Here is a 40552-nt window from a genome sequence, read left to right as displayed (position 1 = left end):
AGCCCCTTCCGAACCCGATCTTGAATTGTTCGGTTGCCGAGACACCGCGTCAAGGCGGGAAAGCGTGCCTTGACCCGGTGGCTCGGCAACCGATTTGGCTGGGGATCGGGTTGCGGGAGGGGAGTGGTTCGGGGGTTTCGGGCTTGCGTTGCCGGCCTGCGGTTTCGGGCGTGGGGGCCGGTCGGCGTTCGTTGCCGGGGCGCCGGTTCAGGCGTGGGGCCGGCTCTCAGTCCTTGCCGCTGCCGCCGCTCGGGGTGGCCTGCAGCGAGATCAGCACGACCCGGTCGTCGCTGGAAATCGGCTGGCCGCCGTCCTTGTTGACGGTGCCCACGAGCGCGAACTGGCTGTCGATCTGGTCCAGCCCGCCGTAGCGGCCGTACGCGGTGCCGTTCTTGCCGTCCATCAGCGTCTTCGGCTTGCCGCCCACCGAACCGTCCAGCGTGATGGGCAGTTCCTGCAGGTTGGCGCCCACCGAGGTGGCGATGACGACCGCCGAGCCGCTGTCCGCGCAGCCCGCCAGCGCCGGCTTCTCCGGCCACGTCCACGTCGGCACCGCGAGCGACGCGCCCGGCGTGATCGCGTACAGCGCGTCCGCCGACGAGCCCCGGTCCGTGATCCACATCCGGGAACCGTCCGTCGCCTTGCAGAGGCCGCCGGGGGAGTGCACCCCGCTCGCGTACACCCGCGAGCCGGGCGTCGGGTTGCCCTGCGCCGCGTTGCCCGCCGTGTCGATGCGCAGGACCTTCCCGGCCAGGGAGTTCGGGTCCGCCGCCGCCGACGGGTTGCCCGCGTCGCCCGTCGCGACCAGCAGCGCGCCCCTGCCGTCGGTCATGATCGCGCCCCGGTTGCCCGTCGCGCCCTTCGGGATGCCCGTCAGCAGCGCCTTCGGCTGCTGGCCACGCGTGAAGCGGACCACCCGGTTGTCGGTGGCCGTCGTGACGTAGGCGAACACCAGCTGGTCCTCGGCGAACGTCGGGGACAGCGCCAGCCCGGTCAGGCCGCCGTCACCGGTCGCCTGCACGTCCAGGCGGATGACCTCGGCCGGCGTGTGACCGCTCGACACCTGCAGCACGCGGCCCGTCTTGCGCTCCGCGGCCAGCGCGCTCGGCGCGGCGCCGGTGTCCGGCAACGCGGCGAGCGCGGACACGGTGTCCAGGCACGTCGCGATCACCGACTGGTCGTAGTCGGTGCAGCCCTGCGGCGGCGGGATCGATGTCTGCGGCGAGTTGGGCCGCGACTCGTCGTCACCGCCGTCCACCTCGGGCAGTTCCGGCTGCGGCCCGGCCGGGGCGGTCAGCTCCGGGGCAGGCTCGAACGTCTGGTTCGCGGCCCGGTCGTCGAACTGCGCGCAGCCGGTCAGCAGCAGCCCGCAGGCCGCCACCAGCCACCACGGCGCCTTCCCGTTCCCGACACGCACGCTCCCAGCCTAGGTGCCGGTGGGTGAACGACGGGTAAGTACCGTGGCGATCATGCCCGTCACGGTTCTGGTCCCCGACGAAGACGGCCTGCACGTGCTCGGCGAGCTGCCCGGGGTGCGGCCCGTCCGCTACAGCTGGCGCGAGCCGCTGCCGCCCGAGGCCGCCGACGCCGAGGTCCTCGTCCCCGGCGCGCACCGGCCCGAGGAACGCGACGCGGTGCTCGGCGCGCTGCCGAACCTGAAGCTCATCCAGCTGCTGTCGGCGGGCGCGGAGAACTGGATCGGGACCGTGCCGGACGGTGTGCTGCTGTCCACCTGCCGCGGCGCGCACGGCGGCAGCACGGCCGAATGGGTCGTCGCCGTGCTGCTGTCGATCTACCGCGAGCTGCCCGGGTTCGCCGCCGACCAGGCCGCGCACCGCTGGAACCTGCACGCCACCGACACGCTGCAGGACAAGCGAGTGCTCGTCGTCGGGGCCGGTGACCTGGGGCGGCAGCTCAAGCGCCGCCTGGTGGCGTTCGACGCGCGGGTCACGATGGTTGGCGTCAGCGCGCGTGAGGGCGTGCACCCGGTGGACGAGCTGCCCGCGCTGCTGGGCGTGCACGACGTCGTCGCGCTGATGGTGCCGCTGACCTCGCGCACCCGGGGGATGGTGGACGCGAAGTTCCTCGCCGCGATGCCCGACGGCGCGATCCTCGTCAACGCCGCGCGCGGACCGGTGGTCGACACGGACGCGCTGGTGGCCGAGCTGACCGCGGGCCGCCTGCGGGCCGCGCTGGACGTCACCGACCCCGAGCCGCTGCCCGCGGACCATCCACTGTGGACCGCGCCGAACGTGCTGCTGACGCCGCACGTGGCCGGCTCGGTGACGGGCAGCAAGCGGCGCTCGTACGCGGTGGTCGCCGCGGAGATCGCCCGCTACGCCGGCGGGGAGCTGCCGCAGAACCTCGTGCACGGGGAGTACTAGGGATGATCCTCCGCCACGTGACGATCGACTGCGCCGAGCCCTACGAGCTGGCCCGGTTCTGGAGCGAGGTGACCGGCTGGCCGGTCTCCGGCGAGGATTCGCCCGGCGACCCCGAGGTGCTGGTCGAGGCGCCCGCGCCGCTGCCGGGCCTGCTGTTCATCCGGGTTCCCGAGGACAAGACGGTGAAGAACCGCGTCCACTTCGACTGGATGCCGGACGAACGGTCCCGCGACGCGGAGGTCGAGCGCCTTCTCGGGCTCGGCGCGCGGGTGCACGAGGACCACCGGACACCCGACGGGCTCGGCTGGGTCACGCTGCTCGATCCCGAAGGCAACGAGTTCTGCATCGAGCGCAGCGCGGGCGAGCGCGAAACCACCTGACAAACCCCGGGGTGTGTCAGGCGCCGTGTCAGCGCGGAGGCGGTGCGGTGTCAGGCCGGCGGGCGAACGTAATCGCATCGACCACGTTGCACCGATACCGAAGTAACACACAATGCAGAACGTCGACGCCCCCGCCGTCCAGGTCGCCGAGCCGGACCGGCCCGAGCGGCGGCAGGCTGTCCAGGCCCTCGTCGACGCCGGGTTCGCCGCCGCCGAGATGTGCGTCCGCGACGACCGCGGCCGCTGGACCGGTCGTGCGGATGCTGTTGCAGCACACCAGCGGCCTCTACAACTACACCGGCGAGCTCGACGCCGACGGCACGTTCGTCATGGGGCTCCCGTCGCAGGGCAAGGCTCTGACCGGCGCCCGGCTCGAACCGCGGCGGCCGCGACAGCGCGAACGCCGTCACCGGCAACACCTACGCCGAGGAGGCCCAGCGGCGCATCCTCGGGCCGCTCGGGCTCGCGGACACCGTGGTGTCGGCGACCTCGCCGGACCTGCCTGGACCGCACGCGCACGGCTACTACCGCTGCGAGGACGGCACCCTCGTCGACGTCAGCCGCCAGAACCCCACCCTGCTGGCCGGCGCCGGTGACCTGATCTCGACCGCGGAGGACCTGAACACCTTCATCTCCGCGTTGCTCGGCGGCCGGCTCCTGCCCGCCCCGCTGCTGGCCGAGATGCTCACCCCGCACGGCGAGCTCAACCTCGGACTCGGCCTGTGGGTGCAGGACCTCGGCCCGGCGGGCACGATCGTGCACCACAACGGCGGCGCCCCGGGCGGCTACGGCGCCCTGATGATCAGCACGCCGGACGGCAGCCGCACCCTGACGGCGACGCTGACCACCGGCGAGGCCGACCCGGCAGAGGTGTTCCCCGCGGCGCTGGGCGCGCTCATCATGTCGGTGTTCGGCAGCTGAACACCGGAACCTGTCGCGCATCCGACACGGATGGCCTAACCTGCGCGGGTGACCAGCCCTCAGGACGAGTCGAAGACCCAGAACCTGTTCACGGAATCCGGGTACTACCAGCCCACCGAGAGCAGCAGCACCAGCATGCTCTCCGACGTCGAGGACCGGCCGTCGCCGCCGGTGAACCGCTACCACGGCGGGATCGACTTCGGTCTGCTCGCGCTGCGGCTGGCGCTCGGGGCGATCCTCGGCGCGCACGGGTTGCAGAAGGTGTTCGGGCTGTTCGGCGGCCCCGGCATCGACGGCACGGCGCGGATGCTGGAGTCGATGGGCTACACGGCCCAGCCGACGCTGCTCGCGTGGATCACCGGGTTGAGCGAACTGATCGGCGCGGTGCTCGTGGTGCTGGGCCTGTTCACCCAGATCGGCGCCGCGGCGATCCTCGGCGTCACCGTGAACATGGTCTACGTCCAGTGGCGCGGCGGGTTCTTCGAGCCGAACGGGTTCGAGTTCGAGCTGCTGCTGGCGACCGCGGCGTTCGCGCTGCTGTTCACCGGCTCCGGGCGGATCGCGCTGGACGTCAACACCCCGTGGCGGCGCCGCCCGGTGCCGTTCGGGTTGTTCTTCCTGCTGATCGCCGCCGCGGCGGCCGTCGTGGTCATCGTGCTGGCGCGCTGAACAACGAAAAAGGGCCCCGGCTGTGCGCAGCCGGGGCCCTTTTCTCGTCAGGCCTACTTGTTCGGGTCGCGCACGGCGCCCGTGTCGGCGGAGGTGGCCATCCGCGCGTAGGCGCGCAGGGCCGCGGTCACCGGCCGCTGGCGGTCCACCGGCTGCCACGGCCGCTCCGAGGCCTCCATCTTCGCCCGGCGCTCGGCCAGCACGTCGGCGTCCACCAGCAGCTCGAGCTTCCGCTCGTGCACGTCGATCAGGATCTGGTCGCCGTCCTGGACCAGGCCGATCGTGCCGCCCGACGCGGCCTCCGGCGAGATGTGCCCGACCGAGATCCCGGACGAGCCGCCGGAGAACCGGCCGTCGGTGATCAACGCGCACTTCTTGCCGAGCCCGGCGCCCTTGAGGAACGCCGTCGGGTGCAGCATCTCCTGCATGCCAGGGCCGCCGGCGGGACCCTCGTAGCGGACCACGAGCACCTCACCCGGCTGGATCTTCTTGCTCAGGATGACCGAGACGGCCTCCTCCTGGCTCTCGACCACGCGCGCCGGGCCCTGGAACCGCCACAGCTCCTCGTCGATGCCCGCGGACTTGATCACCGCGCCGTTCTCGGCCAGGTTGCCGCGCAGCACCGCGAGCCCGCCGTCCTTGGTGTAGGCGTGCTCGATGTCGCGGATGCAGCCGTTCGAGGCGTCCGTGTCGAGCTCGGTCCACCGGTTGGACGTGGAGAACGCCTCCGTGGTGCGGACCCCGCCGGGCGCGGCGTGGAACAGCTCGATCGCTTCCTCGGAAGCCGACCCGCCGCGGATGTCCCACTTGGACAGCCACTCCTCGAGCGAAGAGGAGTGCACGGCAGTGACATCCCGGTTGAGCAGCCCGGCCCGGTTCAGCTCACCGAGGATGGCGGGGATGCCGCCGGCCCGGTGCACGTCCTCCATGTGGTAGTCGGAGTTCGGCGCGACCTTCGACAGGCACGGCACGCGGCGGCCGATCTCGTCGATGTCGGAGATCGTGAAGTCGACCTCGCCCTCCTGCGCCGCGGCCAGGATGTGCAGCACCGTGTTGGTCGAGCCGCCCATCGCCATGTCCAGCGCCATTGCGTTCTCGAACGCCTTGCGGTTGGCGATCGACCGCGGCAGCACGCTGTCGTCGTCCTCGCCGTACCAGCGCTTGCACAGCTCCATCACCGTGCGGCCGGCGTCCTCGAACAGCTTGCGGCGCGCGGCGTGCGTGGCCAGCGTCGAGCCGTTGCCCGGCAGCGACAGGCCCAGCGCCTCGGTCAGGCAGTTCATCGAGTTCGCGGTGAACATGCCCGAGCACGACCCGCACGTCGGGCACGCGGACCGCTCCACAATGGACAGCCCGTCCTCGTCGACGGCGGGGTTGGCCGAGGCGGAGATACTGGTGATCAGGTCGGTCGGCGCGTGCGCGACGCCGTCCACGACGACCGCCTTGCCGGCCTCCATCGGGCCGCCGGAGACGAACACCACCGGGATGTTCAGGCGCATCGCGGCGTTGAGCATGCCCGGGGTGATCTTGTCGCAGTTGGAGATGCAGACCAGCGCGTCGGCCTGGTGCGCGTTGACCATGTACTCGACCGAGTCGGCGATGATCTCGCGCGAGGGCAGCGAGTAGAGCATGCCGCTGTGCCCCATGGCGATGCCGTCGTCCACCGCGATCGTGTGGAACTCGCGCGCCACGCCACCGGCCTCGCGGATCGCCCCGGCCACGATGTCGCCGAGGTCCTTGAGGTGCACGTGCCCGGGCACGAACTGGGTGTAGGAGTTGGCGATCGCGACGATCGGCTTGCCGAAGTCGCCGTCGGTCAGCCCGGTGGCCCGCCAGAGGGACCGGGCGCCCGCGGCGTTGCGGCCATGGGTGGTTGTTCGGGAGCGCAGAGCAGGCATGGCAGCCAGGTTACGCCCGGCGTGATCAGGACTGGCCGGTGTCCTTCCCAACGTCCTCGGCGTCCTCGGCGTCCAGGTCGTCGGTCAGGCCGCTCGGGTCCTTCATGCGGCCCTCGCTGACCAGGGAGATCACCGGCAGGTGGCGGGTGCGGACGGACGGCAGCAGGACCTCGCTGCCGTCCGTCAGCACCGCGCGGACCTTGGCCTTGTCGTTGATCGCCAGCCCCTTGAGCGAGGACCACGGCAGTTCGCGGTGGCCGAACACCGTCCGCACGTCCAGGCCGCGCGCGGAGGCGACCGTGCGGGTGCGCACCACGAAGACGAACAACCCGATCGGGATGACGTACATCAGCCACAGCCCCGGCACGTCGGCGAAGGCGGCGGGGATCATGCAGACCGCCAGGAACACGACGGCGAGCAGGGTGATCAGCGGAACGCGGAAGATCGCCTTCCGGCCCTCTTGCTGGGTTTCGGCCACGCCACCATGGTGCCTCCCGCCCACCGGGACGCCACGGCCGGGTGCGCCCAGTATCCGGGATCACCGTCCCGCAGAGTTGACACTGTTCGACGCGACCCGATAACGTCACCGCCGTGAACCCGCAGATTGGCCTCGTACTTCCCCCGCGCGTCGACGCGTAGGGACCATCGAACCCACTGCGTCGACGCGCGACCCTCGTGCGACCTGGAAAGGTCGGCGGGGGTTTTTTGTTGCCCACCGCCAGCCCCGAACCCCACCACCCGACGAGAAGCCCGACGAGACCCACGAGGCAGAACTGATGACAAGCGCCACGTCGCGATCGGAAACGAAACCCGGAGCGAATCCGGCCGCCGCGTCGCCGGCCCAGCTCGGCAGCCGCCCCAAGCCAGCCCCGCCCGCAGGCACGCCGGTCCGGGTGACCGGCGCGCAGTCGCTGGTGCGCTCGCTCGAGGCGATGGGCGTCGAGGTGGTCTTCGGCATTCCGGGTGGCACCATCCTGCCTGCCTACGACCCGCTCCTGGACTCGACGAAGGTGCGGCACGTCCTCGTCCGCCACGAGCAGGGCGCCGGGCACGCGGCCACCGGGTACGCGCAGGCCACCGGCAAGGTCGGCGTGTGCATGGCGACCTCGGGTCCCGGCGCGACCAACCTGGTCACCCCGCTGGCCGACGCGAACATGGACTCCGTCCCGGTCGTCGCGATCACCGGCCAGCAGACCCGGCCGCTGATCGGCACCGACGCGTTCCAGGAAGCCGACATCTGCGGCATCACGATGCCGATCACCAAGCACAACTTCCTGGTCACCGACCCCATCGACATCCCGCGCGTGATCGCCGAGGCGTTCCACCTCGCCTCCACCGGCCGTCCCGGCCCGGTCCTGGTCGACATCCCCAAGGACGTGCTGCAGGAGACCACCTCGTTCTCCTGGCCGCCGGAGCTGCACCTGCCCGGCTACCGGCCGACGCTGCGCCCGCACGGCAAGCAGGTCCGCGAGGCCGCGCGGCTCATCGCGCAGGCCCGCCGCCCGGTCCTCTACGTCGGCGGCGGCGTGATCAAGGCGCAGGCCCACGCGCAGCTGAAGGAGCTGGCCGAGCTGACCGGCATCCCCGTGGTCACCACGCTGATGGCCCGTGGCGCGTTCCCCGACTCGCACCAGCAGCACCTGGGCATGCCCGGCATGCACGGCTCGGTCGCCGCGGTCGCCGCGATGCAGCGCGCCGACCTGCTGGTCGCGCTCGGCGCCCGGTTCGACGACCGGGTGACCGGTCAGCTGTCGTCGTTCGCGCCGGAGGCCAAGGTCGTCCACGCCGACATCGACCCGGCCGAGATCTCCAAGAACCGCAAGGCCGACGTGCCGATCGTCGGGGACTGCGCGGAGATCATCACCGAGCTGATCGACGCGGTGAAGGCCGAGACCGACCGCATCGGCGAGCCGGACCTGGCCCCGTGGTGGACGCAGATCGACGCGTGGCGCCAGACCTTCCCGGCGGGCTACGAGTGGCCGTCCGACGGCACCCTGTCGCCGCAGTACGTCATCGAGCGCATCGGCCAGATCGTCGGGCCGGACGCCGTCTACACCGCGGGTGTCGGCCAGCACCAGATGTGGGCCGCGCAGTTCATCAAGTACGAGAACCCGCGCACCTGGCTCAACTCCGGCGGCCTCGGCACCATGGGCTACGCGGTGCCCGCCGCGATGGGCGCCAAGTTCGGCGTGCCGGACAAGCAGGTGTGGGCCATCGACGGCGACGGCTGCTTCCAGATGACCAACCAGGAGCTGGCCACCTGCGCCATCGAGGGCGCGCCGATCAAGGTCGCCGTCATCAACAACGGCAACTTGGGCATGGTCCGCCAGTGGCAGAACCTGTTCTACGCCGAGCGGTACTCCAACACCGACCTCGGCACCCACAAGCACCGGATCCCGGACTTCACGCTGCTGGCCGAGGCGCTGGGCTGCGCGGGCCTGCGGTGCGAGACCAAGGACGAGGTCGACGACGTCATCCGCCGCGCGATGGAGATCAACGACCGCCCCGTCGTGATCGACTTCGTGGTCGGCAAGGACGCCCAGGTCTGGCCCATGGTGGCGGCCGGGACCGGCAACGACGAGATCATGGCCGCGCGCGGCATCCGCCCGCTGTTCGAGGACGACGAGGTTTCGCAGTGACCAGGCATACGCTGTCCGTGTTGGTGGAGAATGTCCCCGGGGTGCTCGCCAGAGTCGCCGGGTTGTTCTCCCGCCGCGGTTTCAACATCGAGTCCCTCGCCGTCGGGCCCACGGAAAACCCCGAGGTGTCCCGGATGACGATCGTGGTCGCCGTTGAGGAGCTACCGCTCGAACAGGTGACCAAGCAGCTCAACAAGCTGGTCAACGTCATCAAGATCGTGGAGCTCGAGCCCGCCTCGTCGGTGCAGCGCGAACTGCTGCTCGTCAAGGTGCGGGCCGATGCCACCGTGCGCAGCCAGGTCCTCGAGACCGTCCAGCTGTTCCGTGCGAAGGTGGTCGACGTGTCGCCCGAGGCGCTCACCATCGAGGCCACCGGCACCGGTGACAAGCTCGGTGCCCTTCTGCGCATGCTGGAGCCGTACGGCGTGCGTGAGATCGTGCAGTCCGGCATGGTCGCGGTCGGCCGGGGTCCCCGGTCGATCACCGCCTCCGCGCCCCGTTGAAGTTTTAGAACCGAAAGGAATCAGTTCCCCTCATGTCAGTCGAAATCTTCTACGACGACGACGCCGATCTCAGCATCATCCAGGGTCGCAAGGTCGCCGTGATCGGTTACGGCAGCCAGGGCCACGCGCACGCGCTGAGCCTGCGCGACTCCGGGGTCGATGTGCGCATCGGTCTTCCGGAGGGGTCGAAGTCGCGCGCGAAGGCCGAGGAGGAGGGCCTGCGGGTGCTCACCCCGGCGGAGGCGTCCGCCGAGGCCGACCTGATCATGATCCTCGCGCCGGACACCAAGCAGCGCTTCATCTACAGCGAGGACATCGAGCCGAACCTGAAGGACGGCGACGCCCTGTTCTTCGGCCACGGCTTCAACATCCGCTACGAGCTGATCAAGCCGCCGGCCAATGTGGACGTGGCGATGGTGGCGCCGAAGGGCCCCGGTCACCTGGTCCGCCGCCAGTTCGTCGACGGCAAGGGCGTGCCCGCCCTGATCGCGGTCGAGCAGGACGCCTCCGGCAACGCGCAGGCGCTCGCGCTGTCCTACGCCGCCGCCATCGGTGGCGCCCGCGCCGGTGTCATCAAGACCACCTTCAAGGAGGAGACCGAGACCGACCTGTTCGGTGAGCAGGCCGTCCTCTGCGGTGGCGCCTCCGCGCTGGTGCAGACCGGGTTCGAGGTGCTGACCGAGGCCGGTTACGCGCCCGAGATCGCCTACTTCGAGGTGCTGCACGAGCTGAAGCTCATCGTCGACCTCATGTACGAGGGTGGCATCGCCCGGATGCGCTACTCGATCTCCGACACCGCCGAGTACGGCGACCTCACCCGCGGCCCGCGTGTCATCACGCCCGCGGTGAAGGAGGAGATGAAGAAGATCCTGGGCGAGATCCAGGACGGCACCTTCGCCCGCGAGTGGGTCGGCGAGGACGAGGCAGGCCGCGCCAACTTCCGCAAGCTGCAGGAAGCCGGCGAGCAGCACCCGATCGAGGAGACCGGGAAGAAGCTGCGCGGCCTGATGTCGTGGGTCGACCGGCCGATCACCGAGACCGCCTGAGTTTTCCGGTGAGGAAGGGACCGCTCCGGGGTGCGCCCCCGGGGCGGTCCCTTTTCGTTTCCGGAGTTACCGTGATCACGTGGACGACAAGGTGCGGGTTCGCGAGGAACTGGATCTCACCGGGGCGCGGTGGCAGGCCACGGACGGCGAACTGGAGTTCGCGCAGGTCGAGCACGTCGACGGTCTCGTCTACACGGCGCTGCGCAAGGCGACCGACCCGGACGGGCCGGTCCTGGTCTTCACACCGTCCGAATGGGACGCGTTTGTCGCCGGTGCCCGGGACGGCGAGTTCCACGACCTGGCGGGGCTGACCGCGGACTGAGCGGCCGCCGTCAGAGCAGCAGGCCGGCCAGCCGCCGCCAGCCGGCCAGGGGCAGGCCGGGCTCGTCGGTGATCACCTGCAGGCACACGTGGTCCGCGCCGGCGTCGAGGTGCGCCTTGACCCGGCCGGCGATCTCCTCCTCCCCGATCGCGATGACGGCCTCGACCAGCCGGGTGCTGCCCGCGAGGTCGTCGTCGGTGAAGCCGAGGCGCTTGAGGTTGACGCGGTGGTGCTCGGCCCGTTCGAGGTAGAAGCCCACCTCCGCACGGGCGATGTCCAGGCCCCGGTCGCGGTCGAGCACCACGCCCTGCTCGACCGCCAGGTAGGCGTCCGGCCCGAGGGTCTCCCGCGCTAGCGCGGTGTGCTCCGGCGGCACGAAGTACGGGTGGGCGCCGTCGGTGCGTTCGGCGGCCAGCCGCAGCATGCGCGGGCCGAGCGCGGCGAGCACCCGCCGTGCCGGCGGCACCGGTTCGGGGCTGGTGAACTCCGCCGCGTCCATCTCGTCCAGGTAGGCGCGGATGCTCTCGACCGGGCGCGCGCCGCGCGCGTGCCCGCCGAGGCCCAGCACGAACCGGCCGGGGTAGGCCTCGGCCAGTGCGCGCGCCCCGCCCGCGACGCCGGCCGGGCTGCGCCGGTCGAAGCGGGCGACGCCGGTGGCGACGGTGATGCGCGAGGTCGCGCCCAGCAGCAGGGCGGCCTGGGTGAGCGCCTCGCGCCCCGGGTACTCGCCGAACCACAGGCTGTCGAACCCGAGCTCCTCGATCTCGGCCGCCGCCTCGCGGACCTGGCCGATCGGCGCGGCGTCGAAGGCGAAGGTCCAGATGCCGACGCTCACGCGGCCACCCCCGGCAGCGCCGGGGCGAGACGCGCCAGCTGGTCCACCGCGCCGGGCAGATCCGCCGCGGTGGGGGAGATCAGCACCTGGTCCGCGCCCGCGTCCAGCTGCCGGAAGGCGTCGTGGCCGAATGTCCGCCCTGGCCCCGCGTCGGTGCCGACCCGCGGGATCTGCCCCACTGACGATCGCGCCTTGGCGGGATGCGCATCGAGCTCCCGGCGCGGGCTCAGCAGCTCGTCCTGGCCGTGCAACGCGGTGCGCGGACGGTAGTCCCGCATCCCGCGCAGCGGATCCGCGAACGACTGCCCGAGGCTCGCGGCCTGGAACGGGTGCCCGATCCCCAGCCCGAGCACGAACCGCCCGGGGTGGGCCTCGGCGACGGTGCGCGCCGCCGCCTGCGCGGTCACCGCCGGCCGCGACCACACGTTCGCGATCCCGGTGCCCACGGTGATCCGCCCGGTCGCGCCGAGGAAGACCGCGGAGCGCGCGAACGCGTCCCGCCCGCCGACGGTCTCGCCCATCCACACCGACGCGTAACCGAGCTCGTCGATCCGCGCCGGCTGCTCCCGTTCCACGCCGGCGGTCACCGGGTTCCCGCCGGAGAGCCACACACCCACTGAACTCATCGAAATCCTTTCGGAGGGGTCCTCCGGTTCACTGTACGGAGGCGGCCTCCGTTTTGTCACGCCTAAAGTGGATCGTGATGAGCAGCACCCGTCCCCTCCGCGCCGACGCCCGCCGCAACTACGAGCGCCTCCTGGCGGAGGCCCACACGGCCTTCGCCGAGTTCGGTGTGGACGCCTCGCTGGAAGAGATCGCGCGCCGCGCCGGGGTCGGGATCGGGACGCTCTACCGGCACTTCCCGACCAGGGAGGCGCTGCTGGTGGCCTTGCTCGGCGAGCGGTTCGAGGCGCAGGCCCGCGCCGCCGAAGAACTCCTCGAAGACCGGGACCCGCTGGACGCCCTGCGCACCTTCGCGCGGAGCCTGCTCGACGCCGCCACCACGTTCCGCGGCCTGGCCGACGCCACCGCGGAGGCGCTCAACGACGAGACCTCGGACCTCCACGCCGCCTGCGCCGGGATGCGCGCGGCGGTCGCGCGACTCGTCGCCCGCGCGCAGGAATCCGGTCAGCTGCGCGCGGACCTCAAGCCCGACGAGGTGTTGCTGATGGTGCACGCGGCGGGGTGGGCCGGTGAGCACGCGGGCACCCCGGACCGGCTCCTCGATCTCGTCTTCGCCGGGTTGCGCTCCCGTTAACAGGCCCGGTGAGCAGCGCGACTAGACTCGCGGGCGTCGTTTGAGCCCAGCCGCGTCCACGGGAGCCCCATCGTGACCAACCCCAGCAAGCCGGTCGTCCTCATCGCCGAAAAGCTCGCCCCGTCCACGCTGGCCGTGTTCGGCGACGAGGTCGAGGTCCGGCACGTGGACGGCACCGACCGCCCCGCTCTGCTGGAGGCCGTGAAGTCCGCCGACGCGCTGCTGGTCCGCTCCGCCACCAAGGTGGACGCCGAGGTGCTGGCCGCCACCACGCGCCTGAAGGTCGTCGCCCGCGCCGGTGTCGGCCTGGACAACGTCGAGGTGCCCGCCGCCACCGCGCGCGGTGTGCTCGTGGTGAACGCCCCGACCTCGAACATCGTCTCGGCCGCCGAGCACGCCGTCGCGCTGCTGCTGGCTGTGGCCCGCCGCGTGCCCGCCGCCGACCAGAGCCTGCAGGGCGGCGCCTGGAAGCGCAGCCAGTTCACCGGTGTCGAGCTGAACGGCAAGACCGTCGGTGTCGTCGGATTCGGCAAGATCGGGCAGTTGTTCGCGCAGCGCCTCGCCGCGTTCGACACCAAGATCGTCGCCTACGACCCGTACGTCCCGGCCGCCCGCGCCGCCCAGCTCGGCGTCGAGATGCTCAGCCTCGACGAGCTGCTCGCGCGCGCCGACATGATCTCGATCCACCTGCCGAAGACCCCGGAGACCAAGGGCCTGATCGACGCCGAGGCGCTGAAGAAGACCAAGCCGGGCGTGATCATCGTCAATGCGGCCCGCGGTGGCCTTGTCGACGAGGACGCGCTGGCCGAGGCCATCCGCAACGGCCACGTCGGCGGCGCCGGCATCGACGTGTTCGTCACCGAGCCGACCACCGAGAGCCCGCTGTTCGGGCTGCCCAACGTCGTCGTCACCCCGCACCTGGGCGCCTCGACCGCCGAGGCGCAGGACCGCGCGGGCACCGACGTCGCCCGGTCGGTGCTGCTCGCCCTGCGCGGCGACTTCGTGCCGGACGCGGTGAACGTCGCCAGCGGTGGCGTGGTGGGCGAGGAGGTCCGTCCGTACCTGCCGCTGACCCAGAAGCTGGGCACCGTGCTGGCCGCGCTGAGCCAGAAGGCGCCGTCGGCGGTCACCGTCGAGGTGCGCGGCGAGCTGTCGTCGGAGGACGTCAGCGTGCTGTCGCTGGCCGCCCTGCGGGGCGTGTTCGCCGGCGTGGTCGAGGACCAGGTCACGTTCGTCAACGCGCCGCGCCTCGCCGAGGAGTTCGGCGTGCGAACCGAGATCGTCACCGAGCCGGAGAGCCCGAACTGGCGCAGCCTGGTCACCGTGCGCGCGGTGCACGACGACGGCACCACGCTGTCGGTGTCGGGTTCGATCACCGGCAACAACCAGGTGGAGAAGCTGGTGGAGGTCAACGGCCGCCACTTCGACCTGCGCGCCGAGGGCCACATGCTGCTCCTGGAGTACCCGGACCGCCCGGGCATCATGGGCCGCGTCGGCACCCTGCTGGGTGAGGCCTCGGTCAACATCGAGGCGGCGCAGATCAGCCAGACCACCGACCGGTCGGACGCGGTGATGATCCTGCGCGTCGACCGCGAGGTGGACTCCCACCTGCTGGAGCCGATCGCCGCGACCGTGGGCGCGCGCACCATCCGCGCCGTCACGTTCGCATAACGCGCACTACCTCCCAAAGTCGGATTACTCCGATGCGCTCTAGGCGCATCGCGGGAGCACCGGCTAAGTTCGCACCCTCGCCTTGATCGGAGTGAGGGTGCGAACAAGCATGAGAAACACGACCCGGCGGTCGCTCGCCGCCGTCTTCGCCGCCGCGCTCGCCGCGACCGGTTTCGCGTCGGGCAGCGCGGCGGCCCAGGACGAGCCGCTGGCGGCGGGCAAGCCCGTGGCCAAGGTGTCCGCGGACGGCCTGCAGGGCAAGCTGTCCCCACGGCTGGCCTCGGCCAAGGGCCGGACGACCGCCTTCATCGAGCTGACCCAGCAGCCCGCGGTGGACGCGTTCAACGCCGAGCGCGGCGCGGGCAAGGACCGCGCCAGGCAGGCGGCGAACAACGCGCGCGCCGGCGTCGCCGGGGTGGTGAACTCCGTGCTGGGCCAGCTGCGTTCGCTCGACGCGGGCACCGAGGTGCTCTACTCGACCGCGAACGCCGTGTCCGGTGTCGTGGTGACCGCCGACGCCGCGAAGATCCGCGAGCTGGCCGCCCGCCCGGACGTCGCGTCGATCCGCACCGTCGTGCCGAAGACGCGCAGCAACTCGAGCGCCGCTCAGCTGACCAACACGCTCAACGCGTGGCAGCAGACCGGCCGCCTCGGCGACGGCATCAAGGTCGGGGTCATCGACGACGGCATCGACTACACCCACGCCGACTTCGGCGGCCCCGGCACGAAGGCGGCCTACGACTCGGTCGACCGGGACGCGCCGACGCCGCTGTTCCCCAACGCCAAGGTGGTCGGCGGCACCGACCTGGTCGGCGACGAGTACGACGCCGGCACCGAGGGCGCCGACACCCCCAAGCCGGACCCCAACCCGATCGCCTGCGGCGAGCACGGCACGCACGTCGCCGGCACGGTCGGCGGCTACGGCGTCAACGCCGACGGCAGCACCTTCACCGGCGACTACTCGAAGCTGACCACCGAGTCGCTGAACGCCATGAAGATCGGCCCGGGCATGGCGCCCAAGGCCTCCCTGTACGCGATCAAGGTGTTCGGCTGCGAGGGCTCCACAGACGTCACGTCGCAGGCGCTGGACTGGGCGCTGGACCCCAACGGCGACGGTGACTTCGACGACCGCCTCGACATCGTCAACCTGTCGCTGGGCAGCGACTTCGGCGCGCCCGACGACCCGGACTCGCTGTTCGTGCGCAAGCTGGCCGCGAACAACGTCCTGTCCGTCATCGCCGAGGGCAACGGCGGCGACCTCTACGACGTCGGCGGCTCGCCGGGCAACACGCCCGAGGCGCTGACCGTGGCGTCCAGCCGGGACGTCTCCGTGCTGCGTGACGCGGCGGACGTGACCGCCCCGGCCGGTGTCGCCGGCCCGAAGGGCGGCCAGTACAGCCAGAACTACACCGGCTACGACACCCTCGACCGCACCGCGGCGGTGGCGAAGCTGTCCTCGGCGAACGCCGACGGCTGCGCGCCCTACTCCGACGCCGACAAGGCCGCGGTCGCGGGCAAGTACGCGTGGCTGGAGTGGGACGACAACGACGCCACCCGCGCCTGCGGTTCGGCCGCGCGGGCCAACAACGCGCAGGCCGCCGGCGCCGCCGGTGTGCTGCTGTCGTCGAGCCTGGAGCACTTCGCCGCTGGCATCGCGGGCAACTCGGCCATCCCGATGTTCCAGTTCACGGCGTCGGCGACCAGCCAGATCCGCCCGGCGCTGGACGCGGGCACGCTGACCGTCCGCCTGTACGGGGCAGGCCGGGCGAGCCTGCAGACCTACGACCCGGCGATCGTGGACACCCCGAGCTCGTTCACCTCGCGCGGCGTGCGCGGCCCGGCCGTCAAGCCGGACGTGTCCGCGCCCGGTGACACGATCTCGTCGGCCCTGCGCGGCAGCGGCAACAACCGCACCGTCCTGTCCGGCACGTCGATGGCGACGCCGCTGACCGCCGGTGTCACCGCGCTGCTGCGCCAGGCGCACCCCGACTGGTCCGTCGAGGAGATCAAGGCCCTGGTGATGAACACCGCCGGGCACGACATCGTCGCCGACGGCAAGACCTACGCGCCGCAGCGCGTCGGCGCCGGGCGGCTGGACACGCAGGCCGCGCTGAACGACCAGGTGCTGGCCTACTCGCGGGACGACCGGGGCGCGGTCAGCGTCACCTTCGGCACCGTCGAGGTGGACCGGCCGACCACGCTCACCAAGACCATCCAGGTGGTCAACAAGGGCGACAGCTGGGCGCGCTACGCCGTGGCCTACGAGGGCATCACCAACCTGCCCGGCGTGCAGTACCAGCTGTCGGACCGCTCGGTGACGGTGCCGCCGCGCGGCACCGCGTCGGTCCGCGTCACGCTGCGGATCACCGATCCCACGGCGCTGCGCAAGGTCATCGACCCGACGGTCGCGACCGAGCAGGCCGGGATGGCCCGCCAGTTCGTCGCCGACGCCTCCGGCCGGGTCGTGCTCACCCCGCCGCCCGGCGGCAACAGCCCGGCGCTGCGCGTGCCGGTCTACGCGGCGCCGAAGCCGGTGTCGTCGATCGACACCCCGAAGTCGCTGAACTTCACGGCCGACACCGCGCGCTTCACGCTCACCGGCCGCGGCGTCGACCAGGGCACCGGGAGCCAGCGCTACGAGTCGCTGATCAGCGTGCTGGAGCTGCAGGGCGAGTCCCCGCGGCTGCCCGAGTGCCGCGGCAGGCTGACCGACGGCTGCACCATCAACGAGACGGCCAAGGCCGGTGACCTGCAGTACGTCGGCGCGGCGTCCACCATCGCGCAGGCGCGGCAGGCCGGCCACGCCGACCAGGCGCTGCTCGCCTTCGGGATCTCGACCTGGGGCAACTGGGCGAACCTGGGCAGCAACACGATCCCGTTCGTCGACATCGACACCACCGGCGACGGCGTGCCCGACTTCGAGTCCTACGTCACGAAGGCGAGCGGCACCGACGTCTGGCTGGTCAACACCGTGGACCTGAACGCCGAGGGCTTCCCCACCGTGGACGTCCAGGCGGTCAACGGCCAGCTCGGTGACGTGGACACCAACGTGTTCGACACCAACGTCGTGCTGCTGCCGGTCAGCATCACGGCGCTGGGCATCGACCCGGCCGCGGCCTCCCACAAGATCAGCTACACCGTCGGCACCACCGGGTACTACGTGGCGCCCAGCAGCGAGAACGGGCTCATCGACGCCATCGGCACGCCGATGACGTTCGACGCGCTCGCGCCGGCCTACTCGGTCGCCGGGGCCAACGGCTCCGCGCTGATGTACTCGGCCAAGCCCGGCACGGCGCTCGACGTCACGCGCAACCCGGCGTCGGCCGACACGGTCCTCGGGCTGCTCGCGCTGAAGCACCACAACGGCAACGGCAACCGGGTGAGCGTGATCCGGGTGAACGGGGGTAGCAGGCCCTGACGACCGGGGCCGCTCCACCATCCGGGTGTCTCACTTCTCGGGAGATTCCGTCATAAGGGTGGTGCCGCTTCGGCTCGTTGGCGACAGCCGGTAACCTGCCGTCGCTGGAGTATGTGGGCAAACGGGTGCGAACGAGCCCCGTGGCCCTGATCGACGGAGGTGTCTGATGCGGCTGGCGGTGATCCCAGGTGATGGGATCGGACCCGAAGTGATCACCGAGGCCCTGAAGGTACTCGGCGAGGTCGCTCCCACAGTGGAGTACACGAACTACGACCTCGGCGCGGCCCGCTGGCACGCCACCGGCGAGCTGCTCCCCGAGTCGGTCCTCGGCGAGCTCCGGCAGCACGACGCCATCCTGCTGGGCGCGGTCGGCGACCCGACCGTGCCCAGCGGGATCCTGGAGCGGGGCCTGCTGCTCCGCCTGCGGTTCGAGCTGGACCACCACGTGAACCTGCGCCCGGCCAAGCTGTACCCGGGCGTGCGCGGCCCGCTGGCCGACAGCAACGCCGAGATCGACATGGTGGTCGTGCGCGAGGGCACCGAGGGCCCGTACGCCGGCAACGGCGGCCTGCTGCGCAAGGACACCGAGCACGAGATCGCCACGGAGGTCAGCGTCAACACCGCGTTCGGCATCCGCCGCGTGGTGTCCGACGCGTTCAAGCGGGCCGAGGAGCGGCCGCGCAAGCACCTCACGCTGGTGCACAAGACCAACGTGCTGCTGCACGCCGGTTCGCTGTGGTCGCGGATCGTCGAGGAGGTGTCGCTCGAGCACCCGGAGGTCACGGTCTCCTACTCGCACGTCGACGCCGCGACGATCCACATGGTCACCGACCCCGGCCGCTTCGACGTGATCGTCACCGACAACCTGTTCGGCGACATCATCACCGACCTGGCGGCCGCCGTGACCGGTGGCATCGGCCTCGCGGCCAGCGGCAACCTGGACATCACGCGCCGCAACCCGAGCATGTTCGAGCCGGTGCACGGCAGCGCGCCGGACATCGCCGGGCAGGGCATCGCCGACCCGACCGCCGCGGTGCTTTCGGTGTCGCTGCTGCTGGACCACCTCGGCCAGCGCGAGGCGGCGCGCCGCATCGAGGCGTCCGTCGCCTTCGACCTGGCGACCCGCGACCAGGCCAACCCGGGCACCACCCAGGCGATCGGCGACCGCCTGGCGGCCCTGGTCTCGTCGAACACGCGACCGGTCGCCTGATCGTTTCCCGCGCCGTGGAGGCCATCCCCGCACCGGGGGTGGCCTCCGCCGCATTTTTGCCCTTTCGCGCACCGGTGTGGCATGATGCGGGCATGGCTTCCTCTTTCGCCGTGATCATTATCGGCAGGCGCGCCGGGTAGTGTCCGCATCGGACACCTGGCGCGCAGACCTCTCGCATCCGCGGGAGGTTTTTTTGTTGCCCGAGAAGCCTTCCACCACGCAAGGAGACGACCGTGACCCGCACGGAGCCAGCCGGACTGCCGCTCGGTGACGACTTCCACCTGTACGACACGACTTTGCGGGACGGCGCCCAGCGCGAGGGCATCTCCTACTCGGTGGCGGACAAGCTCGCTGTCGCGCGCCTGCTGGACGAGCTGGGTGTGGGCTTCATCGAGGGTGGCTGGCCGGGCGCGCTGCCGAAGGACACCGAGTTCTTCGCCCGCGCCGCGGACGGGGAGCTGATCCTCAAGCACGCGGCGCTCGTCGCGTTCGGATCGACGCGCAAGGCGGGTACGAGGGCGGCGGAGGACGCCCAGGTGCGGGCGCTGCTGGACTCGCGGGCGCCGGTGGTGACGCTGGTCGCGAAGTCCGACCGCCGCCACATCGAGCGCGCGCTGCGCGTCGACGTCGACGAGGCCTGCGCGATGGTCGCCGACACCGTGTCGTTCCTGGTCGGCGAGGGCCGCCGGGTGTTCCTCGACGCCGAGCACTTCTTCGACGGCTACGCCTTCGACCCGGACACTGCGCTGCGCGTGCTGGAAGCCGGGTTCACCGCGGGCGCCGACGTCGTCGTGCTGTGCGACACCAACGGCGGCCAGCTGCCGCTCGGGATCGCCGAAACCGTGCGGGAAGTCGCCGCGCGCACCGGTTTCCGGCTCGGCATCCACTGCCAGGACGACACTTCCTGCGCCGTCGCCAACAGCATCGCGGCGGTGCAGGCCGGCGCGACGCACGTGCAGTGCACCGCGAACGGGTACGGGGAGCGGGCCGGCAACGCCGACCTGTTCGCCGTGACGGGAAACCTCGTGGCCAAGCTCGGCATGGACGTGCTCCCCACCGGGGGCGCCGCCGAGCTGACCCGCGTCTCCCATGCCCTTGCCGAAATCGCGAACATCGCACCCGACACCCACCAGGCCTACGTCGGGTCGTCGGCCTTCGCCCACAAGGCGGGGCTGCACGCGAGCGCGATCAAGGTGGATCCGTTGCTGTACAACCACATCGATCCATCTTCCGTCGGCAACGACATGCGGGTCCTGGTCACCGAGATGGCCGGCAGGGCCAGCCTGGAGCTCAAGGGACGTGAGCTCGGGGTGGACCTTGCCGGCCGGCCTGAGGCGGTCACCAGCGTGGTGGCGAAGGTGAAGGAGCTGGAGGCCGAGGGCTGGTCGTTCGAGGCCGCCGACGCGTCGCTGGAACTGCTGCTGCGCAAGGAGGTCGACGGCCCGGCCGAGCCGCCGTTCACGCTGGAGTCCTACCGCGTGGTGCTGGACCACCGCGGTGCCGGGGAGGTGATCTCCGAGGCGACGGTGAAGGTGCACGTCGCGGGGGAGCGGGTGATCGCGACCGCGGAGGGCAACGGCCCGGTGCACGCGCTGGACGCGGCGCTGCGGAAGGCGCTGTCCCCGGCGCTGTCCTGGTTGGACAGTGTCGAGCTGTCGGACTACAAGGTGCGGATCCTGCCGAGCCACCCGGGCACCGACGCGGTGACGCGGGTGCTGCTGAAGTCCAGCGACGGCGACCAGGAGTGGACCACGGTCGGCGTGCACGGCAGCATCGTCGAGGCGAGCTGGCTCGCCCTGTGCGACGCCCTGGTGCACAAGAGCATGCGCGGCTAGGACTCTGTTTCGGGATGCTTGCGGGCCGGTGCGGGTGGCGGCCCCTCCCGCCAGCCCGCCACCGCCCTCAACGGTCAGGCTTCGCGTGACGGTCTCGTTCAAGGCGGCCCCTGGCTGTGGGATCGCCTCCTCATGACCTCCCACCCGCCAGCCCACCGCCACCCTCAACGGACACGCTGCGCGCGGCTCTGCGCGTTCGAACCCGCGGCGGTGCCGGTTGACGGCCCACCGCAAGCGGCTCCACCGCTTCCCAGGGCCCCGGCGGCGGGACTCGCCTCCCTGCAACTGCCGTCCCTGAGCGGCCAGGGTGGGTGCGGTGGAGCCATGGCGGGCAATCCTCGACGGCCTCCCGGACAACGCCCGGGTCGTGCTGCGCTGCCCCACCGGCGACGCGTTCGCCGAGCTGCTGCTGGCCTGCGCCGACCGCAGGCTGGTGGCGGTTCCGCTGCGCGCCCGCGTGCCGGACACCGAGGTGGCCAGGGTCGCCGCGGCGGTCGGGGCCTCCGCGCTCGTGGACGGGCCGCCCCGCGCGTCGCGAGTGAGCTTGCTCGACGGCGAGCCCTATCATCCGGACGCGGCCGGCTTGGCGTTCCTCGTGCACACCCCGGGCGCCGGCCGGTGCGTCATGCTCGGCCGCGACGAGGTGGCCGGCAACGCGGCGCGGACCGCGGCCCTGCACGGCTTCTCGCCGGTCCGCCCGCACGCGACCGCGCTGCCGCTGCACCACGTCACCGCGCTGGTCATGTCGCTGGTCGGCACCCGGCTCACCGACGCGCCCCTCGTGCTGACCGAGAAGTTCGACCCCGTCACGTTCTTCGCGGCGGTCGAGGCGAAGGGCGCGCAGACCGCGTCGCTCGTGCCGGCGCAGCTGCGCGAGGTGGTCCGCGCCGGTGTGCACTGGCCGGACTGCCTGGAGTACGTGATCACCTCCGGCGCGCCGCTGTCGCGGGAACTGGCCGCGGACTTCGCCGCCCGGTACGGGCCGCGGTTGCGGCAGGCCTACGGGCTCACCGAGGCGGTCAACCTCAGCACCACCATGCCGCTGCTCGACGCCGCCGGGTTCCGCGAACAGTACGTGCGGCACCAGGGTCCGGTCGGGGTGCCGTTGCCGGGCACGGAGCTGCGCCTGGAGGACGGGGAGGTGTGGCTCCGTGCGCCGGAGCTGATGCGCGGGTACTGGGGCGCCCCGGAGGCCAACCCGGTGACGCCGGACGGCTGGCTGCGCACCGGGGACCGCGGCGAGCTGCGTGACGGTTTCCTGGTGCTGCACGGGCGTTCCGCGGAACTGATCGAGCGCGGCGGGCAGCGGCTGCACCCGGCCGACGTCGAGGGGGAGTGGCGGGAGGCCGGGCTGTCCGGGGAATTCGCCGCGGTGGCGGTGCCGGAACCCGCGCTGGGACACGAAGTCGCGCTCGTCGGCGCGGTGGCCGGGTTGCGGGAGGTGTGCCGGACCGCGCGGGTGCGGCCTGCGGTGTTCTCGTCCTCCGGGTTCCTGGCCGCGGAGAACGGGCAGCCGTTGCGCGAGGCGATGGCGCGCGGGCTCACCGTGCGCCGGGAGAGCGCGTTGCGGTACGAGGAACTGCTCGACCACGCCTGCCGTGCGGCGCGGGCGATCCTGGCCTCGCCGGTGCGCCCGGAGTGCGCGCGGGCACGCCACGTGTACCGCGAGGCCCTGGCGCTGACCGCGGCGCATTCCCCGCCGCGGCAGGCGCTTCCGGGCACCCGCACCGCCGCGCACGACGCGCTCGACGCCCTCGTCGCGGCCTGGCCGGATCTCGCGGAGGGCGCGCCGTTCGAGGAGTGGCGCCGCGTGCCGGGCGACTGGCCGATGTCCGTGTACGCCGAGTACGCGGCGGAGGTGGTGATCGCGTCGGGGCGCACGCGTGGCCGGGTTCTGGACGCGGGACCGGACGATCTGGACAGTGGGCCGGGCCCGGAGATGTTCGACACCATCGTGGCCACGAACACCGTGCACCGCGCCGCCGACAAGGAGATGTCGCTGCGCCGCCTGCGCGACATGCTCACCGACGGCGGACGGCTCGTCCTGGCCGAGGGCACGAGCCCGACCGCCGGGGCGACGCCGTGGGCGCTGGACCTGCTCTTCGCCGCCGTCGACGGCTGGTGGGACCGCGGTGGACTCCGCAGCCGCTGGGAGTGGCTGCACTTGCTGCGCGAGGCCGGGTTCCGCGAACCGGGGTACGCCGCACTGCACGCCGGGCACCACGACCTCGGCGGGGTCGTCTGGGCGACCAAGTAGGAAGGGGACGGCCGTGGCCGAACTCGAACTCGTCACGTGGGCCCGCGGCCGGGTCCACAGGGGACACACCGAACTGGAGGTGTACCACGGCTCGCGCTCCACGGCGCTGCACGGCGCGCCCGCCGCGAGCGGGGATGCCCTGGTCTCCAACGGGGTCGTCGGCGCGGACCTGCTGCGCCTGCCCGCGGGCGCCGGGTTCGTGCCGCACACGCACCCCGGCCACCACGTGCTGGTGGTGACCGCCGGGATCGGCACGATCACCTACGCGGGCCGGATCCACGAGACCCGCGCCGGCCAGGTGTACCTCATCAAAGGCGAGGTGCCGCACGCCGTCGGCGCGATCACCGACCACGTCATCCTGGCCGTCGGCTCGCCGCACCGGGCGATCGACGCCGAGGACCGGATGGCGCCCGTGCCGTACGAGGAGGTCGTCTCGCTCGACGGCGAGCTGTGCTGCCTGATCTGCGACGTCATCACCAGCGCGCCTCGGCGGCCGCACGACGTGGGTTGCCCGCACTGCCCGTGCCACGCGTGCGCCGGTCAGAACGCCGGTTCGTCGGCGCCTGCCGGGACGGGGATCTCCAGCTCGACGTAGAACGCGTCGTCCGCGGCCTGTTCCAGCACGCTCACCGCGGTGCGGCAGAGCGGGCACCGGGATCTCCGCCAGGAGCCGGTGAAGATCCAGCGGCGGCAGCCTTCGCAGTAGCCCCAGCGCGGGGTTTCGTCGTGGCGCCTCAGCATCGCGTCACTCCGGTGCGCAGCCGGGCGAGCTCGGCGTGGTCGGGTTCGTCTTCGAGCCGTTCCAGGTGCTCGAAGACCCGGCGCAGCAGGACGACCGCGCCGTCGGTCTTCACGGGCACGTCCTCGTGGCCCCGCTCGGGGTGGGCGAGCATCGACTGCTGCGCCTCGATCGCCCACCGGTACTCGGGGATCATCGCGGCGATCCCGTCGGCGACCCGGTCGGCCAGCTTGCGCGACCGGCAGCTCACGGTCCACCACCACCGCAGCCGCCCCGGCGCGATCGGCGTGTGCAGGTGGTGCAGGACGTACCCCTTCTCCCGTTCGCCGCCCAGCCCGCCCGGCCCGACGCGCAGCTCGATCCGCGTCAGGCCGGGGTTGAGCACGTGGTGGGTGTGCTCGCGGTCGACGACGTCGTAGCCGAACCACTCCCGCATCACGTCGGGCAGCTGCTGGTCCCGGGCGCGGCGCACCGTCTTCACGGTCTCGACGCCGCCGATCGTGCGGCGTTCCAGGCGCACCGCGATCCGGGTGCCGCCGGACAGCCTCCGCACGTGCAGCGGGTACGAGCGCCGGACGTCGAGCAGGTTCTCCACCAGCAGGCGGCTGCTCGCCGCGACCTCCACCGGCTCTGACCGGACCGTCACCCAGCCCGGGATCTCGGGGGTGTCCGGCACGGCGACGCGTTCGGCGCGGTGGGGCGCGCCCGGCCACACCCAGACGAGTCCGTCCTTTTCGGTCACCGGACGACGGGGGAGCACGGTGGACGGTGCGGATCCGGGGGAGCACGGGCCCGGCTGGTCGTAGCAGACTCCGTGGTTGGCACACCGCAGCTCGCCGCCGGAGCGGAGCAGCGGGAACCGCTTGTGCCGGCACCGCCCGTCGTAGGCGACGACCTCACCGTCGAGGGCCCGCCACAGCACGAGGGGCAGCCCCGCGACGACGGGTGCGTGCAGGCGGCCGCGCACGAAGTCGGGCGAGAACCCGGCGACGTACCAGGCGTTGGTGATCACCGAGCCTCCACGTTTCGGTCATTGAAATGAAAGTGCCGTTTAATGAGACGCCTGTGGGGTAGCCCGTGTCAATGACCACCCGTGTGCCCGGGGGAGGGCGGCTGGTTAGGGTGGGTGGGTGCGTCTAGCTCGAGTTGCTCATGCCGGTGGGGTCGCCTTCGCTTCCGTCGACGGCGACGAGCTCCTGGAAATCGCCGACCACCCGTTCGGACAGCCGAATTACACGGGCAAGCGGTTCTCGCTCGCCGACGTGCGGCTGCTCGCGCCGATCCTCCCGTCGAAGGTGATCGCGATCGGCCGGAACTACGCGGAGCACGCGGCCGAGTTCGGCAACGAGGTGCCGGAGTCGCCGATGATGTTCCTCAAGCCGTCGACCAGCGTGATCGGCCCGAACGCCGCCATCAAACTGCCGGCCGCGTCGCAGCGGGTGGACTTCGAAGGCGAGCTCGCGGTGGTCATCGGCCAGCCGATCCGCAACGTGAAGGCCGCGCAGGCCCCGGCGGCGATCCTCGGTTACACGATCGCCAACGACGTCAGCGCGAGGGACCTCCAGAAGGCCGACGGCCAGTGGGGCCGCGCGAAGGGCTTCGACACGTTCTGCCCGCTCGGACCGTGGATCGAGACCGCCGTGGACGCCTCCGACCTGGCGATCCGCACCGAGGTCGACGGCGAGCTCAAGCAGGACTCGCGGACGTCGCTGCTGATCCACAAGATCCCCGAGCTGGTGGAGTTCGTGTCCGGCGTGATGACGCTCCTGCCCGGCGACGTCATCCTCACCGGCACGCCCGCCGGGGTCGGCCAGATCACCGACGGCCAGACGGTGTCCATCACGATCGAGGGCATCGGCACCCTGACCAACCCCGTGCAGAACGCCTAGCCCCGAGCCAAAACCCGAGCTGGGTGGTCATCCCGTCGCCTGACACCGGCGCGATCACCTTGAGTCAGGGCCGCAACCTGCGCGCTCACCGGCGGCCGACCATGCCAACCTTGCGGCCCTGGCTCAAGGTGATATGCACAAACCGGAAGGCGACGGGATGACCACCCAGCGACCACCTCGAGAAGGTGGGACGAGGCACCCAACCCCTGGTCATCCCGGAGCCTGCCCGTCCGGCGAGGACTCTTTTGATCTTTAGAGCCGCGCCTTCGCGCGGCGGGGAGTCCGCCCTGCGGGCGGATTGCGCCTCACGGCGCCGGAAGGTCACCTTCCGACCACCCCCGCCCCCGATGCCTGATTGTGTTTCAGTCGCCGAGCAGCGGCGTCAAGGCGGGAAAGAGTACCTTGACCCCGCTGATCGGCGACTAAAGATCGGCTGTGGATCGGGGGCGGGGGAGGTCTGGTTGGGGTAGTCGCTTGCCTTTCGTTGCCGGCTTGCGTTTTTTTTATTTGTTTGTGTTGTTGTTTCGCTGTGCCCATTTTGGTGCGTGTTCGGGTAGTAGGCCGACCCCGATCACGTATGCCGGGATTCGGCGTGCGGCCGACACCGCGTTCATCAGCGTCACCAGTGGTTTCGGCGGTCCGTTTCGCCGTCCCTCGATCACGGGCCGGATCACCACCCGGTGCATCAACCGCTGGATGGCCTGCACCACCAGCGTCGGCAGCAGCCTGCGCCGCCGGATTCGTGCCAGGTCCCTCGCCGCCACTCCGCGCCGCAACGGGGCGGCCAGCAACCTGGCCGTCGCGACGGCGTCCTGCACCGCCAGGTTGATCCCCACGCCCCCGATCGGCGACATCGCGTGAGCCGCGTCCCCGATGCACAGCACTCCCTCGCGGTGCCAGCGCGGTAGCAGGTTGAGCCGCACGTCCAGGTGCTTCACGTCGTCCATCGACGCGATCGCGTCCACCCGGTCGGCCAGCTGGGGCACCACCGCCCGGATCCGGTCGCGGAACGCCTCCACCCCCTCCGCGCGCAACCGGCCGTCCAAGCCCTTCGCAGCGAGGTACGCGATCTGGAAGTACTCCTCCCGCGGGATGACCACCCCGAAGTGTCCATCGCGCATTTCCGGCACCAGGTGCGCCCGTTCGTTCCCCTCCCGGGGCAGCCGGAACCACCACGTGTCGATCGGCACCGGGAACTCCCGCGGCCGCAGCCCAGCCTCACGCCGCACCACCGACCACCGCCCGTCGCAGCCCACCGTCAGATCCGCCCGGATCTCACCCGTCGTCCCGTCCGCCGTCCGGTACCGCACGCCCGCCACCTGGCCGGCCTCCCGGACCAGCGACGTCACCTCGGTGTTCATCCGCAGGTGGAACGACGGCTCGGCACGACCCGCGTCGGCCAGCAGGTCCAGCAGATCCCACTGCGGGACCATCGCCACGTACGGGTGCGCGATTTTGAGCTTGCGGAAGTCGGCGATCGCGAGCGCGGGCGGTCCCGGCACCGACACCGTGTCCAGCCTGCTCTGCGGCAGCTTCGCGAACCGATCGCCGAGGCCCAGCTCGTCCAGCAGCTGCAGCGTCGACGGATGCACCGTGTCGCCCCGGAAGTCCCGCAGGAAGTCCGCGTGCTTCTCCAGCACGGTCACCTCCACCCCGGCCCGCGCGAGCAGCAGTCCGAGGACCATCCCGGCCGGTCCGCCACCGACGACGACGCAGGTCGTGCGCTCAGCCATCGCCACCACTCCCTTAATTCATCTGTTGTTGAATAAGACCAGCATGGCGCTCTCCGAACGCCTGGTCAAGCGGGATAGGCTGAACGGGTTATGACTGAGACAGTCCGCGCCCGCTTCTGCCCGTCGCCCACCGGAACCCCGCACGTGGGTCTCATCCGCACGGCGTTGTTCAACTGGGCCTTCGCCCGGCACCACGGCGGCAGCCTGGTGTTCCGCATCGAGGACACCGACGCCGCCCGGGACAGCGAGGAGTCCTACCAGCAACTGCTGGAGGCGCTGCGCTGGCTCGGTCTCGACTGGGACGAGGGCCCCGACGCCGGCGGCGAGTACGGCCCGTACCGGCAGAGCGAGCGGCGCGACATCTACGCCGACATCGCGCGCCGCCTGCTGGAGGCAGGCGAGCTGTACGAGGCGTTCTCCACCAACGAGGAGGTCGCCGAGCGCCGCAAGGCCAAGGGGCAGGACCCGCAGCTCGGCTACGACAACTTCGACCGCGACCTCACCGAGGAGCAGCGCGCGGCCTACCGCGCCGAAGGCCGCGCCCCGGTGCTGCGGCTGCGCATGCCGGACGAGGACCTCGCCTGGAACGACCTGGTGCGCGGGGACATCAGCTTCCCCGCGGGCTCGATCCCGGACCCGGTCCTGGTGCGCGCCAACGGCGACCCGCTCTACACGCTGACCAACCCGGTCGACGACGCGCTGATGCGGATCACGCACGTCCTGCGCGGTGAGGACCTGCTCCCGTCGACGCCGCGCCAGATCGCGCTCTACCGGGCGCTGGAGCGGATCGGCGTCGCGGAGTTCACGCCGCGGTTCGGCCACCTGCCGTACGTGATGGGCGAGGGCAACCGCAAACTGTCCAAACGGGACCCGCAGTCCAACCTGTTCAACTACCGCGACCGCGGGTTCATCCGCGAGGGCCTGCTGAACTACCTGGCCCTGCTCGGCTGGTCCATCGCCGACGACCGGGACACCTTCACCGTCGACGAGCTGGTCCAGGCGTTCGAGATCTCCAAGGTGAGCGCCAACCCGGCCCGCTTCGACGTCAAGAAGGCCGAGGCGATCAACGGCGTGCACGTCCGCGCCCTCGACGCCGAGGACTTCGTGCAGCGGGTCGTGCCCTACCTCCAGGCGGCCGGGCTGCTGCCCGCCGAGCCGTCCGAAGAGCAGCTGGCCAAGTGGCGCACCATCGCGCCACTCGTCCAGGAGCGGGTGACCGTGCTCGGTGACGCGGCGCCGCTCGTGCGGTTCCTGTTCGTGCCCGAGGAGGAATTCGCGCCCGAGGAGGACGCGGCCGCCAAGAACCTCAAGCCGGACGCCGAACCCGTGCTGCGCGCGTCGATCGAGGCGCTGGAGGCGCTGCCGTCGTGGGAGACCGCGGCGATCGAGCAGGCGCTCAAGGACGCCCTGGTCGAGGGCCTCGGCCTCAAGCCGCGCAAGGCTTTCGCCCCGGTTCGCGTCGCCATCACCGGTCGCACGGTGTCGCCGCCGCTGTACGAATCGATGGAGCTGCTCGGCCGCGAAGTTTCACTCGGACGTCTGCGTAACGCTCTGCCCGGCAACGCAGAGTAGAAGCAGTCGCGGTCGAAACGACGCACTGAATCACCTTGTCGGCCGAACCGCTCAGCGTAGTTCTCGCCTAGCCTCGCTGGGTGGATTTTGCGCGTCCCGGCACACCTACCCGCGTCCGTGTCCCCGAGCCCGGTCTGGGGGATCCGGCGGATCCGTGGAGACCGTCCAGCCTGCGGCTGGTGTGCCTGGACATCGACGACACGTTGATCGACTTCACCTCCGCGGGCAAACGCGCGTTGTCGCTGCTGATCGGCCGGGCCGACCTGTGGCCGCTGTGGGAGCGAATCACCGACTGGCACGTCGCCCGCGTCGTCGCCGGTGAGATCGACTACGCGTCCATGCACCACCGGCGCACCCAGTGCTTCCTCGCCGAGATCGGCGTCGTGCTGGAAGCGGAGGACGTGGCCCGGTTCGAGCGCCGCCGCAAGGAGGTGCTGCGCAGCTCGTGGCGCCTCTTCGACGACGTCCTGCCGTGCCTGGAGTGGCTGCGCGCGGCGGACGTCCTCATCGCCGCCGTGACGAACGCCTCCGGCGCCCACCAGCGGGCCAAGCTCGCCGATCTGGGGCTCACCCGCTTCTTCGACCACGTGGCGATCGCCGGTGAGGTCGGGGCGGCCAAGCCCGACCCGGTGATGTTCCACGCCGTGTGCGCGGTCCTCGACTGCGACCCGAGTGAGGCCGCCCACGTGGGCGACAAGCTGCACACCGACGCCGTCGGCGCCCGGGACGCCGGCCTGGAGGGGGTGTGGCTCGACCGGACCGGCGGTGACGCGGAGGTGCCGGAGGGTGTGCACGTCATCGGCGGGCTGGACGAGCTCCCGCAGCTGCTGGTCAGCGAGTTCGCGCGGATCGGCGTGCCCGCTCAGCGCTGAACCCCACCCCCCGGTTACGCACCGCTGACGGGGCTAGGCTATATTTCTTCCCAGCGGAGCTGCTCCGAGTCGCGAATCGGAGTGGCAAACCGTTGGGGTATGGTGTAATTGGCAGCACGACAGATTCTGGCTCTGTTAGTCTAGGTTCGAGTCCTGGTACCCCAGCTGCAAGAGGAAAAACCGCCTCTGGTAAGGTTCCTCTCGCAACACGGGAAAGAGCGAGTACCTAGCCCCCGTCGTCTAGCGGCCTAGGACGCCGGCCTCTCACGCCGGTAGCGTGGGTTCGAATCCCATCGGGGGTACGTACAGTCAAGGAGCGCCGACTCATCGAGTCGGCGCTCCTTGCTTTGTTGTGGGGTATGGCTTCGATTCTCCTCACTACTGTGTCGGTGACGTCTGGGACACAGTTGCTCTTGAGTCACACCGCCGGGCACAGGGGCCGGTGAAAACTGGGCGGGCACCTGGCCCCGGCGCCCGCCCAGTGATCGTCCATTCGGGATCGTTCAGATCACGACACCGGGCGCCGCAGGCGCCGGCGCAGTGCCCAGCCGCCGCCGAACAGGCCCAGCACCCCGGCGACACCCGCCGCCACCACCGGCACGGTCACGACCGTCACCGCGGCGTTGGAGGTGTTGTTCGCGGGTACCGGGTCCGGCTGGATGCCCCGCACGGTCGCGGTGTTGCGCATCAGCTCCACCGTGCCGTCCGCGGTCGCGGTCACCGTGATCTGACTGCTCTGCCCCGCGGGCAGCAGCCCGCCGGTGCAGGTCAGGGTCGAACCGGAGATCGCGCAGCCCGGCGTGCTCGACGACACGTTCGTCAGCCCGGCCGGGATCTGGTCGGTGACCGTGTAGCCGGACGAGTCGCCGCGGCCGTTGTTCGTGACGACGAGCAGGTACGTCACCGTCTCGCCCGCGTTCACCTGCGGTGTCGCGGCCTTCGCGATCGCCAGGTCGGCCGGGAGCGGGGTGTTGGTGATGGTGCACGTGATGTCGTCACCGGGTTGCGGGGCCACCGCCTTGCTGGTTCCCGCCCCCGATGGCAGCACGGTCGTGCTGCCCGTGGTCGCGTTGCGGCACGTCCACGCCTGCGAGTAACTCGCCAGCGAACTGCCCGGGCTCGCGGCCTCGCTCAGGGTGTAGCGGCCGCCGTTGGCGCGTGGCAGCACGGTGAGCGTGCCGGTCGTCGCCGTCGCGGCGGTACCGGTTGTGGCCGAGCCCGACAAGGTCCCCTCCGGCGAGGTCACCCGCAGGTCGAAGGAATCGCCCGGCCGCACCCGCGAAGGCACGGACTTGGTGAGCGTCAGTTTCGAGGTCATCACCGCGAACGCCACCGCTTCACCGCCCCCGGTGCTTTGCAGCGTCTGGGAGAACGAGGTGGCCCCCACCGACTTGACCAGCACCGTGCCCCACGTGCCGTTGGTGCTGTTGGCGCCCGCGCAGCTGACGGTCGTGGTGCCCAGCCCGGTCACGCTGTTCTGGCAGCCGCCCGCACCCGCGCCCGGCGTGAGCCTGGCGAGGAGGTCGATGCGCTGGTTCGACCGCCACGTGATGCCCTCGTTCGCCGCGGTCGCCTCGGCGTCCGCACCGACGAGCGCGTAACCGGTCACCTGCGCGCCCGCCGAGTCACGGACCACGATGTTGCGCAGGGTCACGACGTCCACCCAGACACCCGGTGCCCCGCCACCGTTGGCCGCCAGCGCCGGCCGCCCCGGGATGCCGCGATAGGCCCGGTTGCCGAGGTAGGCCGGGCCCCACGTGGGTACCGCGGCGGACCTCAGCGGCCGGAACGCGTTCGAGCCCTGCGGACGGTTGATGACGTTGAAGGTCATCGTGTAGCCGCCGGGCAGCTTCATCGTCATGTTCTGCCCGGCACTCGACCGGGCCTGCGTGTCGTTGTAGTTCGCCATGTTGATCCAGCACAGTGTGGAAGCGCTGGGTCCCCCGGTGCCGTAACCGCACGAGGCGGCCGCTTGCGCACCGGCGCTCGGTGCCGAGACCATCGCGGCCAGTGCCGCCAGCCCGCCCACGGCGAGCAGGCTGCCCAGCCGCGCCAGGCGTCTGCCGATTCGTGACATCGATCCCCTCCTTGGGTTCGCCAGATGTCACTGCTCAGACCGGGCGGTGCCGGAAAACCTCACGTCGTCGTCACACCGGGCTCATCCAAGCGGAGGAGAGCCGCCCGTCCACCGTGGACAAACCGGATGACAGCACCGGCCGGCCCGGCCTAATCTCCGGGCATGGCCGAGATCACTCCCACCCTCCAGGTGTCCCACACGGCCGATCTCGGCGCACCGGCCCTCGGCGCGGCCCGTGAGCTCTTGTACGACGTGTTCGAAGGCGACCTGACCGAACACGACTGGGAGCACGCCCTCGGCGGCGTGCACGCCCTGCTGTGGGAGGGCCCGGAACTGGTGGCCCACGCCTCCGTGGTGCAGCGCAGGATGGTCCACGACGGGCGGGCCTGGCGCACCGGGTACGTGGAGGCCGTGGGAGTTCGCGCGGACCGGCGCAGGCGTGGCTACGGCGGGCTGGTGATGGAGCCGCTGGAGCGTGTGGTGCGCGAGGCCTACGAGGTGGGTGCGCTCAGCGCGTCGGATGAGGCGATCCCGTTCTACCGCTCCCGCGGCTGGACGTGCTGGCGGGGGCCGCTGTCCGCGCTCACGCCGTCCGGGATCACGCCGACGCCCGAGGAAGCGGGCGGGGTGTTCGTGCTCGGCTCGTCGCTCGACCCGGACGGGGAGCTGACGTGCGACTGGCGCGACGGGGACGTCTGGTGAGCCGGTGGCGCCGCGGGCGCGGCGCCACCGGGGGTCACGCCAGGTTCGCGTAGACGACGATGTTGTCGGTGTAGCTGTGCTCGGCGTGGTCGAACACGCCGCCGCACGTGATGAGCCGCAGCTGCGGCTCGTCGGTGTTGCCGTAGACCGCGTCCTGCGGGAACTGGTCCTTGGGCACCTGCGTGGTGTGGTCGACCACGAACCGCAGCTGCCGCCCGTCGCTGCGGTCGACGAAGATCTCGTCGCCCGGCCGGACGTCCTTCAGCTTGTAGAAGATGCCTGGCTGGTGGTTGCCGTCGACGTGACCCAGGATGATCGCCGGGCCGACGTCGCCGGGCACGGGGGACAGGCGGTACCAGGCGGCCTGCATCGGCTTGTCGACCGACGGCACCGCGATCTCGCCGTCCTTGTTCACCGCGACCGAGATGAGCGAGGACTCGGCGCCGATCTTCGGGATCCGCACCTGCGTCGGGCGCAGCTTGTCGTAGGGCTTGGTCACCGGGACCGACGTGGTGGGCGCCGCCGCCTGCGTGGGCTGCGGCTCGGAGCCGCAGCCGGTCAGGACGAGGGCGAGCAGAACCGCCGGGGCGGCCGCGAGAGCGCGACCGCCCCGGCCGGTGAACGGGTTGCGCATGGCGGTCAGAACCGGGCGGTGCCGCCGGCCCCGGTCTCCACGCCCGCCTTGGGCGCGAACGAGACCTGGGCGTCGCCGCCGTTGCTCTGCTGCCACTCGCCGGCCTCGCCCGAGCCCGGGACCGGAGCCACGCCGCCGCCGGACGCGCCGCCGCCCTGCGGGGCGCCCGCGCAGGTCCAGTCGGCGGTGACGGTGCCGTCGTCGAAGGACTTGCCCTCGTGCAGCTGCACCAGGTAGTCCCAGTACCGGCCGTCCTGCTCCTCCTGGTACGGGCCGTCGAGGATGTCGAAGTCCGGCGACCACACGCCGGTCGGCTGGCCCGCGGCGCAGGCGATGATCAGCACGCCGGTGCCGTCGCCGAGGTCGATGCCGTAGGCGGTGTCGTCCTCGTACGGCGGCTCCTCCGGGGCGCTGCTGGAGGTCGACGACGGCTCGCTCGACCCGGTGGTCGTCGTGACGGGCGTCGTCGTGGTGCCCGGGGTGCTGGTGAGGCTCGGCCGGCTGGTCGTGCTGGTGGCCGAGGACGTCGCGCTCGTCGTCTCGGCGGACGAGCTCGGCGCGGACGTCTCCGTGCTCTCCGGCGCGGCCGACGTCGTGGTGGTGACCTCCGGGGTCGTGCTCTCCTCGGCGAGCGCGGCCGGGGCCGTGGTGAGGGTGATCAGCGCACCGCTGATCACGGCCGCCGCGAGGCGGCCCAAGGGCTTACGCAAAGTGACTCCATGGTGTTGCTCGGAACGCGCGGTGACCCCGACCGCCCTCGGCGCGCGCGTCATCACTCTTCTGGCCGAGGGTCTCGCGTGATCTTCCCCGATTCCGGTCACAGGGAGAAACGAAAAGACATGTGACGGAAATTGTCCCGGAAATGTGTAACGCGGACGCCCTAATCGACGATCGCGAATCAACGCGTTACATCAAGGGACGATAACAGCGGTCCGCGGCCGTGACCAGGCCGGTCCGGCGCGAAAATTTCCCACGCGATCGGCGCCGGCAGCGGATCGCCAGGTGGAGGCGGTCACGGAGCGTGGCCCCTGGCCCGGCGGGAAAGCCCTTTCGGTCGATGTCGTGAACCGTTCACCGGTGCCAGCATGGAGAGATCCCGATCTTGAGCCGTTGTGAGGGGCGGCTCACAGCGGTCTTGGTCTCGTTTCAGTGCCAATTCGGGTACGGGCGAGGCACAGTGGGTATTGCGATTGTGCTTGCCGAGGTGGCAGAGGAAGGGGGATTAGACCGTGACCGGACCAATCGGGCGTTTCTGGCGGCGCCTGCACATCGGTCGCAACCCGTTGGCCAGAACGTCCGACCGGGTCGAGGCTGCGCTCCTGTTGGTGGTGGTGCTGGGGCTGCTCGTCGCGGTTCCGCTGGCGTTGTTCACCGGGTCCCGGACTTACGGGGGTCAGCTGGCGGTTTCCGAAGAGCAGCGCGCTTCACGGCACCTCGTGACCGCGACGCTGCTCGAGGACGCGCCGGCGCCGGTGCCGGCGACCGAGGGCGCGTTCTCGACCGGCAGCACGGCCGGGGTGCACGCGACGTGGACCTACAACGGCGGGGAGCCGAAGACGGGCATCGTGGCGGCCGACCCCGGCGCGACGGCCGGGTCGACGGTGCCGGTGTGGATCAACGACGCCGGTGACCCGGCGCCCGCGCCGATCAGCTCGACCGACGCGGCCACGACCGGCGTGCTGGCGGGGATCTTCGCCTGGCTCGTGGCGGCGCTCGTGCTGACCGTGGCGTACTGGATCACGCGCTTCGTGCTGGACCGCAGGCGCGCCGCGAGGTGGGAAGCCGAATGGGCCACGCTCGGCGACCGCTGGGCACGTTCCTGACTGTTCTTACTGGGGGCCTCTCACTGGGGTTCTGACACGCCGCTCGCGGGCATCCGACGAGGATGCCCCCTGCGGCGCTCCTCCGCTGCGGCGGACACCACCGGGGTGAGGGCTGCTGTCTTCGGCGCACGCCGCGGGGGTTGAGCGCTGCCGCCTTTGGTGCGTTCTCCGGTTCGTTGGTGCGAACCGCACGGCCGCTCGTGTTGCCGACCGCTGTTTCAGCGCACGCCACGGGGCCGGAGTCGGATGCTGATCGCTGCTGGCGCACTCCGCTCCAGCGGACACCACCGGGGTCGAGCGCTGCCGCCGTTGCCGGACTGGTGCGCACCCGCGGGGTGTCTTCCGGATCGTTTTCTGGCGCTGCTGTTGTCAGCGCACGCCGCGGGGCCGGAACTGGATGCTGATCCTCGGCCCGATAGGGCGGCTCGTCTTCGGGATGGCGTGCTCCCACGTCCGCTGGCACGAGCCGCCCATCACGATGAGGTCGCCGGGGCCCAGGAGTTGCCGCACGGTCGCCCCGCCGCCGCGCGGCCGCAGCAGCAAGCTCCGCGGCGCGCCGACCGACACGATCGCCACCATGGTGTCCTCCCGCGAACCCCGGCCGATCGTGTCGCCGTGCCACGCCACGCTGTCCCGGCCGTCGCGGTAGAAGCACAGCCCCGCCGTGCGGAACGGCTCGCCGAGCTCGTCCGCGTAGTGCCGGCTCAACGCGGCCCGCGCGTCGTCCAGCACCGGGTCCGGCAGGCGCTCGTCCTCGCCGTAGAAGCACAACAGCCGCGGCACGTCGACCACCCGGTCGTACATCCGCCGCCGCTCCGCGTGCCACGGCACGTCCGCCGCCAGGCGCTCGAACAACACGTCCGCGCCCGACAACCACCCCGGCCGCAGATCGATCCACGCGCCGTCGCCAAGTTCCGTGCGCCGCGTCTCGGTCAGGGACCCGAGCGAACATTCCTCGGCCTGACCGAACAGCGAACCCTGCAGCCCTGCGGTCATGACCCGAGGCTACCTCAAATCGAACGTGTGTTCTACCCGGTGCCGGATCGTCGAGCGGCCGGACCGGCCGGGAACTACAGCCGCTCCTGCAACGCCTCCGCCGCCGCGAGCAGATCCGCCGCCCAGCGCGCGCCCGGCTTGCGCCCTATCCGTTCCACCGGACCGGAAACCGACACGGCCGCGATCACGTTGCCCGCGGAATCCCGCACCGGCGCGGAAACACTCGCCACGCCCGGCTCCCGCTCGGCCACGCTCTGCGCCCACCCGCGGCGGCGCACCTCCAGCAGCGTCCGTTCCCCGAACACCGCGTCCGCCAAGATGGTGCGCTGCGTGTGCGGATCGGACCACGCGGCAAGCACCTTCGCGCCGGAGCCGGCCGTCATCGACAGCCGCGTCCCGATCGGGACCGTGTCGCGCAGCCCGCTCATCGGTTCCGCGGTCGCCACGCACACGCGCTGCACCCCGTCGCGCCGGTACAACTGGACGCTCTCCCCGGTGATGTCCCGCAGCTTCGGCAGCACCGAACTCGCCGCGTCCAGCAACGGATCCGCGGTGCCGCCCGCGAGTTCGGCGAGCGCGGATCCCGGGCGCCAGCGGCCGTCCGGACCGCGCCGCAGGAGCCGGTGCACCTCGAGGCCGACGGCGAGGCGGTGCGCGGTCGCGCGGGGCAGCCCGGTCCGGGTGCACAGTTCCGCGAGCCCGCACGGATCTTCGGCGACGGCCTGCAGCACGGCCACGGCCTTGTCCAGAACGCCGATACCGCTCTGCTGGTCAGAAGAGCTATGCTGTCCCACGACGCGATACTAGCTTCCCGGGATTTGGGAAGTCCAGAATCTGGGAAAATCGAACCCGAGGTCGCTGACGTTCCCGCGACGGTCCTCAGGTTCCTTTGCTCCCAATCAACCTCGTGGGAGGAGCACAGATGACCACCACGCGGCCGCGGACACTGGCCGAGAAGGTGTGGGAGGCGCACACCGTGCGCCGCGGTGAAGGAGCGGAGCCCGACCTGCTCTACATCGACCTGCACCTGGTGCACGAAGTCACCAGCCCGCAGGCGTTCGACGGTCTCCGGCTGGCCGGCCGCAAGGTGCGGCGCCCGGACCTGACCATCGCGACCGAGGACCACAACGTCCCGACAGTCGACATCGAACTCCCCATCGCCGACCCGGTGTCCCGCACCCAGGTCGAGACGCTTCGGAAGAACTGCAAGGAGTTCGGCGTCCGGCTGCACCCGATGGGCGACGCCGAGCAGGGCATCGTGCACGTCATCGGCCCGCAGCTGGGCCTGACCCAGCCCGGGATGACGGTCGTCTGCGGTGACAGTCACACCTCCACCCACGGCGCGTTCGGCGCGATGGCCTTCGGCATCGGCACCTCCGAGGTCGAGCACGTGCTGGCCACCCAGACCCTGCCGCTGCGGCCGTTCAAGACGATGGCCATCAACGTCGACGGCAGGCTCCGGCCGGGCGTCACGGCGAAGGACGTCATCCTCGCCGTCATCGCCAAGATCGGCACCGGCGGCGGCCAGGGCTACGTCCTGGAGTACCGGGGCAGCGCGATCGAGGCGCTGTCGATGGAAGCCCGCATGACGATCTGCAACATGTCGATCGAAGCCGGTGCCCGCGCCGGGATGATCGCCCCGGACGAGACCACCTTCGCCTACCTGAAGGGCCGCCCGCACGCCCCGCAGGGCGCCGACTGGGACGCCGCGGTGGAGAACTGGAAGTCGCTGCGCACCGACGAGGGCGCGGTGTTCGACGCCGAGGTCCACCTCGACGCCGACTCCCTGACCCCGTTCGTGACCTGGGGCACCAACCCCGGCCAGGGCCTGCCGCTGAGCGAGTCGGTGCCGGACCCGGAGCAGATCGCGGACGAGACCGAGCGGTTCGCCGCCGAGAAGGCCCTGTCCTATATGGACCTCAAGCCGGGCACCCCGCTGCGGGAGATCAAGGTCGACACCGTCTTCCTCGGCTCGTGCACCAACGGCCGGATCGAGGACCTGCGGGCCGCCGCGGACGTGCTCCAGGGCCGCAAGGTGGCCGAGGGCGTCCGGATGCTCGTCGTGCCCGGCTCGATGCGGGTGCGCCAGGCCGCCGAGGCTGAGGGACTGGACAAGGTCTTCCTCGACGCCGGCGCGGAGTGGCGCCAGGCGGGCTGCTCGATGTGCCTGGGCATGAACCCGGACCAGCTGGCCCCCGGCGAGCGCAGCGCGTCCACCTCCAACCGCAACTTCGAGGGCAGGCAGGGCAAGGGTGGCCGCACCCACCTCGTCTCGCCGCTCGTCGCGGCCGCCACGGCCGTCCGCGGCACGCTGTCCAGCCCCGAAGACCTGAACTGAAGGAGCCCCCACCACCATGGAGCCGTTCAAGACGCACACCGGCATCGGAGTGCCCCTGCGCAGGTCCAACGTGGACACTGACCAGATCATCCCGGCCGTCTACCTCAAGCGGGTCAGCCGCACCGGTTTCGAGGACGGCCTGTTCGCCGCCTGGCGGAGCGACGAGTCGTTCATCCTGAACCAAGAGCCGTTCAAGGCCGGCAGCGTGCTCGTCGCCGGTCCGGACTTCGGCACCGGGTCCTCGCGCGAACACGCTGTCTGGGCATTGATGAACTACGGCTTCCGGGTCGTCATCTCCTCCCGCTTCGCCGACATCTTCCGGGGCAACTCCGGGAAGCAGGGTCTGGTGGCCGCCCAGTGCGAGCAGTCGGACGTCGAGCAGCTGTGGAAGATCCTCGAGAACGACCCCGGCACGGAGGTCACGGTCGACCTCGAGGCGAAGACCGTGCGGGCCAAGGACTTCCAGACGACCTTCGCGATCGACGACTACACCCGCTGGCGGCTGCTGGAGGGGCTGGATGACATCGCTCTCACCCTGCGACACGCCGACGAGATCGACCGGTTCGAGTCGCAGCGTCCCAGCTGGAAGCCGGTGACCACCCCGGTGGCGGCCGGATAACACGAATTCCCTGCTCAGCAAGGGATTCGCACCCGGTCCCAGGCCGGGCACACCACGCCGAACGGCGCGCGGAAGGGCCCGAGAGGGTCGCTCAGGAGGCGGAAACCACGCCCCGCCTGCAGAAAAATTCCGCGCGCCGTTTGGAATTTTGGGCGAGTTGGTAATACCGTGTGCGTGAAGTCGGCCGATGTGGCCGTGTGACACGTAGTTCTTCATGGAGGACTGGAATGGCCAACAAGGCCCAGCTGATCGAGGCGCTCTCCGAGCGTCTGGGCGACAAGAAGGTTGCTTCCCAGGCGGTCGACAACCTGGTGGACATCATCATTCGCACCGTGCAGAAGGGCGAGAAGGTCAACATCACCGGTTTCGGTGTGTTCGAGAAGCGTGCCCGCGCGGCCCGCACCGCTCGCAACCCGCGCACCGGTGAGACGGTCAAGGTGAAGAAGACCAACGTTCCGGCCTTCCGCGCCGGCACGACCTTCAAGGACGTCATCAGCGGTGCCAAGAAGCTGCCGAAGGCCACGGCGGCGAAGCGCACGACGACTTCGACCCGCAGCGCTGCCGCTTCGACCCGCAGCACCGGCACCACCGCGTCGCGCTCGACGAGCTCGCGGGCCACCACCGCGAAGGCGACCACCACGCGTCCCACCGCGACCCGCAGCACCAGCACGCGCAGCCGCGCCGCGGCCGCCACCAAGACGGCGGCCCCGAAGGCCACGGCTTCGAAGACCACGGCGGCGAAGTCCACCGCGGCCAAGAAGACCACCGCCACCAAGGCGGCCCCGAAGGCCACCGCGGCGAAGACCACTGCCGCGAAGAAGACCACCACGACCCGGAAGAAGAAGTAAGCGCCGTAGCGATTGCTTCTCGGCAGGGCCCCCGCGGTTGTCCGCGGGGGCCCTGCCGCGTTTCGCGCCCCGAACCCGAGCTGGGTGGTCATCCCGTCGCCTGACACCGGCACGATCACCTTGGGCCAGGGCCGCAACCGCTGTGCTCACCGCAGGCCGGACATGCCAACCTTGCGGCCCTGGCTCAAGGTGATATGCACAAACCGGAAGGCGACGGGATGACCACCCAGCCACCCACCCAAGGTGACACGAGGGGCTCTTCTGTCATCCCGGAGCCTGCCCGTCCGGCGAGGACATCCGGGGAGTCCGCCCTGCGGGCGGTGCCCTGCGGGCGGGAGGCGCCTGACGGCGCGAGGAAGGTCGCCTTGGGTGCCGACCTCCCCCGCCCCCGATTCCTGATTGTGTGTCGGTCGCCGAGCAGCGGCGTCAAGGTACTCTTTCCCGCCTTGACGCCGCTGCTCGGC

At 71.2% G+C, this 40552-nt stretch carries 36 protein-coding genes and 2 tRNA genes; 25 read left to right on the top strand and 13 right to left on the bottom strand.

Annotated features, from left to right (window positions below):
- Positions 1 to 226: 226 nt before the first annotated feature.
- Positions 227 to 1417: a PQQ-dependent sugar dehydrogenase gene (locus ABZ193_RS32130; RefSeq protein WP_354712544.1), complete on the bottom strand. Its 1191-nt coding sequence runs from the start codon at positions 1415 to 1417 to the stop codon at positions 227 to 229.
- Positions 1418 to 1469: 52 nt separating this feature from the next.
- Between ABZ193_RS32130 and ABZ193_RS32125 the strand changes: the two genes are divergently transcribed.
- The 4 genes from ABZ193_RS32125 to ABZ193_RS32110 all read left to right on the top strand — a co-directional run bounded on the left by ABZ193_RS32125 (position 1470) and on the right by ABZ193_RS32110 (position 4354).
- The gene (locus ABZ193_RS32125; protein WP_237338431.1) at positions 1470 to 2384 is read left to right on the top strand and encodes a 2-hydroxyacid dehydrogenase; all 915 of its coding nucleotides are present in this window, start codon (positions 1470 to 1472) and stop codon (positions 2382 to 2384) included.
- Between the two features lie 2 nt (positions 2385 to 2386).
- Positions 2387 to 2764 carry a VOC family protein gene (locus tag ABZ193_RS32120; protein ID WP_020421946.1) on the top strand — a complete coding sequence of 126 codons (378 nt, stop codon included), beginning with the start codon at positions 2387 to 2389 and terminating at the stop codon, positions 2762 to 2764.
- 444 nt (positions 2765 to 3208) lie between these two features.
- Entirely contained in the window at positions 3209 to 3685 is a 477-nt protein-coding gene (locus ABZ193_RS32115; protein ID WP_237338452.1) for a serine hydrolase domain-containing protein, read from the top strand.
- Positions 3686 to 3733: 48 nt separating this feature from the next.
- Positions 3734 to 4354, top strand: coding sequence for a DoxX family protein (locus tag ABZ193_RS32110; RefSeq protein ID WP_237338430.1), 621 nt, complete (start codon positions 3734 to 3736; stop codon positions 4352 to 4354).
- Positions 4355 to 4407: 53 nt separating this feature from the next.
- Here the strand turns inward: ABZ193_RS32110 and ilvD are convergent, their stop codons facing one another.
- Together ilvD and ABZ193_RS32100 are read right to left on the bottom strand one after the other, a co-directional pair.
- Positions 4408 to 6252, bottom strand: coding sequence for a dihydroxy-acid dehydratase (ilvD, locus tag ABZ193_RS32105; protein ID WP_237338429.1), 1845 nt, complete (start codon positions 6250 to 6252; stop codon positions 4408 to 4410).
- A 25-nt stretch (positions 6253 to 6277) separates the two neighbouring features.
- Positions 6278 to 6730: a PH domain-containing protein gene (locus tag ABZ193_RS32100; protein ID WP_354712543.1), complete on the bottom strand. Its 453-nt coding sequence runs from the start codon at positions 6728 to 6730 to the stop codon at positions 6278 to 6280.
- Positions 6731 to 7028: 298 nt separating this feature from the next.
- Here ABZ193_RS32100 and ABZ193_RS32095 point away from each other — a divergent pair, with 298 nt between their 5' ends.
- From ABZ193_RS32095 to ABZ193_RS32080, 4 genes are all read left to right on the top strand, one after another.
- A complete protein-coding gene (locus ABZ193_RS32095; protein ID WP_039791902.1) occupies positions 7029 to 8891 on the top strand; it encodes an acetolactate synthase large subunit in 1863 nt (620 codons plus the stop codon).
- Positions 8888 to 9394, top strand: a complete 507-nt coding sequence (gene ilvN, locus ABZ193_RS32090) for an acetolactate synthase small subunit (protein WP_027936447.1) — start codon at positions 8888 to 8890, stop codon at positions 9392 to 9394. The genes ABZ193_RS32095 and ilvN overlap by 4 nt, the downstream gene beginning before the upstream one ends.
- A gap of 32 nt (positions 9395 to 9426) precedes the next feature.
- The gene (ilvC, locus tag ABZ193_RS32085) at positions 9427 to 10440 is read left to right on the top strand and encodes a ketol-acid reductoisomerase (RefSeq protein WP_017987460.1); all 1014 of its coding nucleotides are present in this window, start codon (positions 9427 to 9429) and stop codon (positions 10438 to 10440) included.
- 79 nt (positions 10441 to 10519) lie between these two features.
- Positions 10520 to 10762 (top strand): DUF397 domain-containing protein, encoded by a 243-nt coding sequence (locus ABZ193_RS32080; protein ID WP_020421958.1) that lies wholly within the window; start codon positions 10520 to 10522, stop codon positions 10760 to 10762.
- A 10-nt stretch (positions 10763 to 10772) separates the two neighbouring features.
- Here ABZ193_RS32080 and ABZ193_RS32075 read toward each other — a convergent pair whose 3' ends face one another.
- Both ABZ193_RS32075 and ABZ193_RS32070 read right to left on the bottom strand, forming a co-directional pair.
- Complete coding sequence (locus ABZ193_RS32075) at positions 10773 to 11597, bottom strand: TIGR03620 family F420-dependent LLM class oxidoreductase (RefSeq protein ID WP_237338427.1); 825 nt, start codon at positions 11595 to 11597, stop codon at positions 10773 to 10775.
- Complete coding sequence (locus ABZ193_RS32070) at positions 11594 to 12223, bottom strand: LLM class flavin-dependent oxidoreductase (protein ID WP_237338426.1); 630 nt, start codon at positions 12221 to 12223, stop codon at positions 11594 to 11596. Before ABZ193_RS32070 ends, ABZ193_RS32075 begins: the two co-directional genes overlap by 4 nt.
- Positions 12224 to 12300: 77 nt before the next feature.
- Between ABZ193_RS32070 and ABZ193_RS32065 the strand changes: the two genes are divergently transcribed.
- The 7 genes from ABZ193_RS32065 (at position 12301) to ABZ193_RS32035 (ending at position 23841) form a co-directional block, all read left to right on the top strand.
- Positions 12301 to 12855 (top strand): helix-turn-helix domain-containing protein, encoded by a 555-nt coding sequence (locus ABZ193_RS32065; protein ID WP_020421961.1) that lies wholly within the window; start codon positions 12301 to 12303, stop codon positions 12853 to 12855.
- A gap of 72 nt (positions 12856 to 12927) precedes the next feature.
- Positions 12928 to 14526, top strand: a complete 1599-nt coding sequence (gene serA / locus ABZ193_RS32060; protein ID WP_237338425.1) for a phosphoglycerate dehydrogenase — start codon at positions 12928 to 12930, stop codon at positions 14524 to 14526.
- Positions 14527 to 14635: 109 nt separating this feature from the next.
- Positions 14636 to 17944, top strand: a complete 3309-nt coding sequence (locus ABZ193_RS32055) for a S8 family serine peptidase (protein ID WP_354712542.1) — start codon at positions 14636 to 14638, stop codon at positions 17942 to 17944.
- Positions 17945 to 18110: 166 nt separating this feature from the next.
- Complete coding sequence (locus ABZ193_RS32050) at positions 18111 to 19154, top strand: 3-isopropylmalate dehydrogenase (protein ID WP_020421964.1); 1044 nt, start codon at positions 18111 to 18113, stop codon at positions 19152 to 19154.
- Between the two features lie 233 nt (positions 19155 to 19387).
- The gene (gene cimA, locus ABZ193_RS32045; protein WP_354712541.1) at positions 19388 to 20989 is read left to right on the top strand and encodes a citramalate synthase; all 1602 of its coding nucleotides are present in this window, start codon (positions 19388 to 19390) and stop codon (positions 20987 to 20989) included.
- Positions 20990 to 21305: 316 nt separating this feature from the next.
- Positions 21306 to 23246 carry an AMP-binding protein gene (locus tag ABZ193_RS32040; protein WP_354712540.1) on the top strand — a complete coding sequence of 647 codons (1941 nt, stop codon included), beginning with the start codon at positions 21306 to 21308 and terminating at the stop codon, positions 23244 to 23246.
- 13 nt (positions 23247 to 23259) lie between these two features.
- A complete protein-coding gene (locus ABZ193_RS32035) occupies positions 23260 to 23841 on the top strand; it encodes a cupin domain-containing protein (protein WP_237338421.1) in 582 nt (193 codons plus the stop codon).
- Here the strand turns inward: ABZ193_RS32035 and ABZ193_RS32030 are convergent.
- Positions 23787 to 23987 carry a hypothetical protein gene (locus tag ABZ193_RS32030; protein ID WP_237338420.1) on the bottom strand — a complete coding sequence of 67 codons (201 nt, stop codon included), beginning with the start codon at positions 23985 to 23987 and terminating at the stop codon, positions 23787 to 23789. The two genes, ABZ193_RS32035 and ABZ193_RS32030, sit on opposite strands and share 55 nt — an antisense overlap.
- Complete coding sequence (locus tag ABZ193_RS32025; protein WP_354712539.1) at positions 23981 to 24997, bottom strand: Rieske 2Fe-2S domain-containing protein; 1017 nt, start codon at positions 24995 to 24997, stop codon at positions 23981 to 23983. The genes ABZ193_RS32030 and ABZ193_RS32025 overlap by 7 nt, the downstream gene beginning before the upstream one ends.
- Positions 24998 to 25115: 118 nt before the next feature.
- Between ABZ193_RS32025 and ABZ193_RS32020 the strand changes: the two genes are divergently transcribed.
- Positions 25116 to 25874 carry a fumarylacetoacetate hydrolase family protein gene (locus ABZ193_RS32020; RefSeq protein WP_237338418.1) on the top strand — a complete coding sequence of 253 codons (759 nt, stop codon included), beginning with the start codon at positions 25116 to 25118 and terminating at the stop codon, positions 25872 to 25874.
- 503 nt (positions 25875 to 26377) lie between these two features.
- On the opposite strand, the gene ABZ193_RS32015 is transcribed toward ABZ193_RS32020, so the two are convergent.
- Positions 26378 to 27607 (bottom strand): FAD-dependent oxidoreductase, encoded by a 1230-nt coding sequence (locus ABZ193_RS32015; protein ID WP_354712538.1) that lies wholly within the window; start codon positions 27605 to 27607, stop codon positions 26378 to 26380.
- A gap of 90 nt (positions 27608 to 27697) precedes the next feature.
- Here ABZ193_RS32015 and gltX point away from each other — a divergent pair, with 90 nt between their 5' ends.
- The 4 genes from gltX to ABZ193_RS31995 all read left to right on the top strand — a co-directional run bounded on the left by gltX (position 27698) and on the right by ABZ193_RS31995 (position 30353).
- Positions 27698 to 29179 (top strand): glutamate--tRNA ligase, encoded by a 1482-nt coding sequence (gene gltX / locus ABZ193_RS32010; protein ID WP_237336397.1) that lies wholly within the window; start codon positions 27698 to 27700, stop codon positions 29177 to 29179.
- A 179-nt stretch (positions 29180 to 29358) separates the two neighbouring features.
- Positions 29359 to 30051 carry an HAD family hydrolase gene (locus tag ABZ193_RS32005; protein ID WP_123683540.1) on the top strand — a complete coding sequence of 231 codons (693 nt, stop codon included), beginning with the start codon at positions 29359 to 29361 and terminating at the stop codon, positions 30049 to 30051.
- Positions 30052 to 30144: 93 nt separating this feature from the next.
- Positions 30145 to 30216: transfer RNA gene (locus ABZ193_RS32000), tRNA-Gln, on the top strand.
- Between the two features lie 64 nt (positions 30217 to 30280).
- Positions 30281 to 30353, top strand: a tRNA-Glu gene (locus tag ABZ193_RS31995).
- A 206-nt stretch (positions 30354 to 30559) separates the two neighbouring features.
- On the opposite strand, the gene ABZ193_RS31990 is transcribed toward ABZ193_RS31995, so the two are convergent.
- Complete coding sequence (locus tag ABZ193_RS31990) at positions 30560 to 32128, bottom strand: DUF11 domain-containing protein (protein ID WP_354712537.1); 1569 nt, start codon at positions 32126 to 32128, stop codon at positions 30560 to 30562.
- Positions 32129 to 32290: 162 nt separating this feature from the next.
- Here ABZ193_RS31990 and ABZ193_RS31985 point away from each other — a divergent pair, with 162 nt between their 5' ends.
- Positions 32291 to 32830: a GNAT family N-acetyltransferase gene (locus tag ABZ193_RS31985; RefSeq protein ID WP_354712536.1), complete on the top strand. Its 540-nt coding sequence runs from the start codon at positions 32291 to 32293 to the stop codon at positions 32828 to 32830.
- A 34-nt stretch (positions 32831 to 32864) separates the two neighbouring features.
- Here ABZ193_RS31985 and ABZ193_RS31980 read toward each other — a convergent pair whose 3' ends face one another.
- Together ABZ193_RS31980 and ABZ193_RS31975 are read right to left on the bottom strand one after the other, a co-directional pair.
- Positions 32865 to 33464: a class F sortase gene (locus tag ABZ193_RS31980; RefSeq protein WP_354712535.1), complete on the bottom strand. Its 600-nt coding sequence runs from the start codon at positions 33462 to 33464 to the stop codon at positions 32865 to 32867.
- Between the two features lie 5 nt (positions 33465 to 33469).
- Positions 33470 to 34174 carry a hypothetical protein gene (locus tag ABZ193_RS31975; protein WP_237336394.1) on the bottom strand — a complete coding sequence of 235 codons (705 nt, stop codon included), beginning with the start codon at positions 34172 to 34174 and terminating at the stop codon, positions 33470 to 33472.
- A gap of 519 nt (positions 34175 to 34693) precedes the next feature.
- On the opposite strand from ABZ193_RS31975, the gene ABZ193_RS31970 reads away from it, so the two are divergent.
- Positions 34694 to 35287 (top strand): hypothetical protein, encoded by a 594-nt coding sequence (locus ABZ193_RS31970; protein WP_237336393.1) that lies wholly within the window; start codon positions 34694 to 34696, stop codon positions 35285 to 35287.
- Positions 35288 to 35656: 369 nt separating this feature from the next.
- Here the strand turns inward: ABZ193_RS31970 and ABZ193_RS31965 are convergent, their stop codons facing one another.
- Both ABZ193_RS31965 and ABZ193_RS31960 read right to left on the bottom strand, forming a co-directional pair.
- Positions 35657 to 36283 carry an alpha-ketoglutarate-dependent dioxygenase AlkB gene (locus ABZ193_RS31965; RefSeq protein ID WP_237336392.1) on the bottom strand — a complete coding sequence of 209 codons (627 nt, stop codon included), beginning with the start codon at positions 36281 to 36283 and terminating at the stop codon, positions 35657 to 35659.
- A 74-nt stretch (positions 36284 to 36357) separates the two neighbouring features.
- A complete protein-coding gene (locus ABZ193_RS31960) occupies positions 36358 to 37077 on the bottom strand; it encodes an IclR family transcriptional regulator (RefSeq protein WP_027931891.1) in 720 nt (239 codons plus the stop codon).
- Positions 37078 to 37205: 128 nt separating this feature from the next.
- Between ABZ193_RS31960 and leuC the strand changes: the two genes are divergently transcribed.
- From leuC to ABZ193_RS31945, 3 genes are all read left to right on the top strand, one after another.
- Positions 37206 to 38621, top strand: a complete 1416-nt coding sequence (leuC, locus tag ABZ193_RS31955) for a 3-isopropylmalate dehydratase large subunit (RefSeq protein WP_020421979.1) — start codon at positions 37206 to 37208, stop codon at positions 38619 to 38621.
- A 16-nt stretch (positions 38622 to 38637) separates the two neighbouring features.
- On the top strand, positions 38638 to 39240 hold the full coding sequence (leuD, locus tag ABZ193_RS31950) for a 3-isopropylmalate dehydratase small subunit (RefSeq protein ID WP_354712534.1): 603 nt from the start codon (positions 38638 to 38640) through the stop codon (positions 39238 to 39240).
- A gap of 227 nt (positions 39241 to 39467) precedes the next feature.
- Positions 39468 to 40088 (top strand): HU family DNA-binding protein, encoded by a 621-nt coding sequence (locus ABZ193_RS31945; RefSeq protein WP_020421980.1) that lies wholly within the window; start codon positions 39468 to 39470, stop codon positions 40086 to 40088.
- Positions 40089 to 40552: the final 464 nt, after the last annotated feature.

This window comes from Amycolatopsis sp. NPDC006125 (assembly GCF_040614195.1).
Taxonomy (GTDB): domain Bacteria; phylum Actinomycetota; class Actinomycetes; order Mycobacteriales; family Pseudonocardiaceae; genus Amycolatopsis_E; species Amycolatopsis_E tucumanensis.
The sequence above is the reverse complement of the archived record's forward strand: the minus strand, read 5'-3'. Positions and strand labels throughout refer to the sequence as shown.

Bases quoted from the DNA above. Each gene is read 5' to 3' on its own strand.
- ABZ193_RS32125 (WP_237338431.1), top strand. From the start codon at position 1,470: ATGCCCGTCACGGTTCTGGTCCCCGACGAAGACGGCCTGCACGTGCTC.
- ABZ193_RS32120 (WP_020421946.1), top strand. From the start codon at position 2,387: ATGATCCTCCGCCACGTGACGATCGACTGCGCCGAGCCCTACGAGCTG.
- ilvD (WP_237338429.1), bottom strand. From the start codon at position 6,252: ATGCCTGCTCTGCGCTCCCGAACAACCACCCATGGCCGCAACGCCGCG.
- ABZ193_RS32095 (WP_039791902.1), top strand. From the start codon at position 7,029: ATGACAAGCGCCACGTCGCGATCGGAAACGAAACCCGGAGCGAATCCG.
- ilvC (WP_017987460.1), top strand. From the start codon at position 9,427: ATGTCAGTCGAAATCTTCTACGACGACGACGCCGATCTCAGCATCATC.
- ABZ193_RS32070 (WP_237338426.1), bottom strand. From the start codon at position 12,223: ATGAGTTCAGTGGGTGTGTGGCTCTCCGGCGGGAACCCGGTGACCGCC.
- ABZ193_RS32065 (WP_020421961.1), top strand. From the start codon at position 12,301: ATGAGCAGCACCCGTCCCCTCCGCGCCGACGCCCGCCGCAACTACGAG.
- ABZ193_RS32055 (WP_354712542.1), top strand. From the start codon at position 14,636: ATGAGAAACACGACCCGGCGGTCGCTCGCCGCCGTCTTCGCCGCCGCG.
- ABZ193_RS32050 (WP_020421964.1), top strand. From the start codon at position 18,111: ATGCGGCTGGCGGTGATCCCAGGTGATGGGATCGGACCCGAAGTGATC.
- ABZ193_RS32030 (WP_237338420.1), bottom strand. From the start codon at position 23,987: ATGCTGAGGCGCCACGACGAAACCCCGCGCTGGGGCTACTGCGAAGGC.
- ABZ193_RS32015 (WP_354712538.1), bottom strand. From the start codon at position 27,607: ATGGCTGAGCGCACGACCTGCGTCGTCGTCGGTGGCGGACCGGCCGGG.
- gltX (WP_237336397.1), top strand. From the start codon at position 27,698: ATGACTGAGACAGTCCGCGCCCGCTTCTGCCCGTCGCCCACCGGAACC.
- ABZ193_RS31990 (WP_354712537.1), bottom strand. From the start codon at position 32,128: ATGTCACGAATCGGCAGACGCCTGGCGCGGCTGGGCAGCCTGCTCGCC.
- ABZ193_RS31985 (WP_354712536.1), top strand. From the start codon at position 32,291: ATGGCCGAGATCACTCCCACCCTCCAGGTGTCCCACACGGCCGATCTC.
- ABZ193_RS31980 (WP_354712535.1), bottom strand. From the start codon at position 33,464: ATGCGCAACCCGTTCACCGGCCGGGGCGGTCGCGCTCTCGCGGCCGCC.
- ABZ193_RS31965 (WP_237336392.1), bottom strand. From the start codon at position 36,283: ATGACCGCAGGGCTGCAGGGTTCGCTGTTCGGTCAGGCCGAGGAATGT.
- leuC (WP_020421979.1), top strand. From the start codon at position 37,206: ATGACCACCACGCGGCCGCGGACACTGGCCGAGAAGGTGTGGGAGGCG.
- leuD (WP_354712534.1), top strand. From the start codon at position 38,638: ATGGAGCCGTTCAAGACGCACACCGGCATCGGAGTGCCCCTGCGCAGG.
- ABZ193_RS31945 (WP_020421980.1), top strand. From the start codon at position 39,468: ATGGCCAACAAGGCCCAGCTGATCGAGGCGCTCTCCGAGCGTCTGGGC.